Genomic DNA, 57,671 nt, shown 5'->3' with positions numbered 1-57,671 from the left:
GCCCATAGCGACATCCTGCTTGAGCGAGAAATGCTGGGTGCGGGAAGAATCAGTGTATTTCTGTACTATTCCTGCCTGTATCAGACGTTCCAGTATGCGATAGAGCGTAACGCGGTCCGGGGCCTGCTCACCCAGTTTCAGGGTCAGCGCTTCATGACTCAGTGCCTCATCACTCTGCTCCAGGCAATCGAGCGTCGCCAGTATTGCGGAGGTGACGCGTAATCCGTGCGATCGCACTATCTGGTGCCACTTGCTGGCCGATGCAGCCTTTTTATCCACTCAGATACCCCGTTAATGCAATTCGGTTGTGTTTTAAATATCAGACTATATTATTGCAATCTGATTGCATTAAGTCCAGGCGAGTTTATGCCTGCGGCAAAGGAGACCCTATGGCAAAAGTTCCACTTACCATCCTGAACGGCTTTCTTGGTGCGGGTAAGACTACCATGCTGAAAAGCCTGCTCATCCAGGCGCATCGGCAAGGTCTGGCCGCCTGTGTCATTGTCAATGACATGAGCGAGCTGGATGTTGATGGGGTGCTGATTGCTAATACCGAGCTGGTTAATGCCAGCAAGCATAACTTTTTTACCGTTTCAGCTGACAGCATCAGTAGCGCGAGCGGTATTGCAAAGCTTGATGATGCACTGCAGCAAATTCTAGCCCATCATCATCCTGATATGATCCTGCTGGAAACATCCGGCAGCAGTCATCCGCTGCCGCTGGTGCGTTATTTTCGCCGCCATCCCCACGTACAGTTGAAGGGGTTTCTGTCGCTGGTAGACAGCATAATGTTAAACGATGATTTTGCTGCGGGCTCCGCGCTTATTCCACGCCTGCAGGCTAATCTGCAGGCGGGCAAACGTCATATAGAGAATTTGCTGGCAGAGCAGATTATGTTTTGTAGTCATCTCATCCTGACTAAAAACGACCGGCTGCCTGCTGAATCGGTAAAAAGTATCGCTCAGGCGATCCACCCGCTAAATCCTTATGTTGCCGTCATGGCTGTTCAGCGAGGAAACCTGGCGCTGGGCAAGCTGCAAACGTTGCCTGATTACGATTTCCACCGTGTCAGCCAGCTGATTGATGAACTGGCTGAGGAGGTGGACAATTCACTGTCGACAGCGCGTTCGGCCTGGGCTATGAAAGCGGCAGTCATTGAAGATGACCGACCTTTTCACCCGCAGCGTTTGTGGGAAACCTGCCATCAGTTTATGGGCACCGGCGTTTACCGCAGCAAAGGTTTTTTCTGGTTGCCGGGACGCGACGATTTGGCTCTGCTTTGGAATCAGGCTGCCGGGAGTATCAACCTTGAATTTATCAGCTACTGGAAGGCGGGGATCTTGCGCCATACCGATAATCATCTTACAGCCGAAGAGAGGCAGATACTCCAGCAGGAGGTTGACAGCGCGCTAGGACGTTTTGGCGATCGCCGTTGCAGCCTGACAGTCATCGGCGAAGAGGACGCTGCGAACGCTTTTGCCATGGCGTTGAAACGCTGTTTCCTGACGGAAGATGAAATTTCATGGTGGCGTAGCGGTGGCACCTTTAGCGACCCTTGGCCGCAACGCATCGCACGTGTGTCAGTCTGAGGTATGTCGCGTTGTCAGGTGGTTCGGCTCACTTTTTGCGCGTCTAATTTAGCAAAACCCGGTCCATTTTTTTATTTGCATTATGTTATGATATAACATTTCAAAAGCGAGGGGGTAATCATGACCGGTACTTTGTCTTCTGAACAGCAAGCCATTCTGGCGATGCCTCCGGAAGCGTATATGAATTCGCAACAGCTTGAATTCTTTTTACGTCTGTTGAGCCATGAACGTAGCGAGCTGATTGCGCATATCGACTATTTAAAAACGCAGCTTGAGCGCAGCGAGCAACATGGCGATGAGGCTGACAAGGCGCTGCGTGAGGAGGAGCTACGGCTGCTTTTCCGGCAAATCGATCGCGAAAGTCGCCTGGTTCCGAAGTTTGATGCTGCCTTGCAGCGCGTCAAAAACGGCGAGTACGGCTACTGTCGCGAAACCGGTGAGCCCATCGGGCTGGCGCGCCTGCTGCTGCGGCCTACGGCTGAGCTTTCAATCGACGCCAAGATAAAACAGGAAATGGTAGAGGCGCAGTATCGTAAATAGCCACGCGGTCAGGGCTAATTTCCGCATTCATTCACGGCTTTATCAACAACAGAGGATGAGTTTATGACAACCTCTCATGCGCTTTGCCCGCGGTCACTGGCGGATGTGCAGTCTTCTTCCAGTGAATTGCAAGATATTGCACTGGACTGGGTCGGCATGGAACAGATTGACCTGCCGCTTGAGTTTGAAGGCCGCCCCGTCAATGCCAGAGTCGATGCGGGTATCAACTTGCTTAACAATGAGATGGCAGCAAAAGGCATTCATATGTCGCGGTTGTATATGCTGCTGGATAGCTTAACGGAGGGCGAAGTCACGCCGCAACGCATTCATGATGTGTTAAGCGCTTTCCTCTCTTCCCATTCGGGACAAAGCAATGACGCCAGTCTGGCTATCCGCGGCGATCTGCTGCTGTCACGAAAATCCCTCAATTCCAGTCAGTCAGGCTGGAAAGCCTATCCTGTTTCGCTCACGGCCAGAGCAGGCAAAACGGATGAGATCAATATGAAAGTAGGCATTCCTTATGCCTCTACCTGTCCTGCTTCGGCAGCACTCAGCCGGCAGGTCGCTCAGCTCGCGTTCCGTAATGCGTTTGGCCAACGTCTGGATCGTCTGCCACTGGAAGAAGTTGTCTCCTGGTTAGGAGAGCAGGGGTTGCCCGCTACGCCGCACAGCCAACGCAGCTGGGCCTGGATCGAGGTCAAACTCAAACCTGAATGTTCTGCCTTCCCTTTTCGCCATCTTATTGATCGCTGCGAGCTGGCCCTCGGAACCGCCGTGCAGACGGCTGTAAAGCGCAGCGATGAGCAGGCCTTTGCGCTCGCCTGTGGCCAGAACCTGATGTTTTGTGAGGATGCGGCCCGTCGTCTGTATCAGGCGCTGCAAAAAGAAACAGAATTCAGTTCATTCGATATTCGCGTTGAGCATCAGGAAAGTCTGCATGCGCACAACGCCGTTGCTAAAGTCAGTCGTAAGGAATAAATAAAGCTATGTTGCGTAAAAACCCCACCGGCCATTCCCCTCAGGTATCAACCAAAGCATTTATCGATCCCACCGCGGTAATCTGCGGCCGGGTAATCATTGAAGATTATGTTTACGTGGGGCCCTATGCCGTGATTCGTGCTGACGAAGTCAATGAGCAAGGTGAAATGGAGCCGATTATTATTGGTTCGCACTCCAATATTCAGGATGGCGTGGTCATCCATTCGAAAAGCGGCGCCGCCGTCACTATCGGCAGCGGCAGTTCAATCGCTCACCGTGCCATTGTACATGGACCCTGTAAGGTTGATGATCGCGTATTCATTGGTTTCAACAGTGTGCTGTTCAACTGTCACATTCAGTCTGGCTGCGTGATTCGCTATAACGCTGTGGTTGATGGCGTTACGCTGCCGGAAAATACCTATATTCCCTCAACCGAGCGCGTCGGGCCAGACAGCGATTTAGCCGCTTTTGACCGCGTCGATCCTGCCTCCCTGCAGTTCTCCGAAGAGGTGGCAACGACCAATGTCCAGCTGGTAGAAGGTTATCAGCGTCTGCGCAACGAATTCTGATGCCTGCATGGCCTGTCTTGTCGACAGGCCATATCCCCTTTTGCCAGCAGCGGCTGCGCACTGAATACCCGGTCGTCACTACCGTGAACAACCTAAAAAGAATATTGATAATGCAACAAGGTTGCGATATCTTGCGGTTTTTCTATTGCAGTTAAGTTGCACTTAAACAATCTGGACGCCGAAAATATGATGTCGGAAGTCGTTTCCAATCCCAATAACAGCGTGTCACTGACGCTGCCCGATGGTTCTCAAAAAAGCTTTCCAAAAGGCAATACGCTGGTTGAAGTTACCAAAAGTATGGGCAAAGCCGTATTTGACAGCGCTATCGCGGCTGAACTTAACGGCGAGGCGGTCGATCTCAGTGCCGAACTGGCCACAGATGCCCGGCTGAATATCATCACGCTGCATGATAAAGAGGCGTTCGACATTATCCGGCGTAGCTGTGCGCTGATCCTGGGTCAGGCAGTTAAAGAGCTGTTCCCCAATGCACAACGGGTCGAGGCTGTTATCAATGATTACGGCTTTTACTACGACTTTTTTAGCCCGGCCCCCTTTACTACGGCTGACCTGATTCGCATTGAGCAACGTATGACTCAGCTTGTTGCTCATGAAACGCCGTTGCTGACGGAGCGGGTTGGATATGATGAAGCTGTCTCATGGTTTGAGGCGCAAAACGAACCTTATAAAGTTCATCTTTTGCAGCAGGCTGGCAGCCATGGTCAGGTGGCGCTATGGCACCATCAGGACGGTGTCGATATTTTCCCGGGCCCGCCTGTGCCGAATACCCGCTTTCTGCGTAACTTTAAGCTGCTGAGCGTTGCAGGTGCCTACTGGCGAGGCGATGCCAGCAAAGAACAGCTGCAGCGTATTCACGTAACCGCCTGGGCTACCCCGCGGCAACTCACTGGCTGGCTTGAAAGCCGCTCAGTAGCGGAGCAGCGCGATCATCGCAAATTAGGCCGTGATCTCGATTTGTTTCACTTCCAGGAGGATGCGCCTGGCGCTGTGTTCTGGCACCCACATGGCTGGACGCTGTTTCAGCAGCTGATTCGCTATATGCGCCAGCGTCATGACGATGCCGGCTACGTTGAGGTGAACACCCCCGACGTGATGGATCGTTCGCTGTGGGAGATTTCCGGCCACTGGGAAAACTACCAGGACAATATGTTCACGACGCAAACGGAGGATGGCCGCACGCTGGCGTTGAAGCCGATGAACTGTCCCGGCGCTGTGGCACTGTTTAACCATGGTATAAAAAGCTATCGCGATCTGCCTGTAAGAATGTCGGAATTTGGCAAGGTGCACCGCTATGAGCCGTCTGGTTCGCTACATGGTCTGATGCGCGTCCGCCATTTCACCCAGGACGATGCGCATATTTTCTGTAGCGGGCAACAGGTGGAGGCGGAGTGCCGCGATATCCTGAAGCTGGTGTTGGGTATTTACCGTCAGTTTGGCTTCACTGACGTAGCCATCAAGCTCTCAACCCGTCCGGAAAAACGTATCGGCAGCGATGAAGAGTGGGATCGCCTTGAGCAGGCACTTGAATCTTCCCTGACTGCTGAAGCGCTTACGTGGAGCGTTAACCCCGGCGAAGGGGCTTTTTACGGACCGAAGCTGGAATTTGTGTTGCGTGACGCCATCGGACGAGACTGGCAGTGCGGTACGCTCCAGGTCGACATGAACCTCCCGGCGCGCTTCGATATGCGATATGTAGCAGAAGACGGCACAATGCAACGCCCGGTTATGCTGCATCGCGCACTGTTTGGCTCCCTTGAGCGTTTCACCGGCATTCTGCTTGAGCACTATGCCGGCAAACTTCCCGCCTGGCTGTCCCCCGTTCAGGCCGTCGTGATGACCATTTCAGAGCCTCAGACGGTCTATGCACAGCAAATTGTGACGGAATTTCGTAAACGAGGAATACGCTGCGATTGCGATCTGCGTAATGAAAAAATTGGTCTTAAGATTCGTGAAACGTCGCTGGCTCGTGTGCCTTATATGCTCATCGTGGGCGGAAAAGAAGCTGAGCAGGGACGCGTGACTGTTCGCGATCGTAACGGTGAGAGCATCGGCGCGCTACTTATTGATGAGGCACTGGATTTACTGGCATCACGCTGCCAAATCCCTTCTCAACCGGCAGAAGCCCTTTAATTTTAACGCAGCTGATCAGGCGTCGGCTGCAGTTTTCCGCTTACATCACAGCCGTTGTCAGGAACACCGGTCATAAGGAGCAGGCTTGAAACAAACGCTGATAAAATTCGCCACGCTTATTAATGACAATTGCCGTTCAGAGGCTGATGTGCTGATAGTCAACGGCCGCATAGAAAAAATTGCAGCAGATATCACGCCTCAGGCTGGCTGGGAGATTATCAATGCAGAAGGGCTGTGGTTAATCCCTGGCATGATCGACGATCAGGTTCATTTTCGTGAGCCCGGACTGACCCATAAGGCCACTATTGCGACGGAATCGCGGGCTGCTGTTGCCGGCGGCATTACCAGTTATATGGAGATGCCCAATGTCATGCCGCCGACGACAACGCGGCAGGCGCTGCGGAATAAGTTTCAGCGCGCTTCACAACACTCAGCAGCGAACTACAGCTTCTGGTTTGGTGCCACTAACGATAACGCCAGTGAACTCCGCGCGCTGCAGGCAGATGAGGCCTGTGGCATCAAAGTATTTATGGGGTCGTCAACCGGTAACATGCTGGTCGACAATGAACAGGTGCTGGAAAACATCTTTCAAAATGCTCCCTGCATTGTGGCCACCCACTGTGAAGATACGCCGCTCATCAGGCACAACGAAGCGCTATGGCGAAAAAAGTATGGCGACGATATTCCGGCGGCTGAGCATGCCAGAATTCGAGCTGTTGCGGCCTGCTATCAGTCTTCTGCCCTTGCCGTATCACTGGCTAAAAAGCATGGCACGCGTTTGCATGTACTGCATATCACCACCGCGGCGGAACTCTCTTTATTTGAGGCCGCGCCAACAATCGCGGCGCTCAGGAAAAAACGTATAACGGCTGAAGCCTGCATACATCATTTATATTTTAATCAAGATGATTACGCCTGGCTGGGTCATAAGCTAAAAGCCAACCCCTCCGTAAAATCGCACTACCACCAGCAGGCACTGTGGCAAGCCGTAAAAGAGGGCGTCATAGATATCATCGCCACCGATCACGCGCCGCATCTTATCGAGGAGAAAAACAGGCTTTATTCTGCAGCGCCATCTGGATTACCCCTGGTGCAGCATGCGCTTCCCGCCCTGTTCGATCTCTGTCAGCGCGGTGTTTTTTCCCCCGAACAGATAGTTGCCAAAACCAGCCATGCCGTGGTGGAGCGTTTCGAAATTAAAGAGCGCGGCTATATCCGCGAAGGCTACTGGGCCGATCTGGTGCTGATTAACCCGCAGGCTGTGCTCAAAGTACAGCAAGAGCAGCTGTTGTATAAATGCGGCTGGTCGCCGTTTGAAGGCAAACCGCTGCAGGGCAGCGTTGTCATGACCTTTGTTAATGGTCATATCGTCTGGCGTGAAGGCGCAATTATACCTGCGCCAGCCGGCATGCCGCTTGAATTTAACCGGGGTTAATCAAGCCTGTTTTAAGAGGTAACCAATATGGAGTTCGTTTTAACCGGAAGCTATCCGGCTCGCCGCCTGCGCCGCAATCGGGCACAACCCTTTAGCCGCCGCATGACTGCTGAAAATCGGCTGAGCGTAGAGGATTTGATTTGTCCCCTGTTTGTGGTGGAAGGGCATAAACAGCGACAGCCTGTTGCTTCTATGCCGGGCATTTATCGTTTCTCTGTCGACGCGTTGTTAAAGGAGGCAGAAAAGCTGGTTGCGTCAGGCATCCCGGCAATTGCGCTCTTCCCCTGTATTGACAGTGGGGTAAAGACGCCTGGCGCGGAAGAGGCGTTTAATGAACACGGGCTTATTCCTCGCGCCATTCGAGCGCTTAAAAAACATTTCCCCCAGCTGGGCATTATCAGCGATGTCGCGCTCGATCCCTATTCGTCTCACGGGCAGGATGGCATTGTGGATGAAAAGGGGTATGTCCTGAACGATGCTACTGTTGATCTGCTGGTGCGCCAGGCGATGACGCATGTTGACGCCGGCGCCGATATTCTTGCTCCCAGCGACATGATGGACGGCCGTATCGGCATCATCCGGCAGCAGCTGGAGGCCAGCCTCTGTCACAACGTACAGATTATGGCTTACTCAGCTAAATACGCTTCTGGCTATTACGGCCCATTCCGCGATGCGGTCGGTTCGGCGTCAGCTCTGCGCGGAGGTGACAAACGCAGCTATCAAATGGATCCGGCTAACCGACTGGAGGCACTGCATGAGGTTGCTCAGGATCTGCAGGAGGGCGCGGACATGGTAATGGTCAAGCCTGGCATGCCCTACCTCGACATTATCAGAGAGGTAAAAAACCAGTTTGCCGTACCGGTTTTTGCCTATCAGGTATCGGGTGAATATGCGATGCACAAGGCTGCCTTTCAGCAGGGATGGCTGGATGAACGGCAAACGGTGATGGAATCGCTGCTCTGTTTCCGGCGGGCGGGCGCCGATGGAATATTGACCTATTTTGCTAAACAGGCGGCGGCCTGGCTTGCAGATGACGATAGTGATTAACGGCAGGTGAGCAATGAGTACAAGCAATTTTGACAAAAAAATATCACTGCTGCGCCGACGGCTCCTTTTTTCGGGGCTTTCACTCTGCCTGCCGGCCCTGGCAAAAGAGGAGTTTGCCACGCTCCACTTTATTCCCGCTGAGTCGTCACGTTTAGCGCAACGCTCCCCGTCACATCATCAGTCATCCCGGAGCGGTTCGCGAGGGGCTGTCAAACGCGTCATGATTGATCCTGGCCACGGCGGAAAGGATCCCGGTGCCATTGGACACCGGGGCGCCGAAGAGAAACATGTGGTGCTGGAGATCGCGCAAAATATTCGTACGTTACTGAAACAGCATAAGGGATACGATGTAAAACTGACGCGTGAGGTAGATGAATTTATCCCGCTCTATAAAAGGATCGAAATCGCGCACCAGCACAATGCTGATATTTTCCTTTCCATTCACGCTGATGGTTTTACGCGTCCCGAAGCGCATGGGGCATCTGTATTTGCCCTTTCGACACGTGGCGCAAGCAGTACGCTTGCTCGCTATATGGCCAAAAAAGAAAACGCAGCAGATGACTTTACGGACATTGATATCCAGACCAGAGATGCTGCGCTGCAAAGAGTTTTGTTTGATCTTGTTCAACACCGGACCATCCAGGACAGTCTGAAGCTGGGACAGCATATTATCCGGCAGGTGAAAACAGTTCATTCAATGCACAGCCAGCGCACAGAACAGGCCGCATTTGTTGTGCTGAAATCGCCTTCCGTCCCGTCGGTATTAGTTGAAACATCCTTTATTACCAACCCCAACGAAGAAAAGTTGTTAGGCACGCAGGCATTTCGTATGAAGATCGCACACGCCATTACAGGTGGCATTATGCGCTATTTTGCCCATGCGGTGGCGTGAACTGTGCAATCAGCACCTGAAGCCATCCTCCATGTTTAATGACTATAAAGGTGAGCTGAATAATGCAGAAGAAACGTATTGCCGTGATTGGCGCGGGCGTGCTGGGACTTTCTGTCGCACGCGCGCTGGCAATCTCGGGTGCTGACGTAACCCTTTTCGAACGTCAGCATATCGGCGCGGGGACCAGCAGCACGACCTTTGCATGGGTTAATGCTAACGGTAAGCAGCCAGAGAGCTATTACCAGCTGAATGTGGCCGCAATGCAGGAACATGTTGCTCTGCAGGAGCAGGCACAAACGGAAGGGCAATGGCTGATTCGCTCTGGTACTTACGAATGGGCGACTGATGAGAAAGCAAAGGCGCGTCTGGTAAAACGCGTCGCTTCGCTGCAGGCGCTGAATTACCGAACGCTACTGCTGACGCGCGCACAGATAACGCAGCGCGTGCCTGAAATTCGTCTCGATCCCCGCGCTGATGCATTCTGGCATTTCCCCGAAGAATGCCTGCTTCATCCTGCCATTTTTCTGGCCTGGCTCTGGTCTGAAGCACGACGCTGTGGTGCGAAGCTGAATAATTTTGCTGACGTAGTCGATATTCAGGAAAATGAGAGTGGGGTCAGCCTGGCGCTGTCCGATGGTTCTTGCTGGCAAGGCGATCAACTCGTCATAGCAACCGGCCGCTGGTCACAGGAGTTAATGGCGTGCCTCGACTTAAAACTGGCGTTAATTGATGCCAGTCAGGCTAATAAAATAGCCTGTGGCTTCCTGGCGGTGACAGCGCCATTATTTACTCAGCTGAGCGCTAACCTGATATCGCCACAGCTTAACGTCAGGCCAGACGGAGGCGGCAGATTACTGCTTCAGGCACCCGATCTCGATTATTGCGCTAATCCCGCTGCGCCGGCTACCGTACAGGGTTACGTCGGGCAAGAAATGCTCAACAGACTGCGCCGACTGTTCGACAACAGCGAATCGGCGAAAATTGAGCATATCGCGGTAGGGCAGCGCGCTCGTCCGGCAGATGGGTTGCCGGGAATTGGCTATGTAACGCCACACAAGCGGACTTACCTGATGGTAACGCATAGCGGCATGACGCTGGGACCCTTGTTAGGAAGATTAGCTGCGCATGAGATGTTAACAGGCCAGCGTGCTGAATTATTGCATGACTTTTCACCAGAGCGGCTGCTGGGAAAATCTGCACAAGATTTTCCAGCCTTTTCTACGCTGCATTTTCCCGCTGCACAATAGGGTCCTTATGAAAGTAATCGAATAAAATCAGGGTGGGTTGAATGTGTTTTTCTTCTGTTTTCGCGTGATATATGCGAAAGGCCGCCAGGCTAATATACTTATTTATATTAGCCTGGCTTTTTCAACCGCTATGTTTTAGTGAGCGCACCAGTTACGGTGCTGGTTAATGCCACCGTCAGGAGACGTAAATCCAGAGCATCCTAAAATGCTGTCAAACAGCTTTTCATGAAACACAGGCGTCTTGTTAACTTCCAGAGCTTTTAACTTCTCAAAAGACTTTTGGTTTTCTTCTTTAGAAAGAAACTTATCAGAAGCCCAAACCATGATGGGAATAGTGCGTTGTTCTACAGGAGCATGATCTCTTGGCGTGCCATGAAAATGCACGTTATTAGAAATGGATTCACCATGATCTGAGGCATAAAAAACAATGGCGTTTTTATTTCTTAAACTGTCAAAAGTTTTCTTCAGAAAGTAATCTGTATAAAGAAGGCTGTTATCATAAGAGTTAATCATTTCCTGAGTGCTGCAGCTGTCATCAATACCCTGGCATTCGGGCTTATAGAGTGCAAAAGCTCTTGGGTAACGTTCGGTGTACATATAGTGCGATCCTTTGGTGTGAAGGATGATAATATGTTTTCCATTCGGATGTCTTATCAACGAATCTTGTAGTTCCGTAACCAGTGACATATCATCTACTGGTTCGCCAGCATGCCTTTTTTCCGACTGAATGGTTTCACGAATGGCATAGCTGTCAGCCATAACTTTATTATAAAACCAGGCCTCGCTCTGCATTGAAAATAGCTCTGAAGAAAAACCCTGCTTTTTCATCACTGAAAAAACATTCATTTCCTTAAGTGTTCTTTGAGGCGCTTCAGATGCGCCACCTTCTCTTACAAACATACAACGCAGGGATAGTTTTGTTGATGTATCACACGAATAGCCCTGAAGATGAACAAGGTTCTTTTCCCGATCAAGATATGGACTATTGTTGCGATGATACCCATATAATCCCATATGATCTCGTCGGGCACTTTCTCCAATAATGAACACAATGTAAAGGCTATCCGCATTTTTGGGGAGAACGTATTTAAAGTGCTCGGCAGGATCGTAAAGGTTACGGTTATCTTCAGCCTGGCTATAGGAGCTGTATGCCAGTAAACCTAAGCCTGATAGCCAGTTGGAGGGCGAATAAGTGCCAGCAACGATGCCCCCGTAGCTGGCCATCATACGATTATCTTTTTTATCCTGTTCATCCTGAAATTTACCCATCAGATTTAATGGTAACCAACATGCAAGCGCCATAAAGGCTATAGCAAGGAATTTTAAGGGCCAGTAATGCACCGGGGTTTTAGGTAAACTTTTTTTACCTGATTCTTTACGCCATATCACCCATAACGGAATGATATTAACTAAGAGTAGCCATATTAAAAAATGCCATCCAACAGATTCTCGCGAAAGATCAATGTCTGTTGTTAATACTGCTGCGATAATACCATAGCCTATATCTACATTGAAAAATATCATGTAGTAGCTTGCTGCTGATGAAAAAAGGAAAAGTAATGTCAGTAAAATGCGAGATGCTATTTTCCCTGTTAATGAGAATAGTAATGCCAGTAACGTAACGAGGAAAAAGCAAGATGCAATTTCTACTGCAATTGATAATTTATCGTCAAAGTGCAGTTGATGATATCTACGAAAAAAGATAGGTAGATTCAAGATAATGCCAATATATATCCCTGTGAAAATAGATATAAAATACTGTTTGTTATTGCCTGACTGGAACATTAATCGCCTCTTGTGTATAAAAATCAAGCAACTTTATTAGTTGCCACGTCAAATAGGACGATAATGAAATCGGGTAGTTCACAAAAAGTGGATATTTTGTTATGTTATAATGTAACAAAAAGTAATCGCTGGGGCATTCCCTTTACCTTCTTTACCATGCTTTAGGACGAGCTGGAAGATAAGCAAGTAACACGATTTTCACGGTTTCAGCCAGACAGAAACTTAGAAATAAATACAGGCTTAATCGCTACGCGTTTAACCGACACTTCAGAGTTATTTAAGATCAGTTGAAAGAGAGAATTCTATGAGTAACTTGTCTTCAGTATTAGATACAATCGTCAGTCAATATCTGTTTACGCCATACCTACTTCTGTATGTGGTTATGTAGGACCAGAGATGCTAACCGCCGACCAGCGTATTGATTTACTTAATGGCTTTTCACCAGAGCGGCTGCTGGAAAAATTGGCAAAGGATGTTTCGACCTTTTCAACACTGTGTTCATTAATACGGTGTTGATAAAAAAATGCTTACCTTTAAAAGCGGCTTGATAATACAAGCCGCGTTTTTATTAAAAATGTTAGATGTTATTTTAATCTGGACGGATCACCAGTTAGTAATGGTAATCCTTTTCATAAATGTCATGACACACGAGGTCCTGCGGCATTTAGTTTCCTGCCTGTTTCTGTATCACTGAATCGGTCAAAGTTCCTGATAAACTTTTCCGCAAGTGTATTTGCTTTTTTAAGCCAGTTATCTTCACTTTCCCAGCTATATCGTGGGTCAAGTACATCTTTATCAATGCCATTGATTTGTAATGGTATTGCCAAATCAAAAACTGGGAGAGTCGTCATTTCAGCGTCACTCAGTTCATTATTTAAAACAGCGTTTACGATACGACGAGTATCAGAAAGCGAAATGCGTTGATTCTTTCCGTTCCAGCCTGTATTAATTAGCCAGGCCTCTCCGCCTGCTTTTCTGACTCGTTGTAAGAGAATATCTGCATAACATGTGGGATGAAGAGAAAGAAACGCGGCACCAAAACAGGCAGAGAAAGTAGGAGTCGGTTCAGTAATACCTCTTTCCGTTCCCGCTAATTTTGCCGTAAATCCGCTGAGAAAATGATATTGCATTTGTGTTTCGGTCAGTCGACTGACTGGTGGTAAAACACCAAACGCATCAGCAGTCAGGAAGATAATTTTACTGGCATGACCCGCCCGAGAAGGAGGTAAAAGGCTGTTTGCAATGTGGCTCAATGGATAAGATACCCGGGTATTTTCCGTCTTACGCACATCATCATAATCCACGGTACCATCAACTCGAACCATTACGTTTTCAAGTAATGCATCCCGCCGTATCGCCTGAAAAATTTCGGGTTCTTTTTCCGCTCTGAGATTAATGGTTTTGGCATAACAGCCACCCTCGAAATTGAAGATCCCTTCATTATCCCAGCCGTGCTCATCATCACCGATAAGAAGTCGATCAGGATCGGCAGACAATGTTGTTTTCCCTGTTCCTGACAGACCGAAAAATAGCGCCACGTCACCTTGCTTTCCAACATTGGCAGAACAGTGCATTGAAGCAATCCCCTGACGCGGCAGGAGAAAATTCATAACGGAGAAAAGTCCTTTTTTCATCTCACCGCCGTACCATGTTCCGCCAATAAGCTGCATATTCTCGCTCAGGTTAAAGGCAACGAAATTTTCAGAGTTTAATCCCTGTGTTTGCCAGTCTGGATTGGTCACCTTTGAGCTATTGAGTACAACAAAATCTGGTACAAATGAAACCAGTTCTTGCTCACTAGGGCGGATAAACATATTAGTAACAAAATGAGCCTGCCAGGCAACTTCAGTTATAAACCGTACAGCCAGGCGCGAGCCTGGGCTCGCACCACACCAGGCATCTACAACATATAACGCCTTCCCCGTTAACTGGCCCAGGGTAAGTGTCTTCAGTTTTTCCCATATTTCCTGAGTGATGGCCTTGTTATCATTTTTGTTTTTTGCGTTGTCGTTCCACCAGAGAACGTCTTTTGTAACGCCATCACGAACAAAGTATTTATCAGCAGGCGAGCGACCGGTAAAGATACCTGTGTCAACAGCCACCGCGCCTGTGGTAGTAACGATAGCGTCTTCACGCACATCAGTATGGGGTGCAGTTTCGTCGCTAAAAAGCCTTTCATAATCTGGGTTATAGATGATTTCAGCTACTTCGTTGATTCCCAATGAATGCAGATGAGCGGATACCGAATTTTGGTCTGACATTTTTTATCTCCTGTTCAGGCGTAAGCGTTTAATAAATGAAACGGATAAGCGTTAAAGAGAAGCTTCAGGCCTGCGGCCGAACGTCCGGGTGTATTCCTTTTTTGCTTCATTCTCCGCAAATTCGCCGCACCAACGCGAGACGACGACAGTCGCCACGCTGTTGCCAATAGTGTTGCAGGTCGCAATGGCCATCGACATAAAACGGTATACGCCGAAAATCAGCGCCAGCCCTTCTACCGGAAGATGACCAACTGTTGCTACCGTTGCTGCAAACACGACAAAACTTCCGCCTGAAACTGCCGCGGCACCTTTAGATGTCACCAGCATGACGGCAAGGATCCCCAGTTGCTGCTGCCAGCTAAGATCGATTCCGTACGCATTGGCAATGAACAGTGTGCACATTGACATGTAAATGCTGGTGCCATCCAGGTTAAAGGCATAGCCGGTAGGCAAGATCAGTCCGACACTTTGTCGTGAACAACCAAACCGTTCCAGTTTTTGCAGTAGGCGAGGCAGGGCGCTTTCTGAAGAAGCTGTTCCTAACACGATAACAATTTCATCTTTGATGTATTTCAGGAATCGCATCAGGCTGAAGCCGGAAAGACGACAAATTATGCCCAATACAATAAAGATAAAAAACGCTACCGCGATGTAGAACATCATTACAAGGTTAAACAGCGAGAGCAGCACAGTGCTACCGTTACTGCCAACGGCATAAGCCACCGAGCCAAATGCTCCCAGGGGGGCAAGTCGCATGATCAGGTTAATAAATTCAAAGAAGCATTCAGAAACACGACTCATGCCATTTTCAATTACGCTGCGCTTGTCATGGCTTAATGCCAGCAGAGCAAAACCGAAAATAATTGAAATCACCAGCACCTGTAATAACTGTCCTCCGGCAAAAGCGCCAATAAAGTTATCAGGGAAAATATTGTAAATGAATTCCAGCGTACTGGAGGGGGCATGTCCTTTTGCAAGGGTAGCATTAACTGCAGAAGTTGCCGCCTCGCTGACACTGCCACCCATACCCGAGCCGATATCAAGCAGATTTGCCCAGCCAAGTCCGAGCGCCAAAGCCAAAGTAGAAATGATTTCAAAATAAATGAGCGCGCGAACGCCAATTTTTCCGACTTTTTTAATATCCCCGGCAGAAGCAATGCCATGTACCACGGTGAAAAAAATCAGTGGCGCGACGGCAGTTTTAATCAGTTTCAAAAAGATATCGCCGAGTATCTTGAATTTTACGGCAAGTTCAGGGAAGACAAAGCCCAGCGTAATACCGAGTACCATGGCGGTGAGCACCTGAAAGGTCAGCCCTTTCCAGAACGGTTTGACTGTAGACATGGCAGTAATCTCTTGTTGAAAGGTAGGGTACAGGGCAGTCAGGCTGCCCTTTTATCTGGATATCAGTTATTCATTTTTGCTGACGCGGTAAGGGCGCGATCGACCATTAGCGGTGCAAGACCGGTATAATTGCCGGGCTCAGTTAGTACACGTAATTCCGCTGATGTGAGCTTTGCCATTACAATTTCATTCGCAAGCAGGGCATCAAGCAAAGAGATGTTCTCGGTATTAGCCACACGACAAGCGTCGTATACAACATCATGTGCGGTCTGGCGGCCTAGCTGAGGAGCAAGCCCCATCATCACTGCCTCAGCCACAATCAGGCCGCGCGTCATATTGAGATTTTTACGCATATTGTCAGGCTTCACTTCAAGGCCATTCAGCATATAAACAGCCTGCTCTAATGCAGCGCTGCTCAGCATGAATGCTTCCGGAATAGCAACCCATTCAGCCTGCCACGGACCGGTAGAACGTTCAAAATCCTGAATCATGGCATCCAGCATCAGGCCGGCATGTTGACGCACGCCTTTTGCAGCGGCGTAAATGATCTCACAGGAGATGGGATTACGTTTCTGTGGCATGGTACTGCTGGCTCCACGTCCTTTGACGAAGGGCTCATAAACTTCACCTAATTCACTTGTCATCATCATCATGATGTCCAGTGCTACTTTGCCAAGCGAGCCAGTAACCAGGCCGAGGAAATTAAGCGTTTCAGCAAAACTATCACGTGCTACATGCCATGTTGCTTGCGGTACGTTAAGTCCGAGTTCATTCATCATGGCTTTTTGAACATCCAGCCCGCCATCACCTAATGAAGCAAGCGTTCCGGCTGCGCCGGCAAACTGGCCTGTTTCAACACGAGGGCGTAACTGACCCAATCGCTCAATATGGCGATCAAACATGCTTAGCCAGACTGCACACTTGTATCCAAAGGTAATGGGAAGTGCATGCTGTAGATGTGTGCGTCCTGCCATAGGTGTATCGCGATATTCTCGGGCCAGCCGAGTTAGTACTTCCCTGACGTTATGAATATCAGCTTCAACGATATCCAGTGCAGCTCTAATCTGGAGTACTACAGCAGTATCCATGATGTCCTGGGTAGTGGCGCCCCAGTGAACATAACGGCCTGATTCACCACAGATCAGAGAGAGCTGCTCAACGAGTGGCAGGATGGGATATCCGACAATTTCAGTCTGATGTCTCATCTCTTCAAGGTTAAGTGCTTCGTAATGTGCTTTACGAGCTATCTCAGTTGCAGCAGCTTCAGGAATGACCCCGCAACTGGCTTCAGCTTTAGCCAGAGCAACTTCGGTTTCAATGTAACGCTCAATCAATGCCTTATCAGAAAACACTCCGCGCATTTTTTCTGTGCCAAACATGTTTCTGAAAAGTAAGGAATCGTATACGGTGCTAGACATAGGGTTCACTCCGGATGTTTATGTTCGTACATAATGATATGTTCGTACATAATTAGGGGTGTGTTGTTAAGCAGTCAAATCCATTCGTTAACGGAATGTAAGAAACATGATCTCTGTTAGATATTTGATGGTCGCCAGACAACTGTCAGACGCAATCAGTAGTGGCCAGTACCCAGTTGGAACCTTATTGCCTACCGAGCATGAACTCTCAGAAATGTTTAAGGTCAGCCGACACACTGTCAGGGCGGCTATTGCTCGTTTACAGGAGCAGGGCTTGGTATCACGGAAAAAAAGAGTCGGCACACGTGTAGAATCAGCGACTGCACAAAAAGGTTATTCACATGCACTGGCTTCTCTGTCCGATCTTGCTCATTTGGCTAAAACGCAAATGCGGGAAGTCAGAGAGGTTGAACATTTCGTCGCTGAAATTTCACTGGCGGAACGTCTCGGGCTGGAGCCCGGTAGGAAGTATTTTCGTGTCTCAAGCATCAGGATAGACAGCGAACATCCGGGTAAGCCTATTTGCTGGACAGATGTTTATGCGCCTGAAGAATACGCTGCGGTGATCCCGCTGGCCAAGGAGCGAAAAGGCGAGCTCATCGCTGCCATCATTGAAACGGAATTTGGCCAGATTATCTCCACGGTTGAACAGCGGATTGAAGCGGTTCTGATGACTGAACAGCTGGCGGCTGAGCTGAATTCGCTTGCCGGTGAGCCGGCCTTACAAATAATGCGAATTTATCGAGATCAGGATGCAAAAATGATGGCTATGTCTGTTACCGTTCATCCCCGTGAGCGTTTTACACTAGTGATGCAGATAGCCCGAGACACTTTATAAGCCCGTTGATGCAAATGATATAATTCTTGTGTGGGTCAAGCGAGAGGACAAAAAAACAATGCGGGGGGGAATTTGCGCAAAAAAAGTAGAGAAGTTCATGAGCTTCGTCTTTTGCCCATATGAGCGAACCGTTCAGCCATTCCTGGCCTGCATGTCTGTTAACATGAACCCGTAGGGGCGAGGTCTTAAAACCGGGATGCCTGGATTATCACTAAAGTAATAAAGGCGCTTTTAAAATTCCGTCTTACGTAGGCGAAGCACTTGAAAGTCATTATTCGCCAGCGTGAAATTTATATATTTATTAATGACTTAGTTGATGATTTTGCTACCTTTACGTGCCAAATGCACTGCATTCGTTTTCAGGAGTTGTGCCCCTGTGCCCAACTTTCTTGATACCTGTCTCAGTAACTGAACCCCTAAACACTGGATGATTGTGAACGCTATGGTCAGCTGGGGCAGCTGGCCTATAGTCCGTTAGGAACGAGAAGCGGACATTGTGATGACATTTCATATATATGTGCTCTGAGCGTAGACATAAAACTCAGCCGGCTACTTCACTTGCCGTAAGCTCTCAGGTAACTAAAATGATTTGTTTTTGCATTCTGTATTAGAGACTGTGATTACACTAAGGAGTCTGTTTTGAAAATGTCAGGAGCTGTCGGTGCGTTGTCCGTATTCGCTGGGGCAGTTTCATATGGCATGCCGGGAGTGATACTGAGTCTGGCTACAGCAAGCGGCGCTAAGATTGAAAGCCTTGTACCTACTCAGTTTCTTTTTTCGTTTGTGCTGTTTTTCGCGTTTTCCGAGATGAACCGACATAAAACTGGCGCGTTCCATACTCGGGATAAACTTCTTGTCCTGGCTACAGGCATTCCCGTACTGTGCATCACCTATTGCTTTTACAACGCCGTTTATTACGTTGGCGTGCCTACTTCTACGCTGCTAATGATGCAGTCGGCATGGATGGCGCCGTTGATGAATGCACTCATAAAAAAAAGGCCCCTTAAGCGGCATGAAATTACCAGTTTCATTTTCATCATGGCGGGCGTTATAACGTCCACAGGGGTTTTTCATGGTGAGATTGAAATCAATTACCAGGGGTTTTTATGGGGGCTAGCGGCGGGGATTTCTTACAGCCTTGTCATCGTTTCATCGTCTAATGTTGCTAATGGCGTTCGCGTTATCGATAAGGCCAAAATTCTGACTTTTGGCGCATTCATTGCTTCGATGTTTTTATTCAACAAAAATATAGATATTGCACCTGCGAGTGTGAGCAGCATGTGGTCAGTTATCAATGCTGTATTTTCGTCCATTCTTCCGGTTCTACTTTATGGGTTTGGTATGCCAAAAACCAATTCTTCACTTGCTGGAATGCTGGTAACCACTGAATTACCCGCGGCGTTTCTTTTTTCGTATTTGCTATTGTCTGAATCAATCACAATAGATCAGATTGCAGGCTGCTTAATCATAATTGGTTCAATCGTGATGCCAATGATTGCATCAAAGTTTAGTAGAAAACAGCCTCGGCCCAACCACTCATAATATGAAAACAGGCCTGCCTCAGCCATTGTGACCTTTTTAGAATTGGTGCGGGGCGGGCTCAGATAAGATGTTGTCTGGCTGTATAGCCTGAAGGCCGATGCCGCAGCACATTGTAGCCCAATTAAGGCAGAACCTTTAAGTGCGCTTAATGCGAATTATGTTAAATTAAAGTGAAGGGGAAATTCAAATATGCTTAATTCTTTATATGTCCTGACAGAGTACTTCCCCCTTTTACTTAAAGTAAAATACTCCCGCCATGCCTGAAGTCTGGCGGGAACACACTTATGCTTTGCTGCTGCCAGATAAGGCTCCACTAGTTCGAGCTTTTCCTTTGATGAGCGGATAAGCAATTATGGTCATCACCAGACTAATAATCCATGAAATATCCACTCCAGGGATTAGGCTAGCATATGGCCCGGAAAAGAAAGCATTTTCTACAAACGGAATCTGCACCACTATCCCAGCAAAATAGACCAGCAGTGCCTGCGTGTTCAGCAGGCCATAGTGCCCGCCATCTGCACGAAAAATCGCATTGACATCATAACGTTGCTTATTCACATAATAGAAGTCCAGCAGGTTTATAATAATCCACGGAATTAACACCGCGATAAACGCCAGAATTAAATTAATAAAGAAGGAAACAAAATTCTGCGATGCCGCTAACGCTACTAGTACGCTTCCTACTAGTACCAGAGTTGAAACCACTAACCGAACTGCGGCTCCCGGTGTCCAGTGAGGAAGGAAAGTTTGCACTGCGGTGATCAGTGACAATACTGCGCCATACAGGTTCATCGAGTTATGGCAGATGATATTAATCAGGAACAGCATCATTAATATCGGGCCGAGCCAACCGGTAGCGTGACGGACTGACATCATGGCATCACTGGTTGGCGCGATATTGACCGCCATCATACCGAAAACAAATGCCAGAATAGTACCGCCACAGGCGCCCAGGTAGGTGGCAATAAACGGGCGTGCAATACCGACATTGGCGGGCAGGTAGCGCGAGTAGTCAGAGGTGTAGGGCGAGAAACTGATTTGCCATACCGCGCCGATACAGAAAGTGCCGAACCAGCCTGCGGCACTCATGCTGCCACGAGACCAAAAGTCTGCCGGCAAGGGTTGTGACACCATCAGTGCCAGACCCATAATCAGTGCCGCCCCCATAATCCATGCACCTACTTTATTGATGCGATGGATAAAATGGTAACCGACAATACCAATCCCGGTGGCAAGAATAGCGCCAATGACCGTGGCACTGCTTACCGGCATCGACGGGAAAACATTGTTGATGACTTTACCGGATAGAGAAATATTTGAAATAAAGAAACCAAGATAAATCACCGTAGTAAAGCTAATTACCAGCAGCGAACCGTAACGACCAAACTGCGCGCGGCTTTGCACCATTTGTGGAATGCCGACTTTTGGTCCTTGCGCAGAGGTTAACGCAAGAAAAATTCCGCCAAAAAGATGACCGGCAATAATCGCAGTTAAAGCGGAAATAACATTTAGATGAAAAGTTTCGGTCGCAATCGCGCCGCTGACAACGGCCAGCGGTGCAATATTGGTACAGAACCACAAGGTGAATAAACTGTGCGATTTACCGTGACGCTCTGACTCCGGAACATAATCAACTGACTTATTTTCTATAATTTTACTCTGATGTGATTGTGTATTCATCGTACCCTCCAATTCTTAAAGTGAGATTGTTTTATAATGTGGGCAAAATCTTTTTGGAAAAAAAATCCACAGCCATTCCGACGAATTTATTTTCGTCTTCTTATCAAAAGGATTGGCGGTAAGACTTTTGGTATGTAATTTATTGGATAATATCAGATGCTCAATCTGCAGCGGCGCAATGTATTACGCCGTTACAATAGTTAATTTGAGGATTTAACGCATGATAAATGGATCACTAATAGGTTCGTCGCTGGTGCGCAGCCACACAGTTTTAGTGGTGGTGTATTCCAGCGCAGCGTCAATGCCACCTTCACGACCGAAACCGGACTTACCGTAGCCGCCAAACGGCGCCAGCGGTGAAACCACGCGATAGGTGTTCAGCCACACCACGCCGCTACGCAACTTACGCGTGACCCGATGAGCGCGTGTCAGGTTCTGTGTGAAAACACCGGCCGCCAGACCATACTCTGTGCCATTGGCTAAGCGAATCGCCTCGGCCTCATCTTTAAAACTCAGCACCGACAAGACCGGACCAAATAGCTCCTTCACCACACTTTCTGCATTTCGTACCGTGCTACAATCCAAAATGGTTGGTGGGAAATAAAATCCCGGTCTGTCAATCGGCTGATTGCCGATCACCAGACGCGCGCCTTGCTCAATACTGCGACTCACTACCTGTTCGATATTGCTTTTCTGCCGCTCGGTACAAAGTGGACCAAACTGCGTCTCCTGCTGCTGCGGGCAACCTATAACAATACCGCGCACTTTGCTGGTGAGCTTTTCAATAAAGGCATCTTTGATCTGCTCATCCACCAGCAGACGCGAGCCAGCAACACAGCTTTGTCCTGAGGCAGAGAAGATGGCGGCCACCTGCGCATTGGCTGAACTTTCCAAATCGGCATCGGCGAACACGATAAACGGCGATTTGCCGCCTAATTCTAGTGAGGTGCTGGCCAGGTTTTCCGCGCTGTTGCGAATGATGTGACGTGCGGTATCCGCCCCGCCGGTAAAGGCAATGTGATCGACCTGCGCATGCTGGGTCAGCACTGTGCCACAGCCTTCCGCGAAGCCGGTGATCACGTTTATTACGCCTGCAGGGAAGCCGGCTTCATGCACCAGTTCAGCAAATCCCAGCAGCGGCGTCGGTGCCACTTCAGCCGCCTTCACTACCACCGTACAGCCGGCCGCAATGGCCGGGCCGATTTTCACTGCGGAGAGAAAAAGCTGGCTGTTCCAGGGAATAATCGCGGCAACCACGCCCACCGGTTCACGCTTAATCCAGGTTTCCATGTCGGCTTTGTCGATGCTGAGCGTAGAGCCATCCATCTTGTCAGCAAGTCCCGCGTAGAAACGATAGTACTCCGCCACATAGGCAATCTGCGCCTGGGTTTCACGGATGATTTTGCCGGTATCCAGCGTTTCCAGTCGCGCCAGTTTTAGCGCGTCACGTTCAATCAGATCCGCTAACTTGAGCAGCAATTTACCGCGTGCACCCGCTGTTAAACCGCGCCACGCATCGGATTCAAAAGCCCGGGCCGCCGCCTGCACTGCGCGATCGGTCTGTTCGCTGCGCGCTTCGGCAATCGTGGCCCACGGATCAGCGGTGGCCGGATTCAGCGAGGTGAAGGTCGCGGCTCCGGCGTCAAACTGGCCGTCAATGTAGAGTTTGAAAGATTCCATGACGTCTCCGATTAGTGAAATGCAGGTACAACGTGTTTAATAAAGCGTTCCAGCGAGGCTTTCTTACGCTCGAAGGTCATGCCGCTATCCAGCCAGAACGCGTACTCATCGTAGCCCATCACCTCATAGTTTTTCAGGCGGGCGATCACTTGATCAGGATTACCAATTGCCAGATTTTTCCGCATCCCTTCCACACTGTAATAGGTGTTTGCCGCCATCTCTTCCCTGGTCAACGGCTTGATCAAACCCTGCTGCACCGGGCGCTCATTCTTGAACCAGGCACCGAAGTAGTTGTAGAAGCGATTAAGTTCTACCGCCGCTTGCTGCGCATCGGCCTCGTCTTCGGCCACAAAACCGTGCTGCAACAGCATGATTTTTAGCGGCTGTTCAGGGGAATATTCCTGACAGGCTGCTTTGAAGGTGGTGATCAAGCGTGTGATCTCCTCTTCACCCTGATGTAATGGCGTACACTGCACGTTGCATCCGTTTCTCACCGCAAACTCATGGCTGTTCGGGTCACGTGCGGCCACCCAGATTGGCGGGTGCGGCTGCTGTTTTGGCTGTGGCGAGGAAGTGGTGGACGGGAAATTCCAGAACTCACCTCTATGTTCATAATCGCCTTTCCACAACGCTTTCACCGCGGGAACCAGTTCACGCATTCGCTGGCCTGCTTCCCAGGCATCCATACCGGGCATCAGACGTTCATATTCATAAGAGTAAGCGCCGCGTGCTATGCCCAAATCCAGACGCCCTTTGGTGATCAAGTCGGTCATTGCCGCTTCACCCGCCAGACGGATTGGATGGGTAAACGGCGCAATAATGGTGCCGGTGCCCAGACGAACGTTTTTGGTGCGGCTGGCGATATCCACCAGGTTGATAAACGGGTTCGGCGCGATGGTGAAATTCATGCCGTGGTGCTCGCCGGTCCAGATAGCGTGCAAGCCACCCTTATCTGCGATTTCACACAGTTCCATCATCTCATCGTACAGCTGGTCCTGCGCGTCATCCGCTGACACGCGCTCCATGTGCAGGAACAGGGAAAGTTTCATACCACCTCCTGATGAGACGGGGCGAAGAAGTAACGAACCGACCCTTCCGCTTCATCACCGTAATAGAGGCCGTAATTGTCCACCGCATTTTCGCGGATGAAACGATCCACCAGCGATTTCAGTGCGCTATCAGGCACCGGCAGTTGCGCCAGCGTGTGGACATCGACCCATTCGCCCTGTTGCACTGCTGGCAACGTGCTGCCTGTAGGCTGTGCACAGAGGAACCCGATATGCTGCTGTTTCTTCTGGCGGTTTTCCCAGATGGAGTAGACAAAGCCCGGACTGGCTTCGATGTTTAGTCCATCGAACAACTGCTTCAGGGTTTCACTAACGCTGCGGTTGTTCACCGTTTGCGACGGCAGGCCATAACCGTTCTCTTTCTTAACCACTAGCGCCTGGCCGGCCGATTCAATCAACGCGCTGACCACCACGTTAGGCCCGGCAATCAGGGATTCGGCATTCTGATAAGGCGTGAAGTAGGCGCCGCGATAGTAGCCAAGGCCCGGCGTACCACAGGAATCGAACTGCTCGACTTTACCGATCAGAATCGCGTGGTCACCTGCATCGACCAACTGATGCATTGTGCATTCGAACCAGCCGGAACTGTCATCCAGCAGCGGTGTGTTTAACTCACCCTTGCGCCACTTTACCAGCGAGAATCGATCGGCAATTTTCTGCGCAAAGATGTTTGATGTTTCTTTCTGCTGCTCCGCCAGAATATTGATGGCGAAGTGCGAACATTGAGTGAAGTTTTCGAAGTTAGCTGAACGCTTATCAATGCTTACTAGTAGCAGCGCAGGATCGAGCGAAACCGATGAAAATGAATTTGCGGTAAAGCCAATTGGTTGCCCCTGCGCATCGTTGGTGGTGACTACGGTGACACCGGTCATAAAAGCACCAAAGGCGTCGCGTAACCGTCTGCGTTTATCTACGTCCATAGATGATTCCTTTACAGGCCCTTTTGTGTGAGGGCGGTAGCAACCGGGTTCAGGAACGATAAAATCTCACTGTTCACACGGTCAGCATCTGTCAGATTCAGCATGTGTTTAGCGTTAGCCACTATCACTGCCTGACCATGGCGTGCCGCCAGGGCCATCTGGCGTGTCATATCTGGATTAGAATTGGCATCCAGTTCTCCAGTCATCACTAACACTGGGCATTGCAATTCCTTCCAGCGCTCAGAATACATACGATCTCCCGATGCAAATGCTTGATAGGCGCAGGCATAGCCGTCGATATCTACCTGTTGCAACCACGCACCCACTTGTTGCCGCAGGGGTTGTTCGTCGTGCTCATTACTGAACCAACGATCCAGTGGCGCATCGAGACCTACATTACCGCTGGCTAACTCTTTTGCTCGCTTTAACACCGCATTGCGTGCGCTATCGTTACGCTTAAACACGCCGCTTATGACAATGGCGTGATTCACCAGCTGCGGATAATCAATTGCAATTCCTGCTGTAATCAGCGCGCCCATCGAGTGGCCTGCCACGGCAAAACTGCGCTCGGGTTGTGTTTGTAAGAACAGAGCCAGCCACTGCACATAATCCGTTAAGGTGGCGGGATGACGAAAACCGCTGCTTTCGCCATGGCCTGGCATATCCACTGCAATCACGCGGAAGTAGCGACTCAGCGCCGCCATTTGCGGCATCCATGCGTCGGCATTCATGCCGACGCCGTGGATCAATACGAGCGGTGCCCCCTGTCCTGCCTCCAGGTAACTGACCTGAAGTTCTGACTCAGACAGCAGCTGGGTTTTTCTGGTCATGGCCTAGCTCTTTCAGGTCGAGATAACGGTTACCGATACGATGATGTGGGCGGCCTCCCAATGCTGCGCCCAGCGCGATTACAATCTCATCACTGAATGGCGCATCATTAATGTTGAATTGCATAGTAAGATAGTGCTCACGGGTACCTTCATCGACGGTGCCCATCATAGGAATCAGAATGGGCGTATTGGCCGGGCCACGCGTATTGTTGAATGCCAGATAGGTTTTACCCTTCACCGCAGAACGGTAATGGTTGCCGAAATGCAGGGTATGGATCAGCGCTGATGCATGTTCCAGCTCGCCGTTCAAACCCACTACTGCGCTTTTGCCATAAGCCACTACCTTGTCGCCGCCACCCGCTTCTTTAACGATCAAAGCGGTCAGCAGCTCACCCAGCACGGGTGCCATTTTGCGAATCTTAGGCGCAAGGTCTTCGACAAAGGCTTCACCTGCCCAGGGATTTTTTACCACGGCAGCTGCCGCAATCATCACCAGGGGCGTGGGGGCCGCTTTGCCACCGTCGGAGTAGATAGTTTCGGTAGTAATAAACGTTTTGCGAATGTCTGAATGCATGCTCAGGCCTTATAAAGTTGAGGTAATATAATTTCCAATGAAATATTAAATCCAAAATATTGGTATACCATCATATGGCATTCTTATTTGTAGGGTGTTTTTAACCCGCCTTATATACGAAGAGTGAAATTTAAAAGGCTAATTACCGTTTTTTATTATTCATAATTGAATTTATGAATTCTGAAAACGTTCAAAATCGAGCAGACTGCACCATCTTAACTTCAATTTCAACTCGTTGGTTTTTAAGGTTTAAGTAGTGGTTGATATCATTTTGCATCTTTATGGTGCAATTCCTTAAATACAGGTTTTTATTTAAACTTGTTTTTCGGTAAGTGAATTTTTTGAGTCTGGCGTTTTTTAGAGGGAAGAGGTCTATTTTATGGTTGATCTGGAGAGGGGTTGAAATAATCTTTATATTTAAAAGCCGTTATTCGCTTGCGAAGAAGGGTGCCAAAAACGCATAATAAAAAATTATCTTTATTTCTAAGGTGAGCATTCAACGTTATTACTCATAAAGATTCTGCTTAGAAACAGAAGGATATATTTCAAGTATGACAGGAGATTAGTGTTCTTCGTAATCAACATAATGAATTATTGACAAGAGGCGGATTGGTACCTGCACTAGTCTCTCCGGTCCATGCGGTACCTCGCCGTCGAATGAAAGACTGTCGCCCGGCGACATAAGATAAAGACGAGTGCCATGGCGATAAATCAATTCGCCTTCTAACAAATAAATAAACTCATGTCCCGGATGGCAGAAGTTAGGAAATTCTTCACTCGCATCGTCCATGGTCACTAGAAAAGGCTCATACAATTTTTGCGGCCCCTGAGCATAACTCAGCAAATGATAGGAGTGGCCAACTTCAGTGCCGGTGCGTACCACTTCCATGCCTTCGCCTGCTTTAATCAGTTGCGCGCCACGTTTAGCAACATCATAGTCGCTGAATAATTTGGAAACTGGCAACCCAATCGCATCACACAGACGACTGAGAATATCCAGGCTGGTAGAAACATGGGCATTTTCCACTTTGCTGACCATGCCGACACTCACGCCCGCAATACGAGCCACATCAGATATTTTGTAACCCTGTGAAATACGCCTCTGTTTAAGCGAGCGCGCGATATGCTGCTCCAGACTCAGCGGGTTTTCTCGCTGATTATTATTTGCGGTTTTATTCATCGAGACTTAATTTTCTCCGACATTTTTCGCAAATTACCTAATTCAAATGAAATCTGCTGTGCGGTGGCCAGCAGAGCATTTCGTACCACCTCTTTCTGATGCGCGTCTTCCATTAAGGCATCTGGCCCGGAGACATTTATCGCCGCAACGATTTGATTATGATGATCACGCAGCGCACAGGCGATCGCTGTAGCAAAATCGGAGCGATGCTCTACCCAGCCTTGCATACTGTCCTGCTGCACGGTTTGCTTCAGTTCCGGCAAGGTACGGGGGGCTGGGACAGAATAGCCGTCCAGCCGTACATGCTGATATAAACTATCCAGTTCCGCATCATTTAAGCCAGTCAATAATACGCGCCCCATTGCGCTGCAATGACAAGGAATGCGCGTGCCAATCGGCACATTTACGGACAAACGCTGAGAGGCAAAGGAGCGATAAATATAAACCGCTTCCTGTCCTTCGCGAATGCTGAGATGGCATGACATAGAAACCCTGTTACGCAACTCATTCAGATGCGGCATGGCTATATCCACTAAATCACGACTGGCAAGGTAGCTAAAGCCGTTTGAGATTACCTGCGGGCCCAGCTGATAGGTATTCTTAGCCACTTTGTCGAGGTAGTTCATCTCAGTTAGGGTTGTGACAATGCGATAAATTGAAGAGGTTGATACGCCCAAGCGGTCAGCAAAATCCTGTACTGTTAATACCCGATCGCGGCTGTTGAACATTTCAATTATGGTCAGCCCGCGAAACAAGGCGGGCACCGTATAATCGTTTTCTGTAATGGCAACAAAGGACATAGACACCTGCAACAAGTAATTCCGGACCAAAGTCCGGACAGGAATATTTAGCGTTAACGCACGACAGAAAATTCTGTCGTGGCATCGAGCAAAACGTCCCAGAAATAAACTGCCATGGAATAATCAACCAGCAGCCAGAACTGGACGGTCTCACCTCGTGACGCGTTGATTACTATGGCATTGGCGCGGGCAACAGAGGTTTGTGCAATCGCTCCAGCGGCAAAATTGCGTGCCGATAAATCCACAGCACAAAGTTTAGCCATCATTTTTGGCAGGATTGTGCCGCTCAGCATCAGCCAGGCGTAAGTGTCCTGACGAGGCAGCGCATAACAGGAAAGCTCACTCATCTGCCAGTCGGACTCTTCTTGCTGAATGCGTGACTGAGATTCATCTGAAGCAGCGAGTAGTAAATATTCAGTTTGCGAAAGGCGGGCCACGAGTGAACCATCAGATTGCCAGCGAGCCTGGTTTGGTTGATCGGGCAGCTCAAATCCACGCTGTTGCAGATACCAGGCAGCGTGACGCCCGCGAAAACCAACACGCGCGTGGTGCGAAGCATCCTGTAGCGCAACATTACCGTTTTCGAAGATGTTATCGTGATGATCAAGCGGTCCTGCCGCCAAAGCGTGCATGTTCTGCATCATTACAGCTCCTGTCGCAGATTATCAGCATCATAAAAAGGCAGTTTCACTACGCGGGCAGACACTTCGTGACCGCCTTCTGTGCGTATTGTGATTTGTTCACCCGGAACCGCCCGATTTAATGATGCATAAGACATGCCAATAATGGCATTAAGTGTGGGGGAGAACTCGCAGGAAGTAACATTTCCGGTGATACGTTCCCCTTCCAGTACTAAATGGCCTTCTAAAGGCTGCGGTGAGTCAGCAGGCAGCATAAAGGCTACCAGCTTTCGCAGCGGCGTATGGGTATCAAGGATGTCGATGGCGCGCCGTCCGATAAACTCCGGCTTGGTACGATTAACCGCCCAGCCCATACTAATTTCACCCGGATGGCTCATGCCATCAGTGTCTTGCCCGATAATTACATGTCCTTTCTCTAATCGCAGCAGGCGCTGTGCTTCAACACCAAAAGGTTTAATACCGAACGCGGCCCCGGCTTGCATCAGCGCATCCCACAAAGCCTGGCCATAACGTGTCGGCACATGAATTTCATAGCCCAACTCTCCGACAAAACCCACGCGCAGCAAACGTGCAGGAATACCCGCTACTTTGCCTTCACGACAGGCCAGATAGGGAAAAGCCTCGGCACTCAAATCAAGATCCTTGCATAGCTGGCTGAGCACCTGACGCGAATTCGGCCCGGCCAGATTCACTGCTGCCCACGCTGAAGATACGTTGGCGATATCCACATCCAGTCGCCAGCGTGTATTCCACTGCAGCATAGATTGATAAACCCGTGCGACGCCGCTGGTGGTGGCGGTGACATAAAAGTGGTTTTCGGCCAGGCGGCAAGCAACCCCATCGTCAACCACCACCCCCTGTTCGTTAGTCATCAGTGCATAGCGCGTGCGTCCCACGGGCTGTTTGATAAAGGCAAAGGTGTACATGCGATTGAGGAGTTCTGCAGCATCCGGGCCACGTAATTCGATACCGCCCAGCGTCGAGACGTCAATCAGTCCGACGTTGTTGCGCACGTTGAGCACTTCTGCCTGCACGGCGGATTTTTTGTCCAGTGCGGCGGCAGTTTGATACCAGCCAGGGCGCAGCCAGTTACCCGCGGGCATCATCTGTGCCTGCAATGCCAGATGACGCTGATGTATCGCCGTAACACGCCAGGGATCGAAGTGACGTCCCGCCAGATGCGCCAGACGTTCCGCGCTAAACGGTGGGCGCGCCGTGGTGATACCGGTTTCACTGACGCTGCGCGCAGTGGCCTGCGCAACTAAACGTGCCGTCGGTAAGGCTGAATGTCGCCCTTGTGATGGTCCCATACCGACGGTTGAGAAACGTTTCACCAGCTGAACGTCGCGATAACCGTGTCTGGTGGCATTGATGATGTCTTTGATTTGCAAATCTTCGTCGAAATCGACAAATTCTTTACCTTTCGGATGTGGAAATATGGGCCACGGATGGTTAATCAATGGCTTTGTACCCGAACGTGGAGATAAGGCGCTGAGCTTGTGACTGATTCCGAGCTGTTGCAGCACCATTCGGCCAGTATGTATGCCATCCCGCATCACATCTTCCAACGCATGCCAGCCGTTTATTGAGCCAGCTGTAAACATACCAGCGGGCAGTTCCCTCAGCGTGAAACTCGCAGTGGTATCGTCATAACTGAGTTTACCTCCAGCCTGACATGGCAGCTGCCACGCAGGCATATAACCGGCGGACATGCACAGAAGATCGCAGACAATACGTTTTCCGCTGGTTGCCACTTTTCCCTGCGCAACGATCGTCCGGATTTCTACCGCCTCAAGCCCTCCATCACGATCGGCGTGCGCTTCATACACTGTGGCATTCTTAATCAATTCAATACCGGCGCGCTGCAGGGGCTCGGTTAGTGCAGCATCAGGCAAACCAACACGCAAATCAACAATTGCTGCCACATCTACGCCCTGCTCTTGTAACGACAGTGCCGCAAGATAGGCATCATCATTACCAGTCAGCAGCACCGCGCGTTGCCCCGGTTTAACACCATAATGCTGCATCAGACGCTGGGCTGCGCTGGTGAGCATTACACCGGGCAGATCGTTATTACGAAAGATCACGGGCTGATCATAGGTACCCGCTGCGATAACACAGCTGGTTGCCCGCACCTTGAACATGCGCTGCCCCTGGATCACCGGTAAATAATGGTCTTTAAACCAGCCGTTACAGGTGGCATTAAGCATTACACGGATATTTGGATGCGTTACGACTCGACTGGTCATAAACTGCAATATCTGTTCGGTCTGCTTCGCTTCGCCAGCCATTCTCGCCCAGCTCATTGCTCCACCAATCAGCGGCAGCTGTTCAGCTATTATCACCTGTGCGCCACTGTCAGCAGCAGTGAGGGCTGCCTGTAATCCTGCAGGCCCGCCGCCTACTACCAGTAAATCGCAGAACAGATAGGCTTTATCGTAATAGGCTTCCTTAATATTGAGGTTTAGCACCCCTAACCCTGCTTTACGACGGATTAGCGGTTCCCAGCGTTTCCACATTCCTTTAGGTTTATAAAAGGCGCGATAATAAAACCCCACCGGCATAAATCGAGAAAATAACTGCATTTTCGCATCACGATCTTTATCCAGCGAACCACTGTAGTTCTGCCCGGTAACGGCTAAGCCCTCTGTTATTGGTTGCATGTCGGCAAGCACATTAGGCTCATCAGGTAACTGCACCAGCGTATTGGCATCCTGGCAAAACATGCTGAGCACTCCACGTGGGCGATGGTATTTGAACGAGCGTGACAACAGATGGCGTCCGTTAGCAATTAACGCACTGGCGATAGTATCGCCGGCAAATCCGCTGATTTTTTCACCTTCGAAAGTAAAATGTAGCGGTTGGCGGCGATCAATCAGGCACCCCATTGGAGACGCAAGGCGCTGTTTACTCATGATGCTACCTCCATGGCTGCATTGATGCTGACAGGCAACGCATTGGTATGTGGGTTGGGAAAAACTTCGCTTGCATCAAAGGTGCGAATCACCTCATCGGTGAGGGTATTGCGTTGTGCCAGGAACCAGTAACTGGATGGCGTGTGAAACCACCATTCGGTCACGACGCCTGCGCGATTGTCTTCATAAAATACGTAATCAGCCCACTCGCGATCGCTGCAGCTAAGCTGATCCGGCACGGTTTTTAACTCGCCACCATAGGCGAATTCAGTGATATTGCGTGGCCCGTTGAGCGGACAATGCATAATTTTCATCTGGCACTCCTTTAGTGGCTGGCAGCAGTGGCACCCATTTCATTGACCTGCTGGAAGCGGGCAAAACGCTCCAGCTGAAACGGCGCAATCAGTTCGGGCGTTTTACCGCCGCTGGCCACCATTTCGGCCATGGTCTTGCCGCAAACTGGCGTGGCTTTAAAGCCCCAGGTGCCCCATCCCGCGTCGAGGTAGTAGTTTTTGACTGGACTCTCCCCCATGATCGGACTGTAATCAGGAGTCATATCGGTGATACCGGCCCACTGACGCATCAGGCGCGCTTTAGCAAGGAACGGGAACATTTCTATACCGTGGGCTATCAGGCTCTCTTTCAGATCGAGCGTAGATCGGGTGTTGTACAACGGATAAGGATCGGAGCCGCCACCAAACACCACTTCACCGCGACTGGTTTGCTGCACATAGCAATGTAAGGCTGACGAACTGACTAGTGGATCAAGGAACGGTTTCACCGGCTGTGTCACCATCGCCTGCAACGGATATGAGACCACAGGCAGGCGGAACCCGGCTTTTTGCGCCAGCAACGAACTATGTCCTGCCACCGCCTGAACTGCGCAACCACAGCCGATGACGCCACGATTAGTTTTTACTGCAGTGATACGACCTTCACTAATCACTAAGTCTTCAACAGCCGTCATTTGATGGATTTCTACTCCACGCTTCGCCGCCTCTTTGGCATATCCCCATGCCACCGCATCATGACGCGCCGTTGCGCCGTCTATATGCCATAACCCTGCCAGCACTGGCAGATTACCGGGATCGAGGTTGAGAGTTGGTACCAGCTCTTTAATCTGCTGACGATCAATCATCTCGGTACGGCCACCAAAATGTTTGTTAACTTCAGCGCGCTGCCTGAACGCACGTACCGTGCTGTCGGTGTGCGCCAGAGTCAACTGGCCGCGCTCGGAATACATAATGTTGAAGTCGAACTCGTTCGACAGATTCTGGAACAGCTTTACCGACTCGCTATAAAAACGCACACCTTCGGAAGTGAGATAATTAGAACGGATCACCGCAGTATTACGGGCAGTATTTCCTCCCGCCAGATAGCCTTTTTCCAGCACGGCCACATTGTTAATGCCGTGGTATTTCGCCAGGTAATAAGCAATTGCCAGACCATGACCGCCGCCGCCGATTATCACCACGTCGTACTGTCTTTTCAGCTCACGTGGAGCCGGGATATCAACTTCCGCCAGATACTCCGATGAAAGTCCGTATTTGAGTAGTGCTAATGGCATCTTCGCGCTCCTTACTCTGCTGCTTGCTGTAACTGCAACTCTGCTGCCAGCACGGTGTTTTGCATGAGACAGGCGATGGTCATTGGACCAACACCGCCCGGTACGGGGGTAATCGCTTTAGCCACGAGACTAACGCTGTCATAATCCACATCCCCCACTAACCGGCTGCTGCCATCAGCTCGGGTAAGTCGATTAATACCGACGTCAATCACCAGCGCACCGGGTTTTACCCAGCTGGCATCGATCATCTGCGGCCGCCCAACTGCGGCGATCAGAATGTCTGCCTGGCGCGCCAGCATTGCTGCGTTACGACTGCGCGAGTGCAGCGTAGTGACGGAACAATGTGCATGCAGCAGCAAGCTGGCCATGGGTTTACCGACAATATTGGAACGTCCCACCACTACCGCATGTTTACCGCTGAGATCGCCGCCGTACTCCTGCAACAGCATTAAACAGCCGAGCGGTGTACAGGGTGTGATCACCCGCTGGCCCTGAAGCAATCCACCGGCATTTTGCGGATGGAAACCATCAACATCTTTCACGGGTGAAATGGCACGTACAATTGCCGCCTCATCGATTTGAGGCGGTAGTGGCAGCTGCACTAATATGCCGTGCACGGCTGGATCAATATTTAACTCATGAATAGTAGCGAGCAAGCAAGCTTCGGTTAATTGCGCATTGAAGCGGAACTCGAGAGATTTAATACCGACCTGTTCGGCAGTGCGTAATTTATTACGTACATACACCTGGCTGGCTGCATCATCACCCACAAGAACTACTGCCAGACAGGGTACTGTGCCTTGCTGCTTTAACTGCTGAACTTCCTGTGCAGTGTTGGTCAGTAATTTTGCAGCACTTTTCTTTCCATCGATATTAATCGCTATCGGTTGCGAGGTCAGTGTAGTTGTCATCAGAAAATCACCGTTTTATTTCCGTCGAGGAAGACACGATGCTCGGTGTGGTATTTAACCGCTCGTGCAAGGGCAATGGTTTCGGTGTTACGTCCCACTACAATGAGGTCATTAGGTCGGTAAGTGTGATCTACGCGCTGAACTTCTTGGTCAATAATTGGACCTTCATCAAGGTCGGAAGTAACATAGTGCGCCGTGGCACCGATCAGTTTTACGCCGCGCTCATAAGCCTGATGATAAGGCATTGCGCCCTTAAAACCGGGCAGAAATGAGTGGTGAATATTGATGGCGCGACCCGTAAGCTTCTTACATAGATTATCGGACAAGATCTGCATGTAACGTGCCAGCACAACTAATTCTGTTCGTGTTTCCTCAACAGTTTTAATCAACTCAGCCTCTTGCTGGGCTTTATTTTCTTTGTTAACCGGCAGGTAGATAAATCGAATTCCTTCGCGCTCTGCCATGGGACGAAGATCCAGATGATTAGAGACAATCGCAGTAATGCTAATATTAAGTTCACCTTTATTACGCCGATAAAGCAGATCTGTCAGGCAATGGTCAAATTTACTCACCATCAGCAGGACACGCATTGGTTCAGCTGTATCGAAAATATCCCAGCGCATATCTAACTTTTCTGCAATCGCAGCGAAATCCTTTTTTAAAGTTACAATGTCAGCACTGATATTTTCATTAAAACGAAAACGCGCGCGTAGAAAAAAATGGCCTAAATGCTCATCATCATATTGTGACAACTCACTGATATAACATTGGCTCTGACTCAGAAAGCCAGTTACTGCGGCGATAATTCCCGAGGTTGCTGGGCAGGACGCAGTAATAATGAAATCACGGGCAGGCGCAGACATAGCAACTCCACATAGATGAATAATTTATTTTATGGATGAATGAGAATCTTCTTTCTGAGGGGTTAAATCCCACATTACGATTCTTATTTAACACATTTAATTCATGTTGCCGCACTTGTCTAGCGACATTTCAAAAAGTAATCAAAAAAATACAGAGCCAAAGAAAAAGTTCATATGTGAAATTCATTATTCATATTTGAATGAAATTGTAAGGTTTATTCACCGATGAAGACAACTCTGCAACCAAAGAAAGTAAGTGCCCAAAAAAGAAGCCCCAAATTGGTAAGTGCTGCCTGGCGTTAATTTCATTGATGATTGAAAAATCTGGCGGATTTAAAATTGTTACCTAAGCATTTTTTTTAATTTATTTTGTTGATGTGATTTAATTTGTTGAAATTTAAGTTTTTTTCAATTTTCATACGGCCAGCCAGCAATTTTGGCACAGCTCCTGCATTTTCCTGTCAGTGAAAAAATATTCCTCACAATAATACAACACGACTCACGCAGTTATGTAGCGTGCCCAATTCCATCGCGGTTAAGAGGTAGTTATGTCCCCTGAGCAAGCCATGCAATTTTTGCAGGACAACAATGTGCGGTATCTTCTCGCACAGTTCGTTGATATTCACGGCGCGGCAAAAACCAAATCGGTGCCGGCCAAATGTCTGATGGATGTGGTGGAGAAAGGCGCGGGCTTTGCTGGTTTTGCTATTTCAGGCATGGGCATGCAACCCCAAGGACCTGACTTCTGTGCGCGTGGCGATCTCAATACCTTATCACTGGTGCCCTGGCAGCCGGGTTATGCCCGCATCGCGTGCAACGGTTACGTGAATAAACAACCTCATCCCTATGACAGCCGCGTGGTGTTAATGAAGCAAACGGAGCGACTGGCCGAAAAAGGCTGGACGCTTAACAGCGGGCTGGAACCGGAATTCTCACTGTTTAAAAGGGGTGAAAATGGCACACTGCTGCCCGCTGACAGCAGCGACACGCTGGCAAAACCCTGTTACGACTATAAAGGGTTGTCACGCGTGCGGCCGTTTCTTGAAAAGCTTACCGAATCGCTGCAGGAAGTTGGTTTTGATGTCTACCAGATTGACCATGAAGATGCAAACGGCCAGTTTGAAATCAATTACTCCTACAGCGATGCACTGACTTCTGCTGACCGCTTCACCTTTGTGCGCATGGCCGCAGCAGAAATCGCCCACGATCAGGGGCTGTTATGCTCTTTTATGCCGAAACCTTTTGCAGACCGTCCCGGCAACGGCATGCACTTCCACCTTTCGATGGCCGATCAGCAGGGCAATAACATTTTCCATGATGACAACGATCCACAAGGTCTTGGCCTTTCGAAAACGGCTTATCACTTTATGGCAGGCATGCTGCGTCATGCTAAAGCGTTATGCGCCTTCGCTGCACCAACAGTCAATTCCTACAAACGCTTAACCAGCGGTGGTTCGGCCACGGGCGCAACCTGGGCACCAGTATTTATTACCTACGGTGACAATAATCGCTCAGCCATGGTGCGTATTCCCTATGGTCGTCTTGAACTGCGCCTGCCCGATACGGGTGCCAATCCCTATCTGGTACATGCAGCGATCATAGCTGCCGGTCTGGATGGTGTGGCCCGTCAGCTGGAACCAGGCAAGGCGCAGAACGGCAATCTTTATGCTCTTTCCCCAGAAGATTGTCAGCGTGAAGGTATCGAACTACTACCGCAAAACCTGAAAGAAGCGCTGGATGCACTGGGCGCTGACGAGATCCTGCGTGAATGCATGGGTCCAGAGATTGTTGATGAGTTCATCAAAGTTAAACGTCAGGAATGGCATGAGTATCACCGTCATGTCAGCGAGTGGGAAACCCGTCGCTACCTCGAATTTTTCTAACTGTAACCCTGCAAAGCAAAGGAAATTCTATGTGTGGAATTGTCGGACTTTATTTTAAAAACGCAGCGATGGAGCAGCAGCTGGGCGACCTGTTCCGTCCGATGCTGATATCCATGACCGAACGTGGTTGTGACAGTGCTGGTTTTGCCATTTACGGCGACGAATATGATGCCGGTATCAAACTGACGCTTCGCAGCGATGACGTCAGTTTTAACTGGAATGGCCTGGCAGATCGTCTTTCTACTGACTTTGGCAGAGTGTACGAATGGTTTCAGAACAACAGTGTGGCGGTGTTTAAGCTGCCAACCGACGAAGCCAGCGCGCTGGCGTGGCTGGCCCAGCATGCACCAGATATCGATGTGATGAGCGCCGGACACAGCATTGAAATCCTTAAAGGCGTCGGTTTGCCAGCGGAAGTTGCCGATCGTTTCAATCTCGGCAAGATGAAAGGTAGCCATGCGATTGGCCATACTCGTCTGGCCACTGAAAGCGCTGTGACCTTACAGGGTAGTCATCCGTTCTCTACTGGCATGGATTTGTGTCTGGTTCACAACGGCTCGCTCTCTAACCACAACCGCCTGCGTGAAAAACTTAAACGCGCTGGCATTCATTTTAAAACCGAGAATGATTCAGAAGTCGCAGCCGGTTATCTCGCCTGGCGTTTGTCGCAGGGCGACTCATTGCAAACCGCGTTACAGAACGCGTTGAAAGATCTCGATGGCTTTTTCACCTTCACCATCGGCACGCGTGATGGCTTTGCGGTTCTGCGCGATCCTATCGCCTGTAAACCAGCTGTGATTGCCGAAACCGAAGATTACGTGGCCATGGCTTCTGAATATCGTGCACTGGCGAATCTGCCTGGCATTAAAGACGCCAAAGTTTGGGAGCCGGAGCCGGCAAAACTTTACGTGTGGGAACGCAATAGCACCCAGACTGCAGGAGCAGTTTAATCATGAAAACTTACGACTTAAGCAATGGCGTACGCGAACTGAATCAGGCATTACATGATGCCAGCCTGACAAAAGAGATTAAAAGCTGGCAGGTTAAAAATCCTGATGGCGCTCATAACATCGCCTGTGGAGTAAATGACAATGTGGACATCACGATTGAAGGCCATGCCGGTTACTACTGCGCTGGCATGAACCAGAAAGCCGCAATAACCGTTCATGGCAACGTTGGCGTTGGTGTTGCGGAAAATATGATGTCTGGCTCAGTGCGGGTTAAAGGCGATGCCTCGCAATCTGCGGGTGCCACTGGCAATGGTGGTCTGCTGGTCATTGAAGGCAATGCAGCTGCACGCTGTGGTATCTCAATGAAAGGCATCAACATTGTGGTGAAAGGTGATATCGGCCCGATGAGCGCATTCATGGCTCAGGCTGGTTGCCTGGTGGTATGCGGCAACGCCGGTGAAGCGCTCGGCGATTCGCTGTATGAGGCCCATATCTATGTTAAAGGCAGCGTGGCTTCGCTGGGTGCCGACTGTGTGCAAAAAGAGATGCGCGCAGAGCATATCGAAGAGCTTGGCCAACTACTGCAACAGGCTGGATTTGATGAGTCTCCTGCCGCTTTCAAGCGCTATGGATCGGCCCGTCAGCTTTACAACTTCAAAGTGGATAACGCGTCAGCGTATTAAGAGTGGAGAAGATTATGAGCGATAAATACAATCCGGCGTTGCGCGAATCCGCCACTTATACCCGTTCAGTAATTGCCGAAATCCAGCGCGCTGCCGAAACCGGTATCTATGATATCCGCGGCTGGGGAGCCAAACGACAGGTACCACATTTCGATGATTTGCTGTTTCTTGGAGCCAGCATGTCGCGTTACCCACTGGAAGGCTACCGTGAAAAGTGCAGCACTGAAGTGGTGCTCGGCACGCGTTACGCAAAGAAACCACTAGTTATCAGTACGCCAGTAACCATTGCGGGCATGAGCTTTGGTGCGCTGTCTGCGCAGGCTAAAGAAGCCTTAGGCCGGGGGGCATCGGCGGTTGGTACCTCAACGACTACTGGTGATGGTGGCATGACACCAGAAGAGCGCGGGCAGTCGAGCAAACTAGTATATCAGTATTTGCCCTCACGTTATGGCATGAACCCGGACGATTTGCGTAAAGCCGATGCCATCGAGGTAGTACTTGGTCAGGGTGCAAAACCGGGCGGCGGAGGAATGTTACTCGGACAAAAAATTTCAGAACGTGTGGCAAAAATGCGATGCCTGCCTCATGGTATCGATCAACGCAGTGCCTGCCGTCATCCTGACTGGACCGGTCCTGACGATTTAGCGATCAAAATTGCGGAACTGCGAGAAATCACTGACTGGCAGGTACCAATATATGTCAAAGTAGGCGCAACACGCACCTATTACGATGTAAAGCTGGCGGTTCAGGCGGGCGCTGATGTCGTGGTGGTTGACGGTATGCAAGGCGGAACAGCAGCAACTCAGGATGTGTTTATTGAGCATGTGGGTATTCCGACAATGGCGGCCATACCTCTGGCGGTTCAGGCGTTGCAGGAACTGGGTGTGCATCGTGAAGTGCAGCTGATTGTATCTGGTGGCATCCGTAATGGTGCGGACGTGGCCAAAGCTATTGCGCTGGGTGCTGATGCAGTAGCAATTGGCACGGCAGCACTGATCGCCTTAGGTGATAATAACCCGCGGTACGAGGAGGAATATAAGAAACTTGGCTCGTCTGCTGGCTTTTACGATGATTTCCAGGAAGGCAAAGATCCTGCCGGGATCACGACTCAAGATCCGGAGCTGAGTAAACGCCTGGATCCTGAACTGGCCGGTAAAAAACTCGCTAATTACCTGCGCGTATTGACGCTGGAAGCGCAAACCCTGGCGCGTGCCTGCGGTAAATCTCACCTGCACAACCTTGAACCTGAAGATTTAGTGGCATTGAATGTCGAAGCCGCCGCGATGGCGCGTGTGCCGCTGGCTGGGACCAACTGGATCCCTGGCCAGGATCTGAAATAACTTCCCTTCACGCCTCTGTTCTGCGGAGGCGTTTTTCTGTCTGCTACTGCTGAGGTGCGTAATGAAACTAACAATGCTATTCGCGTTGCCTGTTGTGCTGTGCAGCTTTCCGGCGCTTGCCGCACCGGGTTTGAATAGCGGCGATGCCGCTTTTATATTTGTCACGGCACTGCTGGTGCTATTGATGACCCTGCCGGGACTGGCGCTATTCTACGGTGGCATGGCGCAGAGCAAAAATGTGCTGTCGGTGCTGATGCAGGTTTTTAGCGTTACTGCGTTAGTGGCAATCCTGTTTACGCTTTATGGATACAGCTTCACTTTTACGGATGGAAAAGCATTAAACAGCGTATTGGGCAGTAGCGATAAAATTTTCCTGAAAAATATTAATGCCAATTCGCTGGTAGGTACGGTGCCGGAATACGTATACATTTTCTTTATGATGACCTTTGCAGCAATCACCCCTGCACTTATTACTGGCTCGTTTGCCGAACGGGTTAAATTCAGCGCGGTATTAGTGTTTATGGCGATCTGGGCCACTATTAACTATATTCCACTGGCGCACATGGCATGGGGCGGCGGCTGGATGGCAGCCTTAACAGTACAGGATTTTGCCGGGGGCAATGTGGTACATATCAACGCCGGTGTTGCTTCGCTGGTGGCTGCGCTGATGATTGGTCGTCGCCAGAATTTCGGTACCGTCGCGCTGACGCCACACAATATGACCATGACCATGACCGGTGGTGCGATGCTGATGCTTGGCTGGCTGGGTTTTTGCGGTGGCTGTGCACTGGCAATCAACGGTTACGCTATGCTAGTAGTGCTGAATACCTTGTTAGGCGCATTTGGCGGTGCGGTTGCGTGGATGTTTATCGAATGGCGACTACAAAAACGCCCCAGCTTGCTGGGTGTGATCAGTGGCGCGGTGGCAGGTATGGTGGGCATCACACCAGCTTGCGGCTACGTTGGACCGGTAGGTGCCATATGCGTCGGGATCCTTACCGCTCCCTGTTGCATGGCGTTTGTTACCCTGATTAAGCATCGTCTGAATCTGGACGATGCTTTTGATGTATTTGCAATCCACGGTATTGGTGGCATTGTCGGAGGTATACTGACACCGGTTTTCGCCCTCACAACTTTAGGCGGCAGTGGATTTGTTGCAGGGCGTGCAATGGGAGAACAGCTGTTAATCAACGCGAGCGTTATTGTATTCAGTATCTTGTTTTCCGCTATCACCAGCTGGATCACGCTCAAGCTCACCGGAATAATGTGTAACGGCCTGCGGGTAGATGGTGAAGATGAGTTTGATGGGCTTGATCTGACAACTCATGGTGAAGTGGGTTACAGACATAGTAATACTTGATAGTTATCACATCAGCCTTTTCAGATTTTTCGGCTGGTGTGAACTACTATACGGCTGACATATAAAGGCTTATATGTATCCATACAACTGATTTCAAGTGTCTGTCATTGTCGCTAGCTGTATCGGGCGCTTTTAATTTTTTGCATTATTTTTTAGAAAATTAAAGAGTTATAAACGCTACCTCCTCGTAGAGGCTCATGCTAAAACTTTAAACTTGAACTGTTTTTATCCACAGAAAATGGGGATAGCCTGTGTATGAGAGAGTATAGATATTAGCCAGAATGCGTTTTTGCAGCGTTGCCTGTAATAGCGCTAAGGCTTCCATCTCAGGTTGGGCTCAAAACTTCAGTCTGTCTGCCGCCTTACGCAAACGCTCATCTCCGCGACGGTCATACTTCTGCGTGGTGGTGACGCTGGCATGCCCCATCGCATCCCGGACGGTGATCAGGTCTTCCCCGTTGTCCAGCATCATTGAGGCAAAGGTGCGACGTAAGTCATGCGGCGCGCACTCACCGATACCGCTTTCCACCCGGCGCTGGCCAAGGATGTGATAAACCGCCTGCGGCGTCAGACGCTGAAAAGTGACATCGTCACCACTACGTATGCGGGTGAAGAGCGGGCCCTCCTGTTCGCCCCGGATGGTGTCCGTCCAGGTATGAATGCGCTTCCAGACATTTTCTGGCATAAACGCCAGACGCTCTTTGTTGCCCTTCCCTTGCACGAGCAGCGCCTGCTCCTGATGGAGAATGCTGGCGTAGTCCAGAGTGATCACTTCTGAACGGCGCAGGCCGCAGCCAAGCATGACCGCCAGCATGGCGGCGTCGCGCGGGCCTTTGCAGCCGGCGTCCTGTTCGCAGCTGCGAAAAAGTGCGTGAATTTCTTCCGGTGCCAGCGCACGTCCGCGGGTCAGTCGGCTTCCCCGCACCGCGCGAACTGCCAGAATCTGCTGATAGCTCTCCGTATCCATCTGCTTCATCAACCAGGCTTCGCGGGCGGTGCCTTTCAGGGCTGACAGATAGGTATTAATGGTGGCGGGCGCTCGCCCGCTGACCTGCAGCATTTCCAGCAGGCCCCGGATATGGTGACGGCGCAGACTAACCCAGGCGCAGCTCTGCAGGGAGGTAAAGCCAAGCATGCCCGCCACGATATTCAGAAAGGATTTCATCGTCTGCCGACTGGCGGCGGACGATAAACCAATAAGGTAGGCCTGGGCCGGATTCAGTGAGGAGCTGCTGTTGATAGCAGTCAGGGCAAAGGCATCCTGCGCTTCTGCTGGCAACAGGGATAGGCCGGAAGAAAGAAAGCCGTCATCGACAAAATCGGTCATGTTTATCCCTGAGTTGATAAGGCTCGCGGCCGGAGTAATACGTAAAATCTGGCCAGATTATCCCCTGCTTCCATCTTCCCGGTAAAGCTACTTTTTCAAACATATATTTTAATAAGTAGCCAATTTCTGCACTCTCTTCTTGAATGTCGGGCGGAAAGAGTTAAGGTGGGATGGGTTGTGTAAGCCTGAAACAATTTATCGAGCAGGTTGCGCAGGCTCTCACCGAACAAATTGCATTTCACGGCCCGATCGAACCACATCAATCACTAGGGTAAATACGTTTTAGAGGGTAAAAGGAATGAACCTAATGAATGACATCCTAAAAGCTGTAATACCAACATTAATTTTGCTGGCTGTGAATAAACTCTTTTCTGGGATGAAGGTTTTTTCATCTGAACAGACATTCTCTAAACTAAGCTTCAAGAAAAGGCGTGAATTCATAAAATTAATTCGCGGAAGAAACGCTTCCATTAATTATGATGATAAGATTGAGCTAAGAAACGAGCTTGAAAGCTATAATGTTCGTTACAGCTATTCATTTATGCAGAAACTGTTCAGCTATATCGAAGGCAAAAATATTTCTCTTGCAAACTCAGACCTTAGTTCTTTTTTACAAATGGCAGGATTGTTTAAATGTGAAGATGATGGCACTGCAAAAAGACATCGCTTTGCGGTTATATCTGTAATATTATTAAGCTCCCTAACTACATTAGCCTTGTTTTTTGTGGTTTGGTCGATAAATAATTACGTCAATATAATTCTTCAGTACCTAAAATCAGGGCCTTTGTTCTTTGTAATATACATGGGTTTTACTTGTATTGTTCTATTAATTTTTGCGATTATTCTTTTATGTTTATTGAAGTCAACAGTGCTTCATTCAATTCCAGCGTTCCGCTTCCAGAAAAAGTATCAAAAATATTTTGATGAAAAAGTGTTATAAATGAAAAAAACAAGAATAAAGATGCATGAATCATTAGCAAAGAATGTTGTGGCTGCTTTCAATGTCCGCACGCTCATCTGAATTTAGCCACTACATTTGAAATACACGCAACGCAATTTATGTTAAATTAAGTGTGCACCTGACACCTTACAATCAACCATAATCTACCCGGCTATAATGCCCTCATACTTAACTGTAGCTTTCTCCAAGACCTTTGATACGTTTTCGCGTTTCTTTAAAGGATTGAGTATCTTATACGGTGATTTTTGATATTGAAAATAAGAGTTATAATTCTTCCTGAGGATTTACACCCATATCAAAGTTGTTGATACTCATTCTTGTCAAATACCACTGTCAGATTAATTCTGAATCAAATAATTGATACCTCCATGCTGTTATACGCCACGCTGACGCCTGCATGGTTCCGGGCACAAATTTTTAATATTATTAGAGCATGTTGCATCAAAAGCTCACTCCGCTCAGGTTCAAACCAGTGGCTATTAAACTTCCCGCCATGGAAAAGGTTGTTTCGGATTCTGCGTATCAATAGAAAAACTTGCTGCGCTTTGCTTCTCCCCTGCACTGGTCTTTCATCCCATAAAAGCACTCTATTTCTTACTATCTGCTTTTTAGGAGGGTGAGTAAGAATATAGTCAATAGCATCTTTGAGTTCTGCTGTGTCAGGCGAAGCGATGATCTCCTCAACCTCCAAAGCATAGCGATCCCAGTTTGCCTTAGCATCCCCCTCTCCTTGTGTAAGCCCCGTTATTTTGAGGAAGAATTCATAGCGCGCAAACTCTGTGAAAAACTCAAAACACAACTTATTTAGCCCAGAGCAACCTTCAGACATTATTCTTTCCTCCTAATTTGTTCTTTGCCAGTATCACCAAAACGAAGCTTAATCATAGATGTAATTCTGACGTTTAAACCAATGAGGCCATGACAGCATGAGGCAGGGCCTTAGCGCAAAATGTACTAGCTTAAAATCCTTCATCTCCCAGAACGGCTTGTAAGCTACAATTATTCTCTTTAATTCGGCTAAAATATCCTGTAACAGAACGTCCAGCCTACCCAGAACAGAAGTAAAATAATGCTCCATCATTTCATTCTAGCCGTAACTTGACTTTATTTCATTATCAATAGTTTCATAAACCGTGAAAACATTCCAGCTTATACCAAGTAAATTACTGAATGTCCGCATACATGAGTAAGCACTACGCAAATGGCGCTCATACTTATGCTTTCTGATCTTTTCCACAATAAATGACCCTTCGCTGGCTACTGGCATAAGCCCGTCACGTCTGTAGTGACGAAAAATTTTCACAAAGTTTCGATGGATTTGCATCATCGATGGGAGACCGAAGTACATCCTCCGTAATACCTTGACTCTCTTGTAACTAAATAAAACTGTCAGGCTGAAAAATTGGTCTGCTAAAGTAAATGAAAAATTGAGCATGTTAAAGGATCCAATAATATATCTGCCAAGATCCCGCCATATCTCATGCTCAATCAATTTGAGTAAACCCTTTTGCCGTGCTATCAGTCACATGGGCGCCGTGCTGAAGGAGGTAATGGTTTTAGTCCATCATCATTCCCTTAGAGTGAGGCATCATAAGAGCTGAGTTTTAAAAAGCAATCTCCTTGATACCATTGCGCAATCGATAATGAGACAGAGATCAAATGGCGTCCTTAACTTTGCTTGAGAGTTTTGTTGCGAGTGATGACTCACCCATCCCAAAAAATATTCCGGTAGCCAGTGCCACAATGCCATTACTCGGGATCATTGCCGTTGAAACTTCCCCGAGTTTAATCTCAAAGAATCCGGCCAGCAGACAGAATGTGACGGCCGACGACAGCGTACAGCAATAAACAAGTCTCATTAACAGGCTGTGATGCTGGCTGACGTTCTCGTAGATTTCATCAAATGCGATGCTTCCGGTTTTAATGGAAACAAACAGCCAAGAGCCTATGCAGGTCCCGATGAGCACGGCGGGGACGTTCTTCAGTTCAACATGAAAAAAATACTGTGCCAAGCCCAGAATCGTCATCAGAATCAGGGCATAAAGGCCGTACATTCCCATTATGCGGTTTCTTACATAGACCCAAGACGAGCCGAGAATGGTCTTTTTCAGCTCACTAAGTGACTGACTTGCCGGAAGGAAATCAGCCTCCCGGCCTGAGAAGCAGACCTGCGCAGCCTGGAATACCTGCTCATAATTTTCAAGCCGCTTATCTTGATCCTTTTCAAACAGTGCATTGATAGTTTGAACCACACGCTCCACATCGAGACGAAAAGTCAAATACTCTTCGGGTACTTTTCCGTCGCCAACAGGTGAAAAGCCAATTCCTTTAGGATCGGAATCATTCGGATATCGCGAGACGACAAAATAATGCTTCTGTTCACTCATTGCAGATTACCTGCTTCTTGCAGATCGAGCACTCATTCGTTTCTTTCCGGGCAAGCAGAATTGAGGGCTCCAGTGAGAACACAGGTCGTAACTTCATTATTTCTATCTGAGCAAGGATTATTGTCACATTTTCCCGATGTTGAGGTGCTGATTCCATCAGGTCATTAAAGTAGGAGGTCAGAACCTCAAGATTTCTGGTTAACATTACTGGCCTGCTCTGATGTTAAGATGCTGTGTCACGGTAATATCTTCAAACTCAATGCCATATGCGCTGAGTTCCTGTCTAACCTCGTTGAAAAGGTCATTCGTTCTGTTCTGAGTATCTTCAATCGTAAGCAGCGCGGTAAAGCTGACTTCCTCATCGGGGAATTCTCCTGGCGTTCTTTCAATTGAACTGATTTTTAGCCGCCACTGATCAGAAGCACCGACGCCAGCTTTTGTTTTAGTTTCAAATTCATATTTTTTGATGGGCCACCACTTCAGGCCAAAATCTATCTGGCTCTTCTCATAGTTAACGTCTTTACCGAGCCGAGCTTCCCAGACTGACTGACAATTTTTCCGGTAAGCCCATTCATCTGTCTTAGTGTCACGTTTAAACTGCTGCAGAACTGCGTCAACATTGACGCGACAGTATTCGGCGCCATAGTTCTGGTTTATGACGGGATCGTAGGCAATGGTCAGCGTGGCTTTACCATGGCATTTTCCGCCTTCAGTCGTCAGGCTGCGGGGCCAGTTAAAATCGAATTCCAGTACTTCACTCCGCTTGAGGCTTCCACTTAACACCATTGTGATACTGCTGTCGTCACTGTTAAGCATATCGCGGGAGGTTAGCGGCATACCGAATCCGGCAAATCTCCTCGCTGAAGAGATGTCCACACTCTTATCCCTAAGTGGCGGCGTCAGATCTGAGTGATGAACCAGCATGGCGGCAAGGGAATTACGTGACAGTTTGCCTGCTGTCCTTTGGTCTAGACTGGCCAAGATTTTGGATACCAGAGGCGCAGAGAAGCTGGTCCCTGCGTGTTCGACAAGTTCTCCGCTTCCGTCAATGGAAACCAGCCCGGTTTTTCCCGACTTCAGCGAATACCCGCCATAGTGGATTACATCTGGTTTTACCCCCATCGCCACGCCTGGTCCGCGACGCGTATAAACCGTGGGTGCGCCGTGAATGTTAATGTCACATCCTGGCGGGTTGACTGCACCCACGGTGATGGCGCTGACGGCCTCCGCAGGCTGAGAAAGACGGTCAACGTCCGAAAATTGCAGTGCAGCCGGTCTGGATGTCCAGGAGCCCCTAAAGTCTATATTTCGCAGGTTTCCGGAAGAAACGACAAAGAGCACATCGTATTTTTTTGAGATGCGGTCGATTTGCGTGGCGGCAAAACTGTAGGAATCATCGCGGACAAACTCGCGGAAATTGAGGCTGAAATTAAAGATGCGAAACCCCTTCTTGACAGCGTCACCTACCTCAATATCTAGCCAGTCAAAAAAATCCCCGGGGTCGGTAAAATAGCTGGTGAACGTATTGGACTTACCGTTGTGAACAGGGATCCAGATATCATAAAGCAGGCAACCGTCATCATCGACCTGAGTAAGGTCCGGATTTAGCATGCCCCCGCAGACCAGCAGGCTGGCCACTTGTGAGCCATGGTTCGGATCGCAGTCATCGGCTTCAAAGGCATCGGATACTTCAATACACCACTGGCCGAGTTCACTATTGTGGATGCCGCTGTCAATTACGCCCACGCGGGGATAATCTTCCCCCTCCGTTCTGACTGGCAGTGAGAAATCTAGTGTCACTGGAGAGGACGACGGATTCGCACGGGAAATTTTGGGCGGTAGAGAAATACGTTTCACCAGCGGGCTTGCGCTGAGAACAGAAAGCAGTAGACGGTGCCTGTCCGAGGAATCATCAACATCAGCTGGTGAAAAACTGAGTTCGAGCCGCTTGTCAAAATCTACTTTAAAATCGTGGCCAGAGTCCGGTCTGAGTAGCTGGATCATAATCGCTTCAGAGGAGGTCGGATGACGGCTCATCTTCGTCGCATACACGCCTGCCCCCAGCATCTTTAGCTGTTCCCTTAGAGAAAGTTTCATTGAGTGTATGGCAGCGCTGGTCACGGCAAATTGCCTAGCGTCAATGGGTCTGAAATCAACCAGCTCAACCTGATATCCGGTAAATCCCTCGTCTTTATTTGCGTGCCAAGCTGCATTATCCTCTGGAGAAAAGGCTATTTTTTCTTCGCTGCCAAAAAAGCTGATGCGGTCAATAGCCCCCGTCTCGCTTTTTGCTTCGCTGGGCTTATTGACATTTTTGCGCAGTTTTTCGTCGTATACCTTCTTGGTATATTCCTCAGCACTGTCAATTTTGCTGTAAAGATGAACCAGATTTTTATCCGTTACTTGGATCAGCAGCTCCCCTATTCCCAGCGCGCCTACTATAGGTGCTTTACTCCCGGGAAAGAGAGAGTCAACGGGACGGTGAGATTTCGCCAGCGCCTGAGGGTTCAGCTCAACTTTCACTAGGCCAAGCTCATGGCCTGACCGGTAAAGCTGGCTTCTGACATTCCCCACTTCGTCTAGGAGGTTTCTTTTATGCTTTCTGAAGGCATCATCCCGATCGGCGTAAAAGTCAGTATTGTTACCCATCGCTCTGCGTTGCGGCGTACTTTTATACTGTTCTGAATTTAAAATAACCTGAACCGGATTATTTCTTTTCATATATTACCCCATCCTTAGCAACAACCTCCCGACGAAAGTCAGGACTCTTTTATATTTCTGGAAACTTTTGACTGAGTAACGTCAAAAACGAGAGCAATTTCTTTCTGAGTGAACTCATGCTTTTTATGCAATAGGCTCATTATTGCAGCATCCTGATTATTCAACAACAACTGCATATAATCATTAACTTCACTGCCTGCGTGAATAACCGCAAATGACTGAACACTCTCAATAAAGGTCTGTCCGGCATGACCAATAGCGGCCATACGCTTAAAATTATTTAACATTAATTGGATGTCTGAACCGTTAAATCCATCTGTCAGCACGGTTAGGAATTTTATCTGTTCCATCGTAAAGCTCAAGGGATGAAGATATTTTTCAATAATCTTCATCCTTGCTGCGTAATTTGGCTTAGGTACCAATATGCGCATTTCAAATCTTCGCCATACTGCAGGATCCAGTAATACTTCATGATTGGTAATTGCCAGCGTCATACCATTTTTAGATCTTGCATCAATACACTGCAGTAGTGTATTGACGATACGCTTAATTTCACCGACCTCGTGCTTGTCATTGCGAGCTTTAGCCACGGCATCAAACTCATCCAGCAGCAGCAGGCAGTCATACTGAGCAGCAAAATCAAACAGATTATTGATATTCCTGGCGCTAGTACCCAGTAAAGACGAAACAAGTCCATCCAGTTTGGCCAGCACGATCGGTAGCCCGAGCATCTTGGCAATATAAAAGGAAAGCATTGTCTTACCCGTCCCGGGCAGACCAAAAAGCAGGCAACTCAGCGAGGGCATCACACCAAATTGAGCCAATTTATCCAGATTATTCCACTGCTCAATCAGCTGACTGACCGCGGAGGCTAGCTCATCGGGCATGATCGGAAGCTCGGCATTGGCAAGCTCTTTCGGAAAGATGATCTGTGCAAGGGGAGAGCCACTTTCTTTATCCACAGGCACTTTAACGTTTTCCCTGAGTTCCTGCTTTCTGAGAAATGAGACCCGGGAGAGTTCAACCTTAGCTGGTTCCAGTGTGTTGAGCATACTGGCTTTGTTAATCAGTCCTCTGAGCAGCTTTGCTTCCACAGCCTGCTGATCATTTCTGAGGGCCTCATAAAGGCGCTCCATCTGCTGCAAAGCACCTGCGGAGGCCCCATCCTTGATAATCTGCCGGCATAAAGCCGCTACGATTTTAAAGTTCTCCACATGGCACCTGTATATTTATCCAGTTTTATGATTTTTAGATTATAGAGAGCGCTTCTGTCACATGCAACCTTCGCATAAAAATTTTGCATCAAAGTAGGAATATGTGAATCAAAGCGACATAAAAGTGAATCAAAATACATTAAAATCATATTATAAAAGGAAATTCGAATATATTATCTTTTTCTGATGCGTACAATTTCGAGTTACCAAGATGACTGACCAACCTTCAACCAAAACTATAAACTTATGTAATTATGTCCTTGTCAGCCCTGCCTTCACACCTCTGCGCCGCGCATTGAGCAAGTCATAATTTTCAGATATTTAGAGACTTATCAGCCGTAATCCCGTCTATCTGTGCCCTGCCGCTACTGGTCTCATGTGCAAAATTCTAACTTTATATAATTAGGGTTATATGAAGTCAGGATCCGGTGCGGGATCCTTGCCGCTGATAGATCCTGCCCGGCCTGACAGTTTTTGTACGAAAAGCGGGCAGCGCTACGTGAATTCTGGCGGGGTTACCCTCTGCTTCTTTCTCAGAATTTACGTAGCACTGCCTGTAAGTTTTAGCTGGGGTCAGCCAGATTTGTGCACCAGGACAATGGCGAATGGCCTGGAAAACGGGAAATGAGCAATATCGACTGGCTTCAGATGCATAAGGTTCTCTGACAACTCAACGCCAGCGACTGAACGAAATGTGGAGCAGTGTCTATTTAGCGGGGGCTCATAAAGCATGTTCGTGGCGGGTAATGCTACTTTCCCGCCTGGTGAGAAGCGGCTACAGGTACTGGTGCCTTTAATGGCTCTCTTATGCGCACCTCGTGTTTACACAAACGTTACGCTGTAACGAAATATATTTACTCACCGCTGTTTATGCACCCTACTCTCTTCTTTGTATGCTATCCACTGTAATCAGCAGATGCCGTTTTATTGGCCTGTTTCAGATGTTATTCAGCATGACTTATCTTGTATAGTCGCTAATTTATCCTTAATTTTCAGTATGTAGCGTAAAAAGATTTTTTAGCTCATCATTGTGCTCTGTGACAAACTTCCATCCACAGCGGTCAAAAAGCTGCTCAAGGCCAGCTACGTTTCCTGTAAGGCGCGCTTTAAGTGGGTTTACCTGACGGCCTTCGGCGTCAAACGCCGCGGCCAGGCTGGTTTGCGAGACAAATATGCCGTTCACACTGGAATTCAGGTTTATTGCGTCACGTCCCGACCACTCCCTGTCAGTGAGCAACCGGTAAATCCAGCCCATATCTTTTGCGGCTTCCATTATAAAGGTAAGGCGACCGAGAGCGTTCTGTTCAGTAAGCGTGCCGGAACAGGATTGCCATAGATAGTCCAGCTTGTCAGCCAGCTTCGCATTAACGCCATACTGACGGCCTTGTTTCAGCAGCCACTCAATGTCTGGATCGACATCTCTGGGAAAGCGATGTTGCTTCAGGGCAGTAGACAGCCAGCGAGTAATAAAGAAGTTCTCCTGTGCGACGGAACGTACGGTTCCGTCTTTTCGGGCCATGGCCAGCGCGATCAGGGCGCACCACGCCAGATGACCAGACTTTTCTGTCAATGACACTGCAGATTTTCCCCGTAAATGCACAGAGCGGTTATTTTAACGCAAATAGTATCAAACAGTTTCGAAAAGTGGTTCCTCGCACAGCGCTTCTGCTGTCATGGTATTATATTCGCGTCATTTAATGAGTCAGTACGGATGAAGAAGAAAAACAGCACGCCCACGCCTCACGACGCGACTTTCAGGCAGTTTCTTACGCAGCCGGAGATTGCCCGGGACTTTATGGAGCTTCACCTTCCGGCAGAGCTGCGCGCACTCTGCGACCTCAGCACCCTGAAGCTGGAGTCTGGCTCTTTCGTAGAGGATGACCTGCGGCAGTACTTCAGTGACGTCCTTTACAGCCTGAAGACTACTGTCGGAGACGGCTACGTTCACGTGCTCATCGAGCACCAGTCCTCCCCGGACCGGCATATGGCTTTTCGCCTGATGCGCTATGCGGTTGCCGCCATGCAGCGCCATATTGAGGCTGGTCATAAGACGCTGCCGCTGGTGATACCCGTGCTGTTCTATACCGGAAAACGCAGCCCGTATCCGTACTCCACCCGCTGGCTGGATGAGTTCGACGATCCGGCAGTGGCTGAGAAGCTATATGGAAGCGCCTTTCCTCTGACAGACATTACCGTTATCCCTGACGATGACATCATGAACCATCGCAGCATGGCGGCGCTCACCCTGTTGCAAAAGCATATCCATCAGCGTGACATGGCTACTCTGACCGATCGGCTGGCTACGCTGCTGATGGCGGACTATCTTTCTTCATCTCAGGTGACAGTGCTGATACACTATTTACTACAGGCGGGAGAGTCGGCCGACTCCGAAGCCTTCGTTCGCGAACTGGCACAGCGTGTGCCGCAACACGGAGACGCACTCATGACCATTGCACAGCAGCTCGAGCAGAAGGGCATTGAGAAAGGGCGCATGGAAGGACGCCAGGAGGGGATTCAGCTTGGCGAGCAGCGAGGTATTGAAAAGGGCGAGCGCGAAGCAACCCTGAAAATTGCGCGAACCATGCTGCAGAATGGCCTTGACCAGAATATCGTCATGCAGATGACAGGCCTGACAGAAGACGAGCTGGCGCAAATTCGCCACTGAGCAGCCCGGCCATTTTTCTGAGTGCTCTTTCAGGTATCCAGATATGCCTTCTGAAGCACCCGGTTCCTTTCGAGAGCAAATGTCTCAAAATTCCAGAAAATTTCTTTATGTTTCCCGTCTGGTGCTGCGAAATTATTTCAACGCCAGGAATGACCCAGGCCTCATGGGCATTACCGATGTCAGTAAAAAACCGACCGGAGGCGGTTTTAGATATCTTTCGCTGGATTTGGGAAATCGACATCTTCATGGAAAGGATTTTTGTCATCTGTTTCGTCTTGTTCTTCTTCCTCATCGTCTTCATCACGGTAAGCCGGGCCTTCAGCTTCGTCAGGCACCGGTTCTATATAATCAGGATCGGGACGTTCAGACATAGTAACCTCAGGTTTTCTGCCGGGGGATTCAACTGTATACGCGAGAACTAAAGAAATGGGGGCTGTTTAACAAGTATGTGAGCTAAGCGTAAATAAATTTATTATTTAGCCGCTTGTGCTTGTGGCAAAGCAGAGAAGTACCAAGATATGAATACAGTATAAAAACAAAAGAAACTCTACCACCAAATTTTGGCCTTGGGAGGGCCGTTTTTTTCAGGGGCATGATAAAAAAATTATCGCCCTGCTTCCAACAACAAATGACTGATTAAGCAGTCAAAAGACTCGTGGTTTTGCATGCATCCTTGCCGTTTTTCCACTTTCTCTCTTAGCTAAATTATAGCTACCTTGCCGGGTTTCGTCCCCATCAACACCGTGATGGCAAACGGTTAGGGAAATCCCGGCTACCGCTTAAAGTTCGCTATGAGCGAACAGCAGACATTTACTGATGACGACTGAAGTTTCATAACATTAAACATAACATTCCGGTCGCGAACTACAACAAAGAAGGCTAACCCACCTGTCTCTCCTGCAAGTCCATGACAAAAACGGGCGAGACGGCTCTTCATGCCTTAGTGTTAACAGGTTCCGGCGTCGCCTCATACCGGCAGGTTACACGCCCGTTTTCAGGACAAAAAAAACCGCTCAGGGCGGGGGAAATTCGTTACAGAGGAATATCTCTGTAAATGATTAGACAGGCAGAAAATATTTAAGTTCTGTAACGACTTAAGGTTTCTCATTCCGGAAGGATTTGGCCTTTTCAGCAGAAGGCCTCAAAGAGAAAACCCGGGCCGCAGGCGCGTTGTCGTGTCGATCAATGCATCTTATCAGCCAGCATCCGTATAGCTTTCTGACAGCGCAGCCGGATTACGGGGTCTTCAGTATGCAAGCTCAAGCGATACAGCGAGCAGATGATGTCCTGTAGCTGCTTGCTTCCCCCGTCCTCAACCAGCTCCAGAACCACCTGGCCGATTAACGCCCTGATTTCCTGTTTTTCTGCTTCGCTAATTTTACGTTCCTCCAACCTCATGATGCCGTGACAGAAGCAGGCATGATCCTCACCATCTGGCATGACCGGCTCCCTGAGCATTTTCAGCTTTCCATAAAGGAAAACCCGGCTGTCAGAAAAAAGCTCCCGTAAGAAGGAAGCCGTAAAAATGATTCATTGTTTAACTTCCCTGGTGTGGGCTGTGTGATTATCGGTCGGGCTTATAAAAATTTAGCGCCGGCGAACAGGTGAAACACACAAAAAACCCCGCCATCTTTCGCGGGGTGAACCAGAGATAAGATTCAAAATTGTTACCCGACCGGAACCAGCAGGAACCGATCCCCTTAATCTTGGAAAGAAATGCATCGCGCTACAAGCAAGGCGGCACAGAGAGGCCTGCCGGGTTTCATCTTAGCTGCCCAGGGTGTCGTATTTAACATAAGAGTTATTAGACCTTCCTACGCAGAGCGCCTCAGCGCGTTTCTGCCGTGAGCCGGCCGTTTCCGGCACCTTTTTATGCCTGTATCGTGAAAAACTCCCGTGACCATTTCTGGGCGGCTGCATGGCTATGCACTGTTAACTGATCTCTGCAGATTAGTACATGCCGATGTTAGCAACGTCCGCTATTGGCACAAAGCGGACATAGAGACTAATCAGTGTTTCCGTTTGAGCATTTAAGACTGACGAGCAGTGCGCAGCCGGCTTTCCGTATGCCGCGCTGCGGCATGAAGACGCCATCCGGTGCTACATATCACTTTGCAGCCGAACTGCGCCAGTAGCTCGGCGCAGCCGCCCTTTCCCCTCATATCCTGCAAATTCAACCACGCCCTTGTATCTAACATTATGTAGTGCTTAGCTACCATCACATGAAGCGGAGTGAGCCAGCCCATTCCCTGAGGACGGTAAATTACCGTATCCTGTCTGGCAGCTTACGGCCCTCCGCTTCACCTTTCAAGCCAGCACATTTTGTTGAACGGTTACCAGGAGCACGACTCCGTATGTACAAGGCGAACAGGCGTGACGGTCAAGGTGAGGGAGAATGATGATGTTTCCTGTAGGCATAGACGTAAGCAAAAGTACCCTGAACATCTGTATACTTTACGATGGAGTGAAGGGGCGTATACGGACAAAAAAGATAAAGAATGATCGCAGCGCGGCGGGCAATGTATTTCGCTGGCTGCACCTGCAGCACTGCGGACCTGAGGACGTTCACTTGATTATGGAAGCAACCGGCGTATATCACGAACGGCTTGCATTGTCCCAGCATGAGGCGGGCGCGTACGTTTTGCTGGCTAACCCGCACCGCAGCCGGGATTTTGCCAGGGTTATGAGCATTCTGACCAAAACGGATAAGTCGATGCATATATGCTGGCCTGTTATGCCTGCTGAAAAACCCTCTCCGCTGGGTCCTACCTTCTGCTGAAGTCAGGCATCTCAGTGCACTTCTTCGCCGTCGCGATGTGCTGCTGAGCGACGCTTTATGCGAAGAGAACCGGCTCGAGAAGTATCAGAGCACGTAAACGCCAGCTGACGTTATCAGCTCGTACCTGCGCATGGTCAGGCTCCTCCGGGAAGAGGTGAAAGCCACTGAGCAGCTGATTGAAACTCACATCACAACGCACGCATCGCTGCAGCACCACTATGACCTTCTGGTGTCGCTCTTGGCCGTTGGTCATCAGTTGAATATGAACATGTTTATCATTATGCGGAGTCATGTTTTTGAGTCAGTAAGCCAGGTTACTGCGTTTATGCGCGTAGTCTCCGTTGAAAAAAGATCAGGAACTTCTGTGCGTGGTAAAGTCAGGATGTCTAAAAACGGATCACTCCAGCTGCGCGCAAAGCTGTATATAGCCGCACTATGTGCCAGACGCTGTAATAAGAGGATGCGCAGCTTCTATGAAGAGCTTTTACAGCGAGGCAAGCCCAGAATGGTGGCGATTGGGGCAGTAATGCGAAAACTGGTTCATTGGTACTATGACGTACTTACATCCGGAAAACGTTTCAAATCTGATTCTGAACTGACTGCTGGAATCGGCTCTTCGTGGGGTATTCATGCTGATAGCACAGATAACAGATACCCATTCCGCTCCCGATGATAATCATCTTCAGCGCTTCGGGCACGTGTTGTCGTGGCTTGAACAGAGGGGGCCGGCTGAGTGGTGATCTGACGGAAGGGGGCTGTGATGAGGGATACGTACAGATAGCTGTGAAGCTGGAAGAACAGGCTTACCCCACCCTGCTGCTGCCCGGTAATTCAGACGATCAAAGCTGTATGCGACAGACGTGGGGTAACGAACGCGGATTGCCTGACTCATCGGGAAAGTTGCCGCACTTCAGCTATAACGCAGGCGTAATATACCTGGCGGACGTGGGCTTAACCGTCAGCGAACAGAGCTACGGATTATTTTTGAAACGTATGAGATGGCTGGAAAAGTGACTTAGCGAGGCTGATGATGCTCCGGCTCTGCTGTTTGTTTACCATCATATTCTTCCTTCCGGTATACCCACTCTTGATGAAACGATATGCAGGGGCCTGAGTGAGCTCAGGAACCAATAAGAAGTTATCCTGAACGGCCATTGGCTGTTTTTGCAGGACACTTTCATCACCCTGTCGCGGGCACCATTGCTGGGATTCCGGCAAGTATCCAGCAAATCCTTTATGGTTCGGGTCAGCGAGTGTTTCGCTCGTAAGTAAAATCCCAATGATGATGATTCATTTGTATGAACAGAGGAAACTTCGCAGCCATCATATCTGTGTCTGAAAATTTATAATTATTTGTTAAATGGCATCCGTTTCCTAAATCCTCTTTTCCGGCGCAGGCCTGTCCGGGTTAAGCATAAGGTCCGCTTTGAGCGTTCTGGGGACATTGCTAACCTCGAAGTTTATTAAGCAGTGGGGAGCAGATCAAAGGGAGAAAATATAAGCTTTTAATGATGATGAAAGCTGCCACTGAATATCGTCAACACTGCGACATCTTTTAAATATAACTCGAGAAGATTTACATGTTACAGGTTAATTATAGCTGGCTGTTAACTATGTTTTATGCGAAGCAGCCCAAAGGCTGCTCTGCTATAAAACAGGCGTCAGGCTTTAATTGATGTAATCACAGACAGAATTGTCTTACCGGGCTCCTGAGAAAAATCTGGAGCAAGCTGGGCAGCAAGAGTGCTTAAAGAGGTAATAACACCTCCGGCCTGCTCAGCCTGCCTGAGCGCTGCGTCTTCTGTTCTCGAAGACCGGCTACCGATGCAGTCTACAGGAATGAATACATTGTAACCCGCCTGAATTCCTCCCAGGGATGTAAGTAAGACAGCCACTTCAGCAGTGTAGCCAGCCACTATAAGGGTTTTTCGGCCAGAATGTTTAATGGCGTCAGTAATCTCGGAAACCTGAAATGGGTCGGCTATTTTACGAAAAATGGTGTTGTGCGTATCGGCATATTCCCTGAGCGAAGCTACCAGCTCTCCCGGTTTACCATTTTGAGTAACCGTCAGAAAGTATGAAGGTGCGGAAACAGCTTTTGCACATTTTGCAAGCCCCCCCACATTTGCAGTCAAAAACT

General features: G+C 49.1%; 46 protein-coding genes and 1 pseudogene (2 of these 47 cut by a window edge). 19 read left to right on the top strand and 28 right to left on the bottom strand.

The genetic code is table 11. The annotated features are described in order from the left end of the window. Positions 1-279: the 5' portion of a transcriptional repressor gene (locus IBT54_RS18565; protein ID WP_201252690.1), read on the bottom strand. 174 nt of this gene lie to the left of the window's left edge; the window shows 279 of its 453 coding nt (coding positions 1-279); its start codon is at positions 277-279; its stop codon lies off the left edge, out of view. 110 nt (positions 280-389) lie between these two features. Between IBT54_RS18565 and IBT54_RS18560 the strand changes: the two genes are divergently transcribed. The 9 genes from IBT54_RS18560 (at position 390) to IBT54_RS18520 (ending at position 10,445) form a co-directional block, all read left to right on the top strand. Then, positions 390-1,589, top strand: a complete 1,200-nt coding sequence (locus tag IBT54_RS18560) for a GTP-binding protein (protein ID WP_201252738.1) — start codon at positions 390-392, stop codon at positions 1,587-1,589. 120 nt (positions 1,590-1,709) lie between these two features. Then, positions 1,710-2,129: an RNA polymerase-binding protein DksA gene (gene dksA / locus IBT54_RS18555; protein ID WP_201252689.1), complete on the top strand. Its 420-nt coding sequence runs from the start codon at positions 1,710-1,712 to the stop codon at positions 2,127-2,129. Between the two features lie 63 nt (positions 2,130-2,192). Next, on the top strand, positions 2,193-3,107 hold the full coding sequence (gene folE2 / locus IBT54_RS18550; RefSeq protein WP_201252688.1) for a GTP cyclohydrolase FolE2: 915 nt from the start codon (positions 2,193-2,195) through the stop codon (positions 3,105-3,107). 8 nt (positions 3,108-3,115) lie between these two features. Beyond that, complete coding sequence (locus IBT54_RS18545; protein ID WP_201252687.1) at positions 3,116-3,676, top strand: carbonate dehydratase; 561 nt, start codon at positions 3,116-3,118, stop codon at positions 3,674-3,676. A gap of 186 nt (positions 3,677-3,862) precedes the next feature. Then, positions 3,863-5,824 (top strand): threonine--tRNA ligase, encoded by a 1,962-nt coding sequence (gene thrS / locus IBT54_RS18540; protein WP_201252686.1) that lies wholly within the window; start codon positions 3,863-3,865, stop codon positions 5,822-5,824. Positions 5,825-5,909: 85 nt separating this feature from the next. Beyond that, the gene (locus IBT54_RS18535; RefSeq protein ID WP_201252685.1) at positions 5,910-7,259 is read left to right on the top strand and encodes a dihydroorotase; all 1,350 of its coding nucleotides are present in this window, start codon (positions 5,910-5,912) and stop codon (positions 7,257-7,259) included. A 27-nt stretch (positions 7,260-7,286) separates the two neighbouring features. After that, a complete protein-coding gene (hemB, locus tag IBT54_RS18530; protein ID WP_201252684.1) occupies positions 7,287-8,306 on the top strand; it encodes a porphobilinogen synthase in 1,020 nt (339 codons plus the stop codon). A gap of 13 nt (positions 8,307-8,319) precedes the next feature. Beyond that, positions 8,320-9,198, top strand: a complete 879-nt coding sequence (gene amiA / locus IBT54_RS18525) for an N-acetylmuramoyl-L-alanine amidase AmiA (protein ID WP_201252683.1) — start codon at positions 8,320-8,322, stop codon at positions 9,196-9,198. Positions 9,199-9,260: 62 nt separating this feature from the next. Beyond that, a complete protein-coding gene (locus IBT54_RS18520) occupies positions 9,261-10,445 on the top strand; it encodes an FAD-binding oxidoreductase (RefSeq protein WP_201252682.1) in 1,185 nt (394 codons plus the stop codon). A gap of 135 nt (positions 10,446-10,580) precedes the next feature. On the opposite strand, the gene eptB is transcribed toward IBT54_RS18520, so the two are convergent. From eptB to IBT54_RS18500, 4 genes are all read right to left on the bottom strand, one after another. After that, a complete protein-coding gene (gene eptB, locus IBT54_RS18515) occupies positions 10,581-12,230 on the bottom strand; it encodes a kdo(2)-lipid A phosphoethanolamine 7''-transferase (RefSeq protein ID WP_201252681.1) in 1,650 nt (549 codons plus the stop codon). 638 nt (positions 12,231-12,868) lie between these two features. Beyond that, positions 12,869-14,491, bottom strand: coding sequence for a phosphoenolpyruvate carboxykinase (ATP) (gene pckA, locus IBT54_RS18510; protein WP_201252680.1), 1,623 nt, complete (start codon positions 14,489-14,491; stop codon positions 12,869-12,871). Positions 14,492-14,542: 51 nt separating this feature from the next. After that, positions 14,543-15,835 carry a C4-dicarboxylate transporter DctA gene (gene dctA, locus IBT54_RS18505; protein WP_201252679.1) on the bottom strand — a complete coding sequence of 431 codons (1,293 nt, stop codon included), beginning with the start codon at positions 15,833-15,835 and terminating at the stop codon, positions 14,543-14,545. A 62-nt stretch (positions 15,836-15,897) separates the two neighbouring features. Further along, complete coding sequence (locus IBT54_RS18500; protein ID WP_201252678.1) at positions 15,898-17,253, bottom strand: adenylosuccinate lyase family protein; 1,356 nt, start codon at positions 17,251-17,253, stop codon at positions 15,898-15,900. A 106-nt stretch (positions 17,254-17,359) separates the two neighbouring features. Here IBT54_RS18500 and IBT54_RS18495 point away from each other — a divergent pair, with 106 nt between their 5' ends. Together IBT54_RS18495 and IBT54_RS18490 are read left to right on the top strand one after the other, a co-directional pair. Then, entirely contained in the window at positions 17,360-18,091 is a 732-nt protein-coding gene (locus tag IBT54_RS18495) for a GntR family transcriptional regulator (RefSeq protein WP_201252677.1), read from the top strand. Positions 18,092-18,736: 645 nt separating this feature from the next. Then, positions 18,737-19,633, top strand: a complete 897-nt coding sequence (locus IBT54_RS18490; protein ID WP_236263503.1) for a DMT family transporter — start codon at positions 18,737-18,739, stop codon at positions 19,631-19,633. A 282-nt stretch (positions 19,634-19,915) separates the two neighbouring features. Here IBT54_RS18490 and IBT54_RS18485 read toward each other — a convergent pair whose 3' ends face one another. From IBT54_RS18485 to purU, 14 genes are all read right to left on the bottom strand, one after another. After that, complete coding sequence (locus tag IBT54_RS18485) at positions 19,916-21,313, bottom strand: cytosine permease (RefSeq protein ID WP_201252675.1); 1,398 nt, start codon at positions 21,311-21,313, stop codon at positions 19,916-19,918. 213 nt (positions 21,314-21,526) lie between these two features. Next, positions 21,527-22,993 carry an aldehyde dehydrogenase gene (locus IBT54_RS18480; RefSeq protein ID WP_201252674.1) on the bottom strand — a complete coding sequence of 489 codons (1,467 nt, stop codon included), beginning with the start codon at positions 22,991-22,993 and terminating at the stop codon, positions 21,527-21,529. A gap of 11 nt (positions 22,994-23,004) precedes the next feature. After that, complete coding sequence (locus IBT54_RS18475) at positions 23,005-24,042, bottom strand: LLM class flavin-dependent oxidoreductase (protein WP_201252673.1); 1,038 nt, start codon at positions 24,040-24,042, stop codon at positions 23,005-23,007. After that, complete coding sequence (locus tag IBT54_RS18470; protein ID WP_201252672.1) at positions 24,039-24,980, bottom strand: flavin reductase family protein; 942 nt, start codon at positions 24,978-24,980, stop codon at positions 24,039-24,041. The genes IBT54_RS18475 and IBT54_RS18470 overlap by 4 nt, the downstream gene beginning before the upstream one ends. An 11-nt stretch (positions 24,981-24,991) precedes the next feature. Beyond that, positions 24,992-25,810: an alpha/beta fold hydrolase gene (locus IBT54_RS18465; RefSeq protein WP_201252671.1), complete on the bottom strand. Its 819-nt coding sequence runs from the start codon at positions 25,808-25,810 to the stop codon at positions 24,992-24,994. Then, complete coding sequence (locus IBT54_RS18460; RefSeq protein ID WP_201252670.1) at positions 25,782-26,384, bottom strand: amino acid synthesis family protein; 603 nt, start codon at positions 26,382-26,384, stop codon at positions 25,782-25,784. Before IBT54_RS18460 ends, IBT54_RS18465 begins: the two co-directional genes overlap by 29 nt. 562 nt (positions 26,385-26,946) lie before the next feature. Then, positions 26,947-27,564 carry an XRE family transcriptional regulator gene (locus IBT54_RS18455; RefSeq protein WP_201252669.1) on the bottom strand — a complete coding sequence of 206 codons (618 nt, stop codon included), beginning with the start codon at positions 27,562-27,564 and terminating at the stop codon, positions 26,947-26,949. Then, positions 27,561-28,364 (bottom strand): IclR family transcriptional regulator, encoded by an 804-nt coding sequence (locus IBT54_RS18450; RefSeq protein WP_201252668.1) that lies wholly within the window; start codon positions 28,362-28,364, stop codon positions 27,561-27,563. The genes IBT54_RS18455 and IBT54_RS18450 overlap by 4 nt, the downstream gene beginning before the upstream one ends. 53 nt (positions 28,365-28,417) lie before the next feature. Then, positions 28,418-29,008 (bottom strand): sarcosine oxidase subunit gamma, encoded by a 591-nt coding sequence (locus IBT54_RS18445; protein ID WP_201252667.1) that lies wholly within the window; start codon positions 29,006-29,008, stop codon positions 28,418-28,420. Then, complete coding sequence (locus tag IBT54_RS18440; protein WP_201252666.1) at positions 29,008-31,920, bottom strand: 2Fe-2S iron-sulfur cluster-binding protein; 2,913 nt, start codon at positions 31,918-31,920, stop codon at positions 29,008-29,010. Before IBT54_RS18440 ends, IBT54_RS18445 begins: the two co-directional genes overlap by 1 nt. Then, entirely contained in the window at positions 31,917-32,234 is a 318-nt protein-coding gene (locus tag IBT54_RS18435; protein WP_201252665.1) for a sarcosine oxidase subunit delta, read from the bottom strand. The genes IBT54_RS18440 and IBT54_RS18435 overlap by 4 nt, the downstream gene beginning before the upstream one ends. An 11-nt stretch (positions 32,235-32,245) precedes the next feature. Next, positions 32,246-33,487 (bottom strand): FAD-dependent oxidoreductase, encoded by a 1,242-nt coding sequence (locus tag IBT54_RS18430; RefSeq protein ID WP_201252664.1) that lies wholly within the window; start codon positions 33,485-33,487, stop codon positions 32,246-32,248. Between the two features lie 11 nt (positions 33,488-33,498). After that, complete coding sequence (gene folD, locus IBT54_RS18425) at positions 33,499-34,398, bottom strand: bifunctional methylenetetrahydrofolate dehydrogenase/methenyltetrahydrofolate cyclohydrolase FolD (protein WP_201252663.1); 900 nt, start codon at positions 34,396-34,398, stop codon at positions 33,499-33,501. Then, entirely contained in the window at positions 34,398-35,261 is an 864-nt protein-coding gene (gene purU, locus IBT54_RS18420; RefSeq protein WP_201252662.1) for a formyltetrahydrofolate deformylase, read from the bottom strand. Before purU ends, folD begins: the two co-directional genes overlap by 1 nt. Positions 35,262-35,827: 566 nt before the next feature. Here purU and glnT point away from each other — a divergent pair. The 5 genes from glnT to IBT54_RS18395 all read left to right on the top strand — a co-directional run bounded on the left by glnT (position 35,828) and on the right by IBT54_RS18395 (position 41,477). Continuing rightward, a complete protein-coding gene (gene glnT / locus IBT54_RS18415; RefSeq protein WP_236263494.1) occupies positions 35,828-37,144 on the top strand; it encodes a type III glutamate--ammonia ligase in 1,317 nt (438 codons plus the stop codon). A gap of 29 nt (positions 37,145-37,173) precedes the next feature. Beyond that, the gene (locus IBT54_RS18410; protein ID WP_201252660.1) at positions 37,174-38,094 is read left to right on the top strand and encodes a glutamine amidotransferase family protein; all 921 of its coding nucleotides are present in this window, start codon (positions 37,174-37,176) and stop codon (positions 38,092-38,094) included. 2 nt (positions 38,095-38,096) lie between these two features. Beyond that, on the top strand, positions 38,097-38,777 hold the full coding sequence (locus IBT54_RS18405) for a protein glxC (RefSeq protein ID WP_201252659.1): 681 nt from the start codon (positions 38,097-38,099) through the stop codon (positions 38,775-38,777). Positions 38,778-38,791: 14 nt separating this feature from the next. Then, positions 38,792-40,117, top strand: a complete 1,326-nt coding sequence (locus IBT54_RS18400; RefSeq protein WP_201252658.1) for an FMN-binding glutamate synthase family protein — start codon at positions 38,792-38,794, stop codon at positions 40,115-40,117. 61 nt (positions 40,118-40,178) lie between these two features. After that, complete coding sequence (locus tag IBT54_RS18395) at positions 40,179-41,477, top strand: ammonium transporter (protein WP_236263493.1); 1,299 nt, start codon at positions 40,179-40,181, stop codon at positions 41,475-41,477. A gap of 337 nt (positions 41,478-41,814) precedes the next feature. Here IBT54_RS18395 and IBT54_RS18390 read toward each other — a convergent pair whose 3' ends face one another. Next, a complete protein-coding gene (locus IBT54_RS18390; protein ID WP_201252657.1) occupies positions 41,815-42,804 on the bottom strand; it encodes a tyrosine-type recombinase/integrase in 990 nt (329 codons plus the stop codon). Between the two features lie 307 nt (positions 42,805-43,111). Here IBT54_RS18390 and IBT54_RS18385 point away from each other — a divergent pair, with 307 nt between their 5' ends. Further along, on the top strand, positions 43,112-43,744 hold the full coding sequence (locus tag IBT54_RS18385; RefSeq protein ID WP_201252656.1) for a hypothetical protein: 633 nt from the start codon (positions 43,112-43,114) through the stop codon (positions 43,742-43,744). 370 nt (positions 43,745-44,114) lie between these two features. Here the strand turns inward: IBT54_RS18385 and IBT54_RS18380 are convergent, their stop codons facing one another. From IBT54_RS18380 to IBT54_RS18360, 5 genes are all read right to left on the bottom strand, one after another. Further along, positions 44,115-44,594, bottom strand: coding sequence for a hypothetical protein (locus IBT54_RS18380; RefSeq protein ID WP_201252655.1), 480 nt, complete (start codon positions 44,592-44,594; stop codon positions 44,115-44,117). A gap of 826 nt (positions 44,595-45,420) precedes the next feature. Next, positions 45,421-46,152 (bottom strand): hypothetical protein, encoded by a 732-nt coding sequence (locus tag IBT54_RS18375; protein ID WP_201252654.1) that lies wholly within the window; start codon positions 46,150-46,152, stop codon positions 45,421-45,423. 204 nt (positions 46,153-46,356) lie between these two features. Further along, entirely contained in the window at positions 46,357-48,873 is a 2,517-nt protein-coding gene (locus IBT54_RS18370; RefSeq protein WP_201252653.1) for a S8 family peptidase, read from the bottom strand. 38 nt (positions 48,874-48,911) lie between these two features. After that, complete coding sequence (locus IBT54_RS25250; RefSeq protein WP_201252652.1) at positions 48,912-50,087, bottom strand: AAA family ATPase; 1,176 nt, start codon at positions 50,085-50,087, stop codon at positions 48,912-48,914. A 985-nt stretch (positions 50,088-51,072) separates the two neighbouring features. Continuing rightward, positions 51,073-51,663, bottom strand: a complete 591-nt coding sequence (locus IBT54_RS18360; protein WP_201252651.1) for a DUF2913 family protein — start codon at positions 51,661-51,663, stop codon at positions 51,073-51,075. A 135-nt stretch (positions 51,664-51,798) separates the two neighbouring features. Here IBT54_RS18360 and IBT54_RS18355 point away from each other — a divergent pair, with 135 nt between their 5' ends. Next, on the top strand, positions 51,799-52,752 hold the full coding sequence (locus tag IBT54_RS18355) for an Rpn family recombination-promoting nuclease/putative transposase (RefSeq protein ID WP_201252650.1): 954 nt from the start codon (positions 51,799-51,801) through the stop codon (positions 52,750-52,752). 206 nt (positions 52,753-52,958) lie between these two features. Here IBT54_RS18355 and IBT54_RS18350 read toward each other — a convergent pair whose 3' ends face one another. Both IBT54_RS18350 and IBT54_RS18345 read right to left on the bottom strand, forming a co-directional pair. Then, on the bottom strand, positions 52,959-53,123 hold the full coding sequence (locus IBT54_RS18350) for a hypothetical protein (protein WP_201252649.1): 165 nt from the start codon (positions 53,121-53,123) through the stop codon (positions 52,959-52,961). Positions 53,124-53,934: 811 nt separating this feature from the next. Further along, entirely contained in the window at positions 53,935-54,192 is a 258-nt protein-coding gene (locus tag IBT54_RS18345; protein ID WP_201252648.1) for a hypothetical protein, read from the bottom strand. Between the two features lie 961 nt (positions 54,193-55,153). On the opposite strand from IBT54_RS18345, the pseudogene IBT54_RS18340 reads away from it, so the two are divergent. Beyond that, positions 55,154-56,204 (top strand): annotated as a pseudogene (locus tag IBT54_RS18340) (IS110 family transposase). Between the two features lie 988 nt (positions 56,205-57,192). Here the strand turns inward: IBT54_RS18340 and IBT54_RS18335 are convergent. Continuing rightward, positions 57,193-57,671: the 3' portion of an isochorismatase family protein gene (locus tag IBT54_RS18335; RefSeq protein ID WP_236263490.1), read on the bottom strand. It continues 235 nt past the right edge of the window; 479 of the gene's 714 nt are visible here — the last part of the coding sequence; its start codon lies off the right edge, out of view; it ends in the stop codon at positions 57,193-57,195.

This window comes from Pantoea sp. S62 (assembly GCF_016658625.1).
GTDB classification, from domain to species: Bacteria; Pseudomonadota; Gammaproteobacteria; order Enterobacterales; family Enterobacteriaceae; genus Pantoea; species Pantoea vagans.
This window is presented reverse-complemented; position numbering and strand designations above follow the sequence as displayed.

Bases quoted from the DNA above. Each gene is read 5' to 3' on its own strand.
- IBT54_RS18445 (WP_201252667.1), bottom strand. From the start codon at position 29,008: ATGATGCAGAACATGCACGCTTTGGCGGCAGGACCGCTTGATCATCAC.
- IBT54_RS18465 (WP_201252671.1), bottom strand. From the start codon at position 25,810: ATGACCAGAAAAACCCAGCTGCTGTCTGAGTCAGAACTTCAGGTCAGT.
- IBT54_RS18385 (WP_201252656.1), top strand. From the start codon at position 43,112: ATGAATGACATCCTAAAAGCTGTAATACCAACATTAATTTTGCTGGCT.
- IBT54_RS18375 (WP_201252654.1), bottom strand. From the start codon at position 46,152: ATGAGTGAACAGAAGCATTATTTTGTCGTCTCGCGATATCCGAATGAT.
- IBT54_RS18500 (WP_201252678.1), bottom strand. From the start codon at position 17,253: ATGTCTAGCACCGTATACGATTCCTTACTTTTCAGAAACATGTTTGGC.
- IBT54_RS18370 (WP_201252653.1), bottom strand. From the start codon at position 48,873: ATGAAAAGAAATAATCCGGTTCAGGTTATTTTAAATTCAGAACAGTAT.
- amiA (WP_201252683.1), top strand. From the start codon at position 8,320: ATGAGTACAAGCAATTTTGACAAAAAAATATCACTGCTGCGCCGACGG.
- IBT54_RS18475 (WP_201252673.1), bottom strand. From the start codon at position 24,042: ATGAAACTTTCCCTGTTCCTGCACATGGAGCGCGTGTCAGCGGATGAC.
- IBT54_RS18460 (WP_201252670.1), bottom strand. From the start codon at position 26,384: ATGCATTCAGACATTCGCAAAACGTTTATTACTACCGAAACTATCTAC.
- pckA (WP_201252680.1), bottom strand. From the start codon at position 14,491: ATGTCAGACCAAAATTCGGTATCCGCTCATCTGCATTCATTGGGAATC.
- dctA (WP_201252679.1), bottom strand. From the start codon at position 15,835: ATGTCTACAGTCAAACCGTTCTGGAAAGGGCTGACCTTTCAGGTGCTC.
- IBT54_RS18520 (WP_201252682.1), top strand. From the start codon at position 9,261: ATGCAGAAGAAACGTATTGCCGTGATTGGCGCGGGCGTGCTGGGACTT.
- purU (WP_201252662.1), bottom strand. From the start codon at position 35,261: ATGTCTGCGCCTGCCCGTGATTTCATTATTACTGCGTCCTGCCCAGCA.
- folE2 (WP_201252688.1), top strand. From the start codon at position 2,193: ATGACAACCTCTCATGCGCTTTGCCCGCGGTCACTGGCGGATGTGCAG.
- IBT54_RS18345 (WP_201252648.1), bottom strand. From the start codon at position 54,192: ATGCCAGATGGTGAGGATCATGCCTGCTTCTGTCACGGCATCATGAGG.
- IBT54_RS18450 (WP_201252668.1), bottom strand. From the start codon at position 28,364: ATGTCCTTTGTTGCCATTACAGAAAACGATTATACGGTGCCCGCCTTG.
- IBT54_RS18400 (WP_201252658.1), top strand. From the start codon at position 38,792: ATGAGCGATAAATACAATCCGGCGTTGCGCGAATCCGCCACTTATACC.
- folD (WP_201252663.1), bottom strand. From the start codon at position 34,398: ATGACAACTACACTGACCTCGCAACCGATAGCGATTAATATCGATGGA.
- IBT54_RS18440 (WP_201252666.1), bottom strand. From the start codon at position 31,920: ATGAGTAAACAGCGCCTTGCGTCTCCAATGGGGTGCCTGATTGATCGC.
- IBT54_RS18410 (WP_201252660.1), top strand. From the start codon at position 37,174: ATGTGTGGAATTGTCGGACTTTATTTTAAAAACGCAGCGATGGAGCAG.
- glnT (WP_236263494.1), top strand. From the start codon at position 35,828: ATGCAATTTTTGCAGGACAACAATGTGCGGTATCTTCTCGCACAGTTC.
- IBT54_RS18455 (WP_201252669.1), bottom strand. From the start codon at position 27,564: ATGAATAAAACCGCAAATAATAATCAGCGAGAAAACCCGCTGAGTCTG.
- IBT54_RS18355 (WP_201252650.1), top strand. From the start codon at position 51,799: ATGAAGAAGAAAAACAGCACGCCCACGCCTCACGACGCGACTTTCAGG.
- IBT54_RS18480 (WP_201252674.1), bottom strand. From the start codon at position 22,993: ATGGAATCTTTCAAACTCTACATTGACGGCCAGTTTGACGCCGGAGCC.
- thrS (WP_201252686.1), top strand. From the start codon at position 3,863: ATGATGTCGGAAGTCGTTTCCAATCCCAATAACAGCGTGTCACTGACG.
- IBT54_RS18545 (WP_201252687.1), top strand. From the start codon at position 3,116: ATGTTGCGTAAAAACCCCACCGGCCATTCCCCTCAGGTATCAACCAAA.
- IBT54_RS18405 (WP_201252659.1), top strand. From the start codon at position 38,097: ATGAAAACTTACGACTTAAGCAATGGCGTACGCGAACTGAATCAGGCA.
- hemB (WP_201252684.1), top strand. From the start codon at position 7,287: ATGGAGTTCGTTTTAACCGGAAGCTATCCGGCTCGCCGCCTGCGCCGC.
- IBT54_RS18560 (WP_201252738.1), top strand. From the start codon at position 390: ATGGCAAAAGTTCCACTTACCATCCTGAACGGCTTTCTTGGTGCGGGT.
- IBT54_RS18495 (WP_201252677.1), top strand. From the start codon at position 17,360: ATGATCTCTGTTAGATATTTGATGGTCGCCAGACAACTGTCAGACGCA.
- IBT54_RS18430 (WP_201252664.1), bottom strand. From the start codon at position 33,487: ATGCCATTAGCACTACTCAAATACGGACTTTCATCGGAGTATCTGGCG.
- IBT54_RS18395 (WP_236263493.1), top strand. From the start codon at position 40,179: ATGAAACTAACAATGCTATTCGCGTTGCCTGTTGTGCTGTGCAGCTTT.
- IBT54_RS18470 (WP_201252672.1), bottom strand. From the start codon at position 24,980: ATGGACGTAGATAAACGCAGACGGTTACGCGACGCCTTTGGTGCTTTT.
- IBT54_RS18380 (WP_201252655.1), bottom strand. From the start codon at position 44,594: ATGTCTGAAGGTTGCTCTGGGCTAAATAAGTTGTGTTTTGAGTTTTTC.
- IBT54_RS18390 (WP_201252657.1), bottom strand. From the start codon at position 42,804: ATGACCGATTTTGTCGATGACGGCTTTCTTTCTTCCGGCCTATCCCTG.
- IBT54_RS18350 (WP_201252649.1), bottom strand. From the start codon at position 53,123: ATGTCTGAACGTCCCGATCCTGATTATATAGAACCGGTGCCTGACGAA.
- IBT54_RS18490 (WP_236263503.1), top strand. From the start codon at position 18,737: ATGTCAGGAGCTGTCGGTGCGTTGTCCGTATTCGCTGGGGCAGTTTCA.
- dksA (WP_201252689.1), top strand. From the start codon at position 1,710: ATGACCGGTACTTTGTCTTCTGAACAGCAAGCCATTCTGGCGATGCCT.
- IBT54_RS18485 (WP_201252675.1), bottom strand. From the start codon at position 21,313: ATGAATACACAATCACATCAGAGTAAAATTATAGAAAATAAGTCAGTT.
- eptB (WP_201252681.1), bottom strand. From the start codon at position 12,230: ATGTTCCAGTCAGGCAATAACAAACAGTATTTTATATCTATTTTCACA.
- IBT54_RS18435 (WP_201252665.1), bottom strand. From the start codon at position 32,234: ATGAAAATTATGCATTGTCCGCTCAACGGGCCACGCAATATCACTGAA.